A 57,671-nucleotide genomic window follows, 5' to 3' on the forward strand; every position below is an offset into this window, starting at 1 on the left:
GCGTAGAATCAGAAAAGGCGTTGAAACGGCCTTTTCTATGATAACAGCTAAATTTGGTAAAGTCATTAAGGCTACAACCATTGGTGGCTTCTTAACCAAGCTCAAACTTTTCATCACCGCTTATGCTATCAATTGTTTTTTGAAGCTTGCTGATGACAAAAAAGCTCTACTGTTTAACTAGCAGTTTGGGTTATAATAAGACGTATACACCAAGGTTTGGAAGAGTTTTTGCTTTGTTAGCTTAACCATCTGTAAAGGAATAGCATTGGACGCAGTCGATCAAGAGTATGTCGCACGCAAACTTCTCTCAGGATTTGAAAATCTTTTAGACATTAATGTCGATTTTGTGGCAGAGCTTGGCACGACCAATATTACAATTCAAAAACTTTTAAAGCTTGAAAAAGGTTCGGTCATCGACCTTGAAAAACCTGCGGGTGAAAGTGTGGAACTCTACATCAACAACAAAATCTTTGGTAAAGGAGAGGTCATGGTGTATGAGAAAAACCTCGCGATCCGTATCAATGAAATTTTAGATTCCAAAACCGTCATCCAATACTTTAAAAAAGAGAACGTATGAGACTTTTCGTCGCACTCCTCGTGTTACTTTCATGGGTCAATGCGTCTAATTTATTGACCTACAATGTGTATGAGCGAAGTGATCGCGTGGATGTGATGCTCTCATTTGATGCGCCTCATGAAGGCAGTATCTCTCAAAAAAATGATGCAACGTCCATTACACTTACGATCAACGATCTTGGCTATGACAAGATGATCGAAAAGAGTATTAATTCTAACATCATTCAAGAACTCACCATCATTCCTGAAAAAAACAATACCCTTAAAGTGGTGCTTAAAAGCGATAAAAAAGTGAGTGTTATTGCCTCTAAAACCGTTGATGGTTTTGGGCTTCGCATTCGCAGTAGTGTGATGCAAGCACCGACACAAAGCTCATCAGAGACGCTCAGTTCATCCCTTCAAACCGTACCCTCCTCTTCGTCGGTTGATCTGATCGACACACGCTATATTATTGTGATTGCCATTTTACTCTTCTTGGTGATCGTGATGTTTTGGATTAAAAAACGTTTAGCGATTCAAACGATCAAACCATCCAATGCCGCTGCTCAAAAGGGCGGTAAATCATGGCTTTTCAACCCAAAAACAGGCACACAACAAGAGGTAACGCTGCTGCATAAAAAACAGATTGACAACCAGAACAGTGTGGTTCTTTTTGAATACGGCACCATCAAATACCTTGTCATGACAGGAAATTCTAACGTTCTTTTAGAGAAATTTAAAGATGGTGAAGTCAAAGATGACACCGATTTTGAAAAGGTTTTTGAGGAAAATCGTAGACGGTTGGATGACTACCTCAAACTTCAAGACAATAAACTCAGCACCTATAAAAATAAGGCTTCAGCCGATTACACTCCTATAGACGAGCTGCGTTAAGACCGTATGACCATCGCTATCTCCATCTTGTCCATCTACGCCTTCATCTTTCTAGGATTTATGGCAAAGAGGATGCTCAAAGAGGAGATGAATGAAAAAGGGATGATCCTTCTCTCAATCTATTTTTTACAACCCATGCTCTCGTTTTGGGGACTCTCTAGCCGTCCGATTGAGTTTTCACTCCTTGAAGCACCCTTTTGGTACCTAACGATTTCGCTAATCTGCGTGCTGATAAGCTCCCTCATTGCGTTTATCTTTTTCAAAGAGGACATTAAAGAAAAGTCTATCATCACCATCTGTGTGATTATTGGCAATACGGGCAATCTTGGTATTCCACTGGGCATTGCGCTTTTTGGAGATGCGTCTATTTTATACATGAGCATGATTAACATCACCAATGTCTTTATCGTCTATACCCTCGGTGTCTTCTTCTACTCTAGAGGCAACTTTAGCATCAAACAATCGCTTCTGAACATCGTCAAATTACCTGTGATCTGGTTTGCCTCCTTGGCTCTTTTAATGAACATTTTTGAGATTCACCTTCATCCTGCGATGCGTATTCCTTTAGAGATGGGAGCGTACTGCACGATGGTCATTCAACTGGTCATTTTTGGTATGTACCTTTACAACATCAAACTTCGCAGCATCAATGTGAAACTCCTTTTACATGTAAGCATTATCAAGTTTGGGATCACACCACTGATTGCCGGTTGGATTCTTTATGGACTGCTTGATTTAGAGCCGATGGTTGCGACTCTTATTTTTATCGAACTGATTGTACCGCTGGCGGTCACCAATGTAAATTTAGCCGCGTTGTATGAGTGCAAACCCTTAGATGTGACCCTCTTGGTCTTTTTCACTTCCTTGGTTTTTATACCCTTTTTTATTCTTATCAGCAACCTTTTACACTATCTTAACATCGTGAGTATGCCATGAATATCAACGACAAAGACGCTCGCGTTAAATACATCAGAGCGCTTGAACGCTTTTTAGGCAGTTGTGTCAGTGCGCTTAAAAATGAAAATTTTGATTTTGGCTTATTTGTGAAACGTGCCGAAAAAGGGCTTAAAACTTTAAAAAAAGTTGATCCAATAAGACTCGATTCGACCTATACTAATGGACTGCAAAATTATGCCAACTTGGTTTCCAATAGCATTGTAAACCTAGAAGGAATCGACATCGAAGAGACACACAAACGCCTCTTAAAAGAGGCTAATTTGTTAGAAAAAGAGAAGTATCGAGGAAGTTATAAAAAAGAGAAACACAAAGCGCAAGGTTTTAATGACGGTTATTGAGCGAAAAAAGTTTCTATAGCGTCTCGCATCAACGCATCATCTTCTATTCGGTTTATTTTATCTCTAAACTCAGAAGCTTCACGAAAACCTTTCGAGTACGTGTGTAAATGTTTACGGAAAATGGAGTGTCCCTTCTCACCATAAAAATCGACCATCGCATCGAAATGCTCTAAGACGATTTCTAAGATTGTGGTTTTTTCAACATGGGTAAGCTCATTTTTGATCTGATAAAAAATCCATGGATTGCCTACCGCACCTCGCCCAATCATCAGGCTATTACATCCTGTCATCTCTTTTACATGTAAGGCTTTTTCATAGCTTGTAATGTCGCCATTGGCAATCAAAGGAATCTTCACAGACGCGCGCGCACGTGCTATGGCTTGGTAGTCCACTTCGGCTTTGTAGGCTCCTGCACGCGTACGCCCGTGCATGCTCATAAAATCAACCCCTGCACTCTCACACGCTTGTGCAATCTCTTCAGGAATTTTGGTCGTAAATCCCAGACGTACTTTAGCACTGGTGTAGCGTTTGTTCGAATGGGTCTTAATCGTTTCAATAATCTTTTGCATATGCGGAAGATTGAGAAGCAACGATGACCCTGCCTCCTGAGAGATGATCTTAGGCACAGGACAGCCACAATTCAGATCGATCCCATCGATGCCTTCGATGTCATTGAGTGCCAATACCGCCTCTTTAATCGACACAAGGTCTGATCCTGCAATTTGGACGATGTAGGGCGTTTCTAAGGGCGATTTGGTGATCATCTTAAAGGTTTTTTCAGAGCCATAACGCAGCGCATTCGCACTGATCATCTCCGAGAAGGTGACATCAGCCCCAAATTTTTTAACAACGGAACGAAACGGGAGGTCGGTAAAGCCAGCAAGGGGTGCAAGGGCTAAAATGCCCTTACTAAAGTCTATCTCGTGATTCATGCGTGCAAGAATTTGTCGATGTCGATACTTTTACCATGGTCACGTAAGAACATAATGGTTTTAAATTTAACAAACTCTTCATTGTCAGAATTGAGGAGCAATTCACGAATTTTATCAATCATTTGAAGATCATACAGCACGTATAAATACGCATCTGCCGCAACCGTACCTTTTGAGTTGTAAAGTTTTTCAAAAAGAGCAATCAACGCATCTGGCGTTAACTTCATCTTCATTTCGCGTGCAAGCTCTAGGTAATCTGTCCTATCGGCTTTAAACTGCTCTAGCATATCTTCAATCGATTTAATATCCATCTCAAAACTATCATCTGCGTCTAAGTAACGCTTCATCATACGGGTAAACGCATCTTTATCGGTTGGAAAATCATACCGTTTAATTTCATTGAAACTAGCAAAATCAACTAATGCTTCATACGCTTTGTGACACAATTCACTGTTAAGCTCTTTACAGTTTTTCAGCACTTCAAGTGCAAAGCGAGGCTCAATTTTAAGACGATTGATACTGTTTTGAGCCACAAGAGGATTGGTTTTAGATAGCTTATATTTTTTCAAATCTTCGTAGTTGCCGTTTGCAACACTGATCGCAACCGCACATGCTTTTGCCACCTCTTCTTCAATAAATGATGTTGGAAGGCTTGCATCAAAGCGCATACTTTGAAGCACTTTGCCCGCAAATTTAAATCCATCAGTTTTATACGAAGTCGTAACCTCTTCACCTAAAATACGATTTTTAGCTGACTCTTGAAACAACTCATAGTCTTTTTTCAAGGCTCTTTTATAGAGAAAATCTTTGAAATTGTAAAATACCAAATGTCCGATAGAACCTATTGCCAAGAAGAGAACAGGGATAAGCACCCAAAACGCTATAGGAAAGCTTAATGAGAGACCAAACAGTTCAAGGGTATAACTTTCACCATTAAAACTATAAACATACAGTCCAATGGCTAACATATAAATGAGCGTTGCAAGGATATAACGTTTGATTCCCATGGCTTTTCCTACCTATTTATTTTTTGCTGATTTCTCAATGATCTCACGGCACACAATGCAGTAGCGCGCATGTGGTTTTACTTTGAGACGTTGAAATCCTATATCTTCTTCACACATCTCACAAATGCCATAACTGCCATTTCGAATCTTGTTGAGTGCAAACTCTATTTCGTTGAGCTCTTTCATCTGTTGTGCACTAATCGCTTGTTCAATCATACGGTCAGTACTGACCGAAGCATGATCTGCTTCATCGCCTACATCGGTATCTTTAAGATCTTCGATCTCTCGCATCGAGTCTTCGATATTTTTTTTAATTTGAACTCTTCTCTCTTTTAGAAGATCTTCAAAGTGCTTTAGCTCGTGTTCTCTCATCCTTTGTTTCCTTTACAAAAAATTAACCTGAAATAAACCTGCATTATAATCAACTATTTATGGTAGGGATGGTTGTTTTTTATACATAATCCCCGATAAATCTGCTCAAATAAAACCACTTTCGCAATTTTGTGCGCATATGTTAATCTACTTAAACTTATAATCTTTTGAGTTTGACGTAAAAAACCCTCTTCAAACCCAAAAGCACCCCCAATAAAAAAGTTAATGTTCACATCTTCATCAAACAGTGTGCTAAATTGCTCACTGCTAAGCTGTTCGCCTTCCACATCAAGTGCAACATTGTACCCTTTTAAATGGGATTCGTACGCTTTTGTGTACGAAGCTCTCGCTTCCCTCTCTCCGATCATCTGAGCAGAGGCAATCTGTTTATTAAAGATCTTGATCTCTTCGACTTTGGCAAAGCGAGAGATCATTTTACTGTATTCGCAAGAGATAGCGTCTAGCGCCTTATCACTGCTTTTCTCAATCGTAAAGAGCCTTACATTCATGCTTTGAGTCTTAACTCAAACGCATCGTTTTGACAACTGCCACCCAAAAGCTTCAACAAGTCTGCAACCACCTTTTTCATATCGGTACGCGTCACGATCATATCGATCAAACCATGAGATAACAAAAACTCTGCTTTTTGGAAACCTTCTGGTAAATCGGCTCCAATGGTCTGTTTGATAACCCTTTGTCCTGCAAATCCCACAAGTGCGCCTGGTTCTGCCATGATAATATCGCCCAAGAAGGCAAACGATGCACTAACCCCGCCCATCGTAGGATCGGTGAGGATGGAGATATAGGGCAGTTTAGCATCGGCGAGTTTGGTGAGAGCAGCAGATGTTTTAGACATTTGAAGCAAGGAGAAGGTGCTCTCTTGCATACGCGCACCACCACTTGCACTCACGATAATCACGCCCTCTTTGTTGGCAATAGCACGGTTGATAGCTCTTACAATCTTTTCGCCTTCAACGGAGCCCAAACTTCCGCCCATAAAAGCAAAATCAAAGACAACAATCTGAGCAGATACGCCTTCAATCGTACATGAACCACACATGACAGAAGAGTTTTTGCCCGTTTTTTCTTGCGCCTCTTCGATACGTTTTTTGTACGATTTTTTATCCACAAATTTGAGAGGATCAATGGGTATGAGATTGGTGTCAAACTCAACAAAGCTTCTCTCATCACAGAGCTGTTCAATACGTTGTTTTGCAGAGATACGCATATGAAAACCACACTTTGGACAGACATTAAAACGTTGTTCGATCTCTTTGTAATACATTAAAGATTGGCACGCAGTGCATTTGACCCAGTGGCTTGGTGCTTCACTTGGAGCAGATTGCGTTTTTCGGATTTTAGAGAAAATTTCTGCAAATCGCATCGGTTTTTATCCTCTTTGAAAGCTAATTGCTTATAAATAAACTTTTTATTTTATCGAAAATTTCCTTATCTTTGCTTACGAGAAAAATATCTCCCTCATAATAGGTGCGCAAATCTTCGCACATAAACAGTCCCGCTTCGACATCGTAGGAGCGCATAACACCTTCATACAAGACAAAAGAAACATCGTGTGCATAGGCAAGAGAGAGGGCAAAAGCACCTGGGGAGCGGTACTTTATTTTGGCATCGTGCAGCTTCTCATGCGCCCTTTTAGAACAGTAAGATCGCTCAAAAATTCCTACCTTGGAAAAGGCATTACACGTAACCGTTTCAAAGCTTTTTTGAGCTAATTTTCCTTGGCGTAAACCCATTGCATCTTTGATAAAAACATCGCCATTGGCTAAGTTGGTGATGATCGCTTGGGTACATTTTTCGTTTTCAAAATAGGCAATGGAGGTACCATAATAGGGAAGATGGGAAAGCAGATTGTCACTGCCATCAATCGGGTCAAGGATGATGCGAGCATGCGCATTGGGACTAGGAATCACCCCACTCTCTTCGGAGAGAATTTCACCAAATGGCAAAAGATGTTTGATGAAAATCTGCTCCGCTTCAAGGTCAATGCCAGCACTCACATCACCACCGGCACCAACGGCAAAAAGGTGGTGATGCGACGCGTCTAATCCTTTTACATGTAAAAGCTCAAAGAGCGCTTCATTTGCACGAAGTGCCGCGTTTAAAAAGCTCACACGAGGCTCATTATCCAAGCAATGTTTTGATGATGCTAAGCGCAGCTTCCCTGCCCTCTTTCGCAGCCGTTACCACAAGGTCAGAGCCTCGTTTACAATCACCGCCTGCGTAGACACCGGATTTGCTGGTTTGGTACGCATGGTTCACAACAATACAGCCAGATTTATTGACCTCAATGCCGTTTTCTGCTAAAAATGTGGGCACACTGGGCGTAAAACCAAGCGCGAAGATGATGACGTCCGCATCTACTCTAAAATCCCCACCTTTAACGATCTCAACGCATTGACGACAGCTCGCATCTTTCGCACCCAAAATCGTTTTGTGCATATCGATCCCAATCACTTGCCCCTCAGAGTTGACCAAAATCTCTTTTGGTGTTACATTGTAAACAAACTCAGCACCCTCTTCAATGGCGTTTTTAAACTCTTTTTTGGAGCCAGGCATATTGTATTTATCGCGTCTGTAAAGACAGGTGACACTTTTAGCACCTTCACGAATGGAGGTTCTGAGACAGTCCATCGCGGTATCACCACCACCGATGACCACAACGTTTTTGCCTTTGACTTCAAATTTTTTATCGTAACTCTCACTGAATAATTTTTTCTGAATGGAGCGTAAAAAATCAATCGCCATAAAAACACCATTGGCATTTTCATTGGCAACGTTTGCTTTTCGTGGAGTCTCTGCTCCCAAACCTAAAAAGAGCGTATCATGACTGTGCGCGATGTCATCAAAGTTGACATCTTTGCCAACATGGGTGTTTACATGTAAATCCATTCCCGCATCTTGAAGCCATCTGACACGACGTGCGACAACCTCTTTATCGAGTTTAAAGCCGGGAATTCCGTACGTTAAAAGTCCGCCTGCTCTATTTTGTCTCTCATACATGCTGACCGCAATACCTGCGCGCAAAAGATAAGTCGCACAAGCAAGTCCAGCAGGGCCCGCTCCGATGATGGCAACTTTTTTCTTCGTCGTGATGCCTGGAAAACTAGGCTTCAACCCTTTTTTAAATCCCTCTTCAGAGATAAAGGTCTCAATCGCGCCAATGGTAATCGCGCCATGTCCATCATTGAGTGTACAATCGCCTTCGCAGAGACGATCTTGAGGGCAAATTCGCCCTGTAATTTCAGGGTACGGATTGCTCTCATTGGAGAGATTAAACGCTAAATCACGCTTCATCGCACTCGTGGCTTTGAGCCAAAAGGGGATGTAATTGTGCAAAGGACATTTGCTATGGCAAAAAGGATCGCCACATTGAATACAGCGATCGGCTTGCAAAGAGGCATCTTCTTTACTCAAAATTTCATAAATTTCTTTAAAATCTTTGACTCTATCACCGGTTGAGCGTTTGCGTGGCTCACATCTCTCTTCATTCACAAAATTTTGCATCTTAGTCTCCTTGCTCCGGATTGAGTGGTACCTTCGTCATATCTTTAGGTCGCACTATCCAAAAATCTCTTACCGCATGGCGGAAATTTTCTAAAATATGGGTTGCTTTAAAACTGGCTGTCTCGTTAATATGGGTTCGTAACAGTCGTTTCAGAAAGTGACGCGCCTCATCCATATCATCCGTATCAATACGCTCTGCAATCACCAATTCTTGGTTAAGTTTATCGATAAAATCACGTGTCTCATCGTAAATAAATGCGACGCCACCCGTCATACCTGCACCAAAATTGACGCCCGTACTACCTAAAATGGCGACCAATCCACCGGTCATATACTCGCACGCATGATCTCCCGTGCCCTCAACCACAGCCGTGGCACCAGAGTTTCGCACACAAAAACGCTCCCCAACATTGCCTGCGATGTAAAGCTTTCCACCCGTCGCACCGTACAAACAGGTATTGCCTGCACACGCGTAGTCTCGGCCTTGGTATTTGGGAGCGATGACAATTTTACCGCCATTCATGCCTTTACCGACATAATCATTGGCAGTGCCTTTAAGGTTAATACTAATCCCATTGGCTAAAAATGCTCCCAACGATTGCCCAGCAACACCATTGAGCCTAAAGACGATGCTGTCATCTTTAAGCCCTTTATTGCCATAAAATTTCGCGATTTCACCACTGATGAGCGTTCCAAAACTACGGTTGGTGTTGCTAATACTTTTGTGCAAGACTATTTTTTCATCGGGATTTTCGATGACTTTATACACATCTTTTAAAATTTCTTTCTCAAATTCATTTTTATCAAACGGATCATTTGATTTGCCATTATGCGTATCTGGACCTTCTAGTCGCATCAGAACGGAAGAAAAATCAAACTTCTTCGCAAACGCATCATCGATTACGCTTAGAAGATCACTGCGCCCAATAATCTCTTCCATATGCGTGTAGCCAAGGTGTGCAAGAATTTCTCTTACGTCTTCTGCTAAAAGTGTAAAGAAATTGATCAGCTTATCGACTGTCCCTACAAAATGCTCTCTAAGCTTCTCATCTTGGGTTGCCACACCCACTGAACAGCGGTTTAAGTGACAAACACGCAGCACTTTACATCCAATAATCGTTAAAGAGAGTGTTCCAAACGCATAACTCTCAGCACCCAAAAGGGCTGCTTTGATGACGTCCAGACCCGTTTTTAATCCACCATCGGTTTGTAAATGCACGCTGTCTCTTAAGTGGTTTGCTTTAAGGGCATTGTGCGCCTCACTTAAGCCAATTTCCCATGGGTTACCTGCAAATTTGATCGAAGTAAGTGGCGCTGCACCCGTACCACCATCACCGCCAGAGATGATGATCTTATCGGCATACGCTTTAGCCACACCTGCCGCAATCGTTCCGACCCCTGCCGTTGAAACCAATTTAACCGTAATGATCGCTTCAGGATTGATCTGTTTCATATCAAAAATAAGCTGTGCCAGATCCTCAATCGAATAAATATCGTGATGAGGAGGAGGTGAAATGAGCGTCACACCAGGAATCGTGTAGCGAAGACTCGCGATCAGTGGCGTTACTTTATGCCCTGGAAGCTGACCGCCCTCACCTGGTTTTGCACCTTGCGCCACTTTGATCTGAATCTCTGTGGCGGAGCGTAAATACTCAGGTGTCACACCAAAACGACCCGATGCAATCTGTTTGATGCGTGAGTTTTTGTTACTCTTAAGACGCTCAGGCGCTTCACCACCCTCACCAGAGTTACTCATACCACCAATCTTATTCATCGCTTCACCCAAAGCTTCATGCGCTTCAGGAGAGATGGAGCCTAAACTCATCGCTGCAGTTGAAAAACGTTTGAAAATGGCCTCTTTGGATTCGACTTTATCCAAAGCAATGGGTTCTCGATCGGATTTGAGTTCAAAGAAATCGCGGATCATCTTGAATCCTCGATGATTGATCAATTTGGTAAACTCTTGAAAATCTTTTTTATCACCTGTGACGGTTGCTTTGTGAATCGCATGAATTGCATTGGGATGATAATCATGGTACTCTTGCCCATCAATGTATTTGTAAAAACCACCAATTTCAAGAGGAAAAAGCTTTTTACTAACATTAAGTTCATACGCTAAATGATGGTTTCGACTTAAACGCTCTTCCACATCTTCATAACCCAAGCCTGGAATCAATGAAATCGCACCATCAAAACACTCAAGTACCACATCTTTGCCAAGACCCAAAACATCAAAGAGTGCTGAGTTTTTATACGATGCAATGGTCGCAATACCCATTTTAGACATGACTTTTAACAGTCCTTGCCCTAAAGCATGATTGACATTTTTAAGTTTGGTTTTGATCTCATACGCACCCATTTCACTTTTTTTACCCTCGTCCAACACAGTGGCATAGAGTAAATAAGGATAAATAGCACTCGCGCCAAAGCCCATCATACAGGAACACGAATGCGTATCGATCGCTTCACCCGAAATGGCGATAATCGAGGTGAGTGAACGAACGCCTTCATCCAACAATACTTGGTTCACACGACCAATCACCATAATCATTGGCATCGGTTTAAGTTTGTTTGTCATACCACGATCATCCAAGAAAATAATGCGAATACCATCATTTTTAACCGCTTGGGCAATATCATAGGCTAAATCTTCAAGACTGCCTTTGAGGTTGTCTTCAAATAGTGTTGAGAAATAGCGATTTTTATACTCGTCTTTGTAGCGCGCTTTGCTTGGATCACCAAAGGAGTCTAAGATTTCGTACTTTTCTTGCATTAAAATAGGCGAGATCGATTTGATGCGTATCGCATGTTCTTGATCTTCTTCTAAAATGTTGCGAATCTCACCAAAGCTCGTATTTAAACTCATGACCACTTTTTCACGAATCGGATCAATCGGTGGATTGGTCACTTGTGCAAATTTTTGTTTGAAATAGTCGCTAAAATTGCGTTGGACTTTGCTGAAAGCGGCCATTGGGGTGTCATCACCCATGGAGCCAACGCCCTCTTTGCCATCTTTCATCATAGGTTCAATGACCATGTTTTTCACTTCTTGCGTGATGTTAAAGTAGCGTTGCTCAAGTTCCAAGTTTTCACGTACATAGTCTGTTGTTTTTGAAAAAGGGATGTCCACAAACTCTTGCAGATACACAAGCCCTTTGTTCAACCACTCCGTATAGGTGTTTGAACTTTTGAGGTAGTCATTGATGTCATCATTTTTCATGATCTTGCCAAATTTAAGATCGACACCGATCATTTGACCACTTTGCAGACGACCACGTTCAATGATATTCTCTTCTTCAATATCCAAAACACCATACTCTGAAGAGATGATGATACGATCATCTTTGGTAATGATATATTTAGCCGGTCTTAAACCATTTCTATCTAAAACACAGGCAATATGACGACCATCGGTTAAAGAGATAGCCGCTGGACCATCCCATGGCTCAAAGTTGATACTGGAGAATTCATAAAAGGCGCGAAGCTCTGAGTCCATATGCGGCGCATTTTGCCATGGTGCTGGAATCAGTGAGCGTACTGCTTTGAAAAAATCAAATCCATTAATCAGCATAAATTCAAACATATTGTCCAAACTGGCACTGTCACTCACGTCATTGGTCGTAAGAGGATACAATTTTTGCAACTCTTCATCAGAAAAGATAGCACTTTTGATGCACTCACTTTTGACTTGGGCATAGAAACGATTGGCTGAAATAGAGTTAATCTCGCCATTATGCGCAAGCGTGCGAAACGGTTGTGCGAGTTTCCATTTGGGTAATGTATTGGTTGAAAAACGTTGGTGAAAAAGGGCAAAGGTTGCTTTAAAATCAACATCGCTCAGGTCTGGAAAAAAAGTTTTGATGTAGGTTGGCATCACCAAACCTTTGTACGAAATCACCTTACTTGAAAAAGAGGCAATGTAAAAATCAGGCTCATTCACAAGCCTTCGCTCAACCATCTTGCGTGTCAAATACAAGAGGGCTTCAAAACGTTTGGTTGCCACGAGAGAAGAAGGCGTTACGAATGCTTGAACGATTTGAGGCAAAGAATCAAGGGCTAATTTTCCAAGGGCTTTTGTTTTTACAGGAACATCGCGGTATAAAAGGACTTTAAGATCGTTTTGTTCACAGGTCTCTTCAAAAATTCTTTTTTGTTCATCGGTTGTTAAAAAAATCATAGCAACCGCAAACTGCTTTGGAAGATCAATACCTAGTTTATGCACCTCTTTTTTCATAAACTTGTCTGGCATCGAAAAGAGAAGTCCACTACCATCACCACTTTTCCCATCAGCAGCAATGGCACCTCGGTGCATCATTCGCTCTAATGCCGTGATAGCATCTTCGACATTTTCATGGGTTGGAATGTTTTGTATGTTTGCGATTAATCCAAAACCGCAGTTGTCTTTAAATCCTGTAATAAGATCCATTTCACAAGCCTTTTGTGGAATTTTCATCAAAATTCTGACGAAATCTGACAAATTTTTAAGCTAAAAGCGAAGGATAATACATGAATAATGCTTATTTTTCAATTAAACACTGTTTTTCGATGTTTATAGCATTTTCATACCTTAATTTATATTAATTGTCAATAAATTAATTAATATAAATATCAATAATTAATTTTAAATTTTAATAATAATCAAATATTGAGATGCTAAAATTCCCTATGCAAGGATACATCATCAATTTGAATCGGGTCAAAGACGAAGATTTAATTGTCACCATTTTAACCCAAACTAGCATTAAAACCCTTTATAGATTTTACGGTGCCCGTCACTCTACGATTCATTTAGGCTATAAAATTGATTTTGAAGCGATTCCCTCTCTCAAGTCATCCATCCCTCAACTTCGCTCCATTATGCACTTAGGAACGCCTTGGAATAACCAAAGGGAACGCATGTTGATTTGGCAGCCTTTTATTCGGCTTTTTTACACGCATCTCAAAGATGTAGCAACGATTGATGGTTTTTATTTCGATCTTTTAGAAGCATGTTCTGCCATCTGGCAAAAACAGAACCCGAAGCGTATTGCCATTGAGGCGTATATTAAACTGTTGATTTATGAGGGGAGATTGCACGATGATTTTATCTGTTTTAACTGCGATGAGCGCATTGAAAATGATTTAACACTGATTCGAGGCTTCTTACCTGCACATAAACTGTGTGCGTGGAATCAGACCTTCGATCTTTTACATGTAAAGCAATTGTTTGAAGAGCAGAGTACTATAGCACTGGATGATGAGCAGATCGATGTGCTATGGAAAATTTTATTGGAAGGGTTTTGATCTTGACACGACTGTTAGGTAAAACCTAACAGCCTACGCTGCGCTATGCACTGAAGCTTGCTTCTTTCGAAGCAGAAATTTATGCTTGTTCTACAGTTTGGTCTAAAAAGCGTGAATCGCTAAAACTTGACGTTTGGATATTTTCAAATGCTTTTTTGAGTGAGATAAAAAGATCAGGATTTTGTTTTTCCATATTGGCAAGCATCTCTTTGGTTTGTGCGCGCATAATCGGCATTTTGACATCAAAACGCATTGCAGGACACGCCTCATCCCCAATTACAGGCATCTTAGCATCCATGGCACAATCGCGCAGTTGACGCTCTCTTACATGAATGAGCGGACGAATAACCTGTAAACCATTTTGCGCTTTGTAGATTGGCGGCATAGAACGAAGTGCTCCATTGTGTGAGAAGTTCATAAAAAAGCTCTCCACGGCATCATCAAGGTGGTGTGCAAGAGCAAGTTTATTATAACCATGCTCAAGCGCGTAAGTGTAAAGTGCGCCTCGTCTCATACGCGAAAAAAAGCTACAAAAAGATGAGTTTTCACGAATCTTATCTTGTGCAAGCTCAAAAATCTTCGTATCCACGATCTTATGATCGATCTCGTGTTCCAGGCAGTGATTGTGCAATGTTTGAAGATCTTCACCCATGCCATAGGCAATGGTCACTGCTTTAAACTCAAAATCAAACGGAGCAACGCGTTGCATGTGTTTTAAAACATGTGCAAGGCTCAGGGAGTCTTTGCCCCCACTAAGTCCTAGCAAGATCTTATCGCCCTCGTTGATAAGGTTATAGTGGGCATTGGTGCGCCCTGCGGTGCGTAAAAGGCGTTTACTAATTTCGATCATGAGCAAGTTCGTCCAACATCGCGATAATAAACTGAGCACTCTCTTTAGCGGAGCTCACTAAGAACTCATCAAAACTAAATCCTGCATCCATATCAGCAGCATCACTGATGGCACGAAGCACGCAAAAAGGAACATTCAGAGCGTCACACACCACAGCAACCGAAGCGCCTTCCATCTCGGTTGCATCCGCATTAAAGGTCGTGTAAATCCACTCTTTTTTCACACCATCACAGATGAATTGATCGCCTGTCGCAATAATGCCCTCAAGCAATTTAATGTTTTGAGCAGAGGCTACTTTTTGAGCCAACGCTGTAAGTGCTTTATCGGTTTTAACATACACAGAACCTTCTGGCACGTAACCATGAGGATGGCCAAATGCAGTTATATCAAGATCGTGTTGAGCCAGTTTGGTTGCCACAAGCAGATCGCCCACTTTAAGGGAAGGGTTGAGTGCGCCTGCAACACCTGAGAAAAGAAGCTTTTGCGCTCCAAATTTTTCAATCAAGGTTGAAGCGGTCAGGCTCGCATTGACTTTACCGATTTTACTGTACGCAATGACTAAATCCATTCCTTTATACGACGTGGTATAGTAACGATTCTTGGCATGCTCAATCGTTTCATAGTTTCCAAAAAACTCTAAAAGTGGCGTGATCTCTTCGACCATCGCACCCATAATGGCTATTTTCATCTTTTTCCTTTTAACAAAGTGCGAGCACTTCGTCTAAGCTTTTCATATCGGTAATGCTATGCGTTGGCTTTTGAGAAATGCGTTTATTAAGCCCCTTAAGGACAGAGCCTCCAAATTCAATAAACGAGTCTGTCGAATTTTCTACATGTAAAATGGATTGTTTGTATTTAACCGGCGAAACTAACTGCTCTGAGAGGAGTTTTTTTGCCTCTGATTTACTGTGGTATGCACGCGCTGTTACATTGGAAATCACAGGCATTGCAAAACTCTCTTGAATCCATTGTTCCAAATACACTTCGAGTTTTGGTTGAGCAGCGCTTAAAAGTGGACAGTGGCTTGCGACGGACATCGGAAGTAAAACCGCTTTTTTAGCACCTGCTTCTTTAAAAAGAGGCTCTAAGGATGCTAAATCATCTTTATTCCCCGCAATAACAATTTGTCCATCGCCATTGTAATTGGCCGCCCACACTTTTTTACCAAGCTCACGTTCTTTACATGTAAGCGTTTCAACACTTGCATCATCCAAGCCAAGAAGCGCCATCATGCCAGCATTGATGCCCTCACACGCTTGCTTCATCAAAAGACCTCGTTGGTGTACAAGCTCTACCGCATCAAGATAATCCATAGCACCAGCAGCACTCAACGCCGAAAATTCACCAAGAGAATGACCTAGAACGGATTGAGGAATGAGTTTGCACTGTTCACTAAAGAGGCGATGTGCGATGAGGCTGACCAATAAAATAGCAGGCTGTGCGAACTCTGTTTGGTCTAATCTATCGTTCTCTTCAAACAAAAGCGTTGTAAAGTCAAAACCTACGCGCTGACTTGCTTTTTCGATCATCTCTTTTGCAAGAGGAGCGTTGTCATAAAAATCTTTTCCCATGCCTATTTTTTGGCTACCTTGTCCGGGAAATATAAAGATAGTATTATTCATTGATGAACCTTTTATGTTTTACATGTAAGCTTTTGCACAGGTACAAATGCACACATCTAGTCTATTTTTAGTCTGTCTTTGTAATCGTTGATTTTTTTACGAAGGGTATTTCGATTGAGTCCAAATTTCTCACTGATGGCAAGTTGGGAGCCAAATTTGGTATAACCACTTTTGATCATAGGAACATCAAAAAGGTAGAGCAAATCACGGTAATCATTTCGCCCACCAATGCGCCCTGATAAAAAACGCTCCATCATTGCTAAAATTTCCTCTTCACCAAAAGAGTTCATCAAATACGCATTGTAAACCGATCGTCTCAGGGAGTAACAATTTTTGCTCAAATCGGGTGTGATTTCATCCAGTGAAGGTGCTGCACCAAACTCTCCATCAAACATCATGCACGCTTCAGAGGCAAATTTTTCCATCAATGGGTTCACATCTTCAAGACGTTCTCGAAGCGGTGGAATCACAATTTTAAGGCTGAAAAATTCGTCCATCAAGGGTTCACCAATCGGCAAACTAGACGTGGCAATAATACGTGTTTTATGCACATCCAAGGTGATTTTGAGTTTTTTATAATTGGTAATTTTGTGAAAATTTTTGACGATGAGACTACTGTTCGTTTCAATAAGCGCTAAAAGCTCATTGAAAGCACTCGCATCGACAATAGGAGCTGAAATAATGTGTTTGGCAAGCGTTTGTTTGCCGACACCACTTTCCCCCAATATCAGTGCATTAATCGTAACACTTTTGAGAAGATTCGCAGATTTTAGAGCCTCCATAGAGGCTCTTGACTTGGCTATATAATTAGTGTGATCCACAACATCCGCCACCATGGGAGTGACTTTCACCGCCGCAGCATCCACCTTCACCGTGCTCATGATCATGATCGTGTCCACCGCAACATTCATGTTCGTCATCATCTGTAGTGTGGCAACTGCCACCTGAACCACATCCACAACCACCAGAAGCACCGCCAACATAACCGTTTAAAATTTCATCAGCCGTTGCATCACGTACTTCGAGAATGCTAATTGCAAATAAAAGATCTTGTCCCGCTAAAGGATGGTTAAAATCGATTTCAACGGTTTCGTCATTAAAGCTTTTAACACTTACTTGAACCGTCTCACCATTTTCACCTTGACCATAAAGCGTCATGCCAACTTGAAGCTCAAGTCCAGCAAATTGCTCTTTTGGTAATGTTTGAACAGCTTTATCATCGTAAATACCATAGGCATCAGCTGCAACTACTTTAATGTCAGCGTTCTCACCAGCTTTAAGCTCTTTAATTTTCTCTTCTAATCCTGGAATAATTTGACCTTTTCCAACAATAAAAGAGAGTGGTGCTGCATTAATATTACTATCTAAAATTTCACCACTATCAACATTTCTAAGCTCATAATGGATTGAAACTACTTGATTATCACTAATACTCATATTTTCTCCCTTAATTTATAAACAGGGGATTTTAGCATAAGTTTGTTGTATATGCCCTTAGGCGAAAGCGTTAAGTCTATTTTTTGGGCAAAGAGGTGTATAAAAAAAGTTATTTAATTTTTTTTGCTTCAGAGGAATCAGGATAATTCTCTTTAAGCGCTTTGTAAAAACCTTGTGCATCTTTGGTTTTTCCAAGCTTTTCAAAAGAAGCACCTGTATGATAAAGAAGTGTTGGGGTGTAAGCAGCCTTATCAAAAAGTGAAATACTGGACTTATAGTATTCAATCGCTTTGGCATAAGACTTTTGATTGTATGCTATTTCGCCAAGTGTAAAATTGACTTTTGCAGGTTTATAGTTACGATTTAAGAGTTCTGTATAGAGCGTTTGTGCTTCAGTATACGATTTTTTATCAAAATAATCATCCGCTTCTTTAATCAATGTCGCGCTATCTTTAGTGCTTAATTCTTTAGCAGAAATCGTTTTTGAGGGGGTCTCTTTTTTAGCGGGTTCAGGCGCAGTAGTCGTCTTAGAAGCGCTGCTCTTGTTACCCCTTACTTCATTCGCAAGTTGATCAAATTTATCTTTTGGAACATAGTCTTTATTGATAGAATCAATCAACGTTCCAAGTTCACCAACAACCACTTTGATTTTATCTTGATTTTCGGTTTGAATCTTACGGCTCTCTTCAACATACTCTCTAAGTTTTTTATTTTCCTCTTCGAGCTGGCGCATTTTTTCATCTTGTTTGGCAATTTTAGTTGCATAACTTTCCATAACTGAACGCATTCCCTCGTACTCTTCAGAAACATTACTCAGAGCTGTTTTATTATTGACAACGGTTTCATTAATGGTTGCTATTTTTTGACTGTTTTGAGGTTTCATGTCAGTAACGCTGACAGTATTACTATAGGAGGTATTGCTAGTGGCGCTACTAGAATCACTGGATCCAAAGGCTGAGGGTTCACTCGATAGCGCTGCCATAGGCAGCAACGCTATCGAAAATAGAAAAATCTGTTTTTTCATTCAAACAAAGATTATGGAAGAACTTTAAATTCTGCTCTTCTGTTTTTAGACCAACAATCTTTATTGTGCTCTGTGCATGCAGGATTGCTTTCGCCATAACTTACAACCGTTACTCTATCTGCAACCATACCTTTAGCAACTAAACCATCTTTAACACTTTTTGCTCTTTTAAGACCAAGTGCATAGTTGTATTCGTCTGTACCGAATTCGTCACAGTTACCTTCAACTTTGATGGAGAAGCTTTTTGCTTCTGTAGAGTTGAACAATGCAGCGTTTGCATCAATGTTAGCTTGTTGATCTTTTCTGATAGTGTATTTGTCAAAATCAAAATAAATTGTTTTAGAGTTAGCCTCTAAAGAAGCGATCAATTTTTGAAGAGCGCTCATACCATCATTTGTTGATGCACCTTTTGTATCACTAGTTCCTTTAGTCATATCGACTTCTGGACTTTTTTGGCTACAACCTGTTAAAACCAAAACCGCTACCGCTAAGCTTGTTAAAGCTAATTTACCCATTATTAGATCCTTTTTAAAAGTTCAAATTTAAAAACTTCGGAATTATAGCACATTTTTTTAAAAAAATCACCAGTCAATTGACTGAAGTTTACCAGTTTTTAACTGAAATTGATACGTTTTGTTCGCATTAAGGCGAATGATGCCCAATGCACTCTGATTTCCAAACTGTTTAATGAACATAATGGTATCAGGATCTTTTGCAAAACGTGGATAAAGATTCTCTCCTGTTGCCGTTAACTGTCTCAAATAATCTGTTTTTGTTGAAATCAAATAGAGATTAAACGTATTTCTACCAAATTCACTGTCCGCTTCTCTGCTCGAATAAACAATATAATTATCATACGTTGAAATAGAGTTCTTATTTTTACCATGATAAACGAGTTTTTCAAAGCTTTTATCGTAAATACCTTGTGCAAAAATATCGGGACTTCCTAAACGATCAGAGACAAAGGCAATACGTTTATCATCATCAATAAAATTACCATTGACATCAATCCCTGAATAATCTGTAATTTTACTGATTTTTCGGGTTGAAATATCATAGATGTAAATATCGGCTTGATCTTTAGGCGCCATGGTTAAAAGAAGTTTTGTTCCATCTTTTGAGACATCCGAACAAACAACCATACCAGGGCTTGAAATAATGCTTTTTCTACCCCCTGTTTTTAAATCATATTGGTATATTGTCGGCTCAGCACCACTGTACGAGGTATAATAAAAAGCGCTTTGATCAGCATTCGCCCATTTAGGAAAGATATTCAGTCCACCCGTTACCACTATTTTCGTATAACTCAACGTGTAGTCAGAAATGACAATCTCACTCTTTTTAGCATCTGTATAGCGTGCAAAAATCACTGATTGTTCCATCCATTTAACCGATGGTGCGCCTACTTGATCATTCACATCCACAACAATTTTGTGCGCTAAAAAAGGATTTCTTTTTTTATCCGTGATGCTATACACTTTCTCAAAAGTTGTTACGCCTGTCTTAGCGTTAATCAATTTTACATTTGCAGTAGCCGCATTAAGATCTTGCGTGAGACTAAAACGTAAGATCATATCTACTTTTTTATCAGAGAGGAAGTTCTCTAATGGCCCACCTTCATAACTACTTTGCAGATAATCATCAAGAACATTAAAATGGCTGCTCACACGTAAATCACCTGCTATAAGCTTAAAAAAACTTCTTCTTGACTCTAAATCAACATTTTTTGGGCTTGCATCTTGTACCGCAATTTTGGGAAGTACATCTATTTTTTTAACAATTTCTACCGTTGCATCACCCGCAAACGACATCAGTGTTAAACATAAGAAAACGACGAGTTTTTTAATCATGATTTACTCCTTTATATCTTTAAATTCAACTTGCATCTCAAATAATGGACCTTTTTCATACTTTGGAAACTCGACACTTTCCATTACATGTAAAAACTCTTTGAGCTTTGTATTAAATTCATTATTATAAGACAACGAAGCTATTTTGTAACTAAAGGTGCCTTGATCACTGACCTTAATTACGACCTTCGCAACATTGCCGTTCTCCGTATCAACGGTCTTTTGCCAATTCTCTTCCAAAATCTCTTGTACTTTACCAATAAATGGATCGTACTCCCCACCTTTTTTTGTGTCGACTAAATGCTTTTGCTCTGAAAAATTCAAGGAGTTTGCAATTTTAGACGCAGCACTTTCGCTCTTCTCTTTTGTCTCATCTTTATTGGGCTTCACGCGTGTAGGTGTTGTCTGATCTTTCTTTTGCTCTTTTGCTTCTTTAGGAAGTTTAGACGTATTAATATCCTCAAAAAGACCACGAAGTGACTGACTTTTGACTGCTTCTTTCGGGGAAGAGGCAACTTTTTTCTCTTCAGCAGGTTTTTCAACCGGCTTTACAACAGGTTTTTCAACCTCTTCCTTTTTTCGTTCCTCTTTAAGCTTTTCAGAATCATTTTTCTTACGCTCAACCAAAGCAACATTCATCGGATCTTTTTGAGAAGTATAATTTTTAAGCGTATCTTTGTGCGAGTTTAAGACATAAGCAAGACAAAATAACAAGCAGATGTAGAGAAGGATGGACAATGTCCATCCAAGAGAGGCATATCTATTCACACTCGACACAATATTTATCCATTCGTTTCTAAAGATACGTTTGTAAAACCAGCCTGTTTAATTGTTTTGAGCACAAACATAACGTCTTTATAAGAGAGACCTTCGTCAGCCTTGATATAGACAATACTTTTAAGAGGATATTTACTTTTTTGCATCATGAAACTATCAGGAAATTCGGCAAGCATAAAACTATCGTTTTTGATATAGACTTTTTTATCTTTGGTCACTCTAATCTCGAGTTCTGGGAGTTTGCTCACAACAGAGGATTTACTACCATCAGGCAGTTTTATCACCTCTTCATAGACCAAGGCAGGTGTTGTCACCATTAAAATGGCGAGCAAAACCAACATAATATCTACAAGTGGCGTAATGTTTAACTCAGGAACTTCGTCCAATTGACTCATCATGCGTTATCTCTTCGTATCTCATTGGCTGAAAGTAAAATATCCACTTCCCTTTGTACATAAACAATCACTTCATACGCTTTTCGACGAAGAAAGAGATTGGCACTGTAAGCAGGAATCGCAACAAAAATACCTGTAGCCGTTGCAACTAAAGCTTCGCTAATGGCAGGTGCAATCACACCTAACGATGCACTACCTGATTGCCCTAAACCACTAAATGTCTCCAAAATAGAGACAACCGTTCCAAACAAACCAATAAAAGGTGCGGTTGAAGCGATAATGGAGAGCATCCATAAACCACTTGTTGCATTTTTTTCAGCAACATTTTTACACACATTTAATAGTTTTTCAGAAGCTCCTGCTGTACTTGAACATTTTCGCAAGATTGAATCATCGCGTACATTCTTTGAACCCATCAGCATGGACTCTAACGAATTTTTTTCAATGGAAAGCCAATATCCAAGATAAAAGTATCTACTAAAAAAAATACCACATGTAATAATAAAATAGGCAGATAGCCAGATTAAAATTACCCATGTAAAAAAACCACTTCTTGCAAAATAATTCAAGAACAATTCAGCAGATGACATAAGATTTAAAATTTCCTTGTTTTTGCAATAGAGTCGATTTTCGCTGTCGCAATAGCAATAGCAATATCGGAATCACTAATACTCTCTAAAAGTGCTTTAGCAGCTTCTAATGATTTGGCAACTTCACTTTCGTTGATTCCACCAATTGAGACTGCTCCATCGGCTAAAACAGTCACAGAGTTTTCATCGACTTTAACATGTCCCCAATTAATAGCGACAACGTCATGGTTTCCATCTTGGAGTTCAATATCAATGACACCTGCTTGTAAAAGCGTTACCAAGGAGGCGTGGTTTGGTAAAACACCAAACTCACCTTCTTTACCTGGAAGCGTAACACTCTTTACATCGTTGGCGAAAATTTGACCAGATGGAGTCACAATTTCCAATTTTAATGTATTCATTTTTTAACCTTATCGCTTCTTAGTTTTTTAGTTTTGCAGCTTTCTCAATCACTTCTTCGATACTTCCGACCATGTAAAAAGCAGCTTCTGGTAAATCATCATACTTACCATCTAAGATACCTTTAAAGCCAGCAATGGACTCTTCAAGCGTAACGTATTTTCCAGGGCTTCCGGTAAATACCTCTGCAACGAAGAATGGTTGAGAAAGGAATCTTTCAATTTTACGAGCACGATCAACCGTAACTTTGTCTTCTTCACTCAGCTCGTCCATACCAAGAATAGCAATAATATCTTGAAGGTCTTTGTATTTTTGAAGTACGGCTTGTACACCACGCGATACAGTATAGTGTTCCGCACCCAAGATTTCTGGATTCAACATGCGTGAACTTGAATCAAGTGGATCAACCGCTGGGTAGATACCTTTTTCAGCAATTGCACGGTTAAGGACGGTTGTTGCATCTAAGTGAGCAAATACTGTTGCAGGAGCAGGATCGGTTAAGTCATCCGCTGGTACGTAAACGGCTTGAACAGAGGTAATTGAACCTTTTTTAGTCGATGTAATTCTCTCTTGGAATTTACCCATCTCACTCGCTAACGTTGGCTGATAACCAACCGCTGAAGGAATACGTCCAAGAAGTGCAGACATTTCAGCACCTGATTGTGAGAAGCGGAAAATGTTATCGATGAACATCAATACATCAAGACCCATTTCATCACGGAAGTACTCAGCCATTGTAAGACCCGTAAGTGCAATTCTATTTCTTGCTCCTGGAGGCTCACTCATTTGTCCATAGCACAGTGCAACTTTGTCCAAAACATTAGAGTCTTTCATCTCATGGTAAAGATCATTTCCTTCACGCGTTCGTTCGCCAACACCTGCAAATACAGAATATCCGCTGTGTTTAAACGCAACGTTGTGAATGAGTTCCATAATAATAACGGTTTTACCAACACCCGCACCACCGAAGAGTCCAACTTTACCACCTTTTGCATAAGGGGCAAGGAGGTCAACGACTTTGATACCTGTCTCAAAAATTTCAGATTTTGTACTTTGCTCTTCAAATTTTGGAGGCTCTCTGTGAATAGACCAAAGTGTTTTTCTTGAAACATCCTCACCTTGATCGATAACATCACCAATGACGTTAAAAATACGTCCTAAAACCTCTTCACCGACAGGAACTTGAATAGGATTACCTAAAGCTTTAACACTGATTCCTCTTGTTAAACCTTCACTCATATCCATCGCAATTGTTCTTACACGGTTGTCGCCTAAATGTGCTGCTACTTCAAGAATCAAACGTTGCTTCTTGCCTTCAACTTCATAATTCACTTCAATCGCTTCATTGATTTTAGGAAGGTAGCCATTAAAATCGACGTCAACAACTGGACCCATAATCTGGCTAATTAATCCATTCATTGAATATTCTCCTTTTATTTTTTGCAAAACAGTTTATTTCATAGATTCTACACCACTGATAATCTCAATGAGCTCAGTAGTAATAGACTCTTGTCTAGCTTTATTGTATGCCAATGTTAAAATACCAACACGCTCTTTGGCATTGTTGGTTGCATTTTCCATTGCTTGCATTCTTGCACTGTGTTCAGCTGCGAGTGAATCAATAAGTGCATAATACATATTGTATTCAAAATATTTTTGTAACAATGAATCCAAAATCTCTTCACCACTTTCATCAGGCTCTAATTCCATTAAGGAGCTTGTTTCAAGCGTTTCAAGAGGAGATTGTACGGGTACAACATCCACGATTTTCAACTCTTGTGAAATCATATTTTTATATCCATTATGGATCAAGATCACTTTGTCAGTTTTCCCCTCAACAAAATCATCAATTGCACCTTTAATAATCTCTTGTGCTTTTTCATAACTTGGAGATGAGCTTACGCCTGCATAGGAGGTCAAAAGCTCAGTTCCTTGGAAATTGAAAAATGCCATACCTTTTCTTCCAACAGCACGAAGTCGAACGGTTACATTTTGGTTTCCATATTCAGCTAAAAGGTTACGGACGGCTTTAATGGTTTGAATATTAAAACCACCACACAAACCTTTATCTGCGGTCACAAAAATGACATCAATCGTGCTGGGTGTCTCATTTTTATCAAAAAAACGACTCTCAACCGCACCATTTTTGTACTGGTTAATTTTATAAGCAATTTCGGAGAGTACTTCGTTAATTTTAACGGCATACACACGTGATTGCTTCGCAGCCATTTCGGCACGTTTTAACTTTGCAGTTGAAACGAGCTTCATAGCGCGTGTTGTTTTTTGAGTATTCTGAACACTCTTAATTTTTCTTTTTATCTCTTTAAGGTTTGCCATAGCTGATCCTTACTTGACTGCAAACGTCGCTTTAAACTCGCTCAATGCCTTATGTAATAGCTCTTCAAGCTCTTTATCAATCGCTTTTTTAGCTTTAAGTTGTTCAAAAATATCTGCATACTTTGCTTCAACATAAGAGTTAAGTTCCACTTCAAAACGGCCTACTGATTTAACATCAATACTGTCTAAGTACCCTTTAGCGCCTGCAAAAATAATCAAAATCTGTTTTTCAACAGGAATTGGTGCATAAGGAGGTTGTTTTAAGAGTTCAACCATACGTTGACCACGCTCTAATTGTTTACGGCTTGACTCATCAAGATCACTTGCAAATTGTGCAAATGCTTGAAGCTCACGGTATTGAGCAAGGTCAAGTCTCATCGTACCTGCAACTTGTTTGGTTGCTTTAATTTGTGCCGCACCACCAACACGAGAAACCGATAGACCGACGTTAATCGCTGGACGAATACCAGAGTTAAAGAGGTCTGATTCTAAGAAGATCTGACCATCGGTAATAGAGATAACGTTCGTTGGAATATACGCAGATACGTCGCCTGCTTGTGTTTCAATGATTGGAAGCGCTGTTAGTGAACCTGCACCTAATTCATCATTAACTTTCGCTGCACGCTCAAGAAGTCTGGAGTGTAGATAAAAAACATCACCAGGGTACGCTTCACGACCCGGAGGACGTCTGAGAATCAATGACATCTCACGGTAAGCAACCGCGTGTTTTGAAAGATCATCATACACGATTAACGCATGTTTGCCACTGTCTCTAAAAAACTCACCCATAGAAACACCTGCGTATGGAGCTAAGAATTGCATAGCAGCAGAATCACTTGCGCCCGCATTAACGATGATGGTGTATTCCATAGCGCCGTGTTCTTCAAGTTTTTTAACGACTTGAGCAACGGTTGATTGTTTTTGGCCAATGGCTACATAAATACATGTAACGTTTTGACCTTTTTGGTTAATGATGGTATCAAGAGCAATGGTTGTTTTACCCGTTTGTCTATCACCAATAATCAGCTCTCTTTGACCTCTACCAATTGGCACAAGCGCGTCGATCGCTTTAATACCTGTTTGAAGTGGTTCATGAACGGATTTACGTGCCATAATACCGTGTGCTTTTTCTTCAACGAAACGTGTTTCAGTGGCGTTGATGGGACCTTTTGCATCAATAGGATCACCGAGTGAATTCACAACACGACCCACCAAGGCTTCACCAACAGGCACACGAAGAAGTTTTGCCAATCGTTTAACTGAAGAGCCTTCTTTAATCTCATTACAACTACCCAAAACAACGATACCTACACTTGATTCTTCAAGGTTAAGTGCCATGCCTCTCTCGCCATTTTCAAACTCAACCATTTCACCGGCCATAACGTTTTTCAAACCATAAACGTTTGCAACACCGTCAGCGACAGAGATAACCTTACCTGTCTCTTCGATGTCCACATTGAGCTCAAAGTTTTCAATACGCTCTTTAATGATTGAACTGATTTCGTCAGCTTTCATTTTTGCTCCCACACATTACTCCTTAACTTTCTTTTATCTATTTATTATTAAATTGCTTTCAAGATATGCTCTGTTAATTGAGCTTTAAGACGCTCAACTGAGAAACTCACTTCCACACCCAAATCATCTAACTCAACTTTAATACCCGGATAACTGTTTTTGTTTGCATCTAATTTAATTTTAGCATTAAACTTTTTACTGAAATTCTCTTCTAACATACTCACTTGTGCTGGACTCATTTTAAAGTTTGTTGAGACACTCCCTTCGTACGTATTGTTTTTTAAAGAGAGTTGGTATTTTAACTCTTTAGCAACAACCGCAATCAAGGCAAGTCGATCGTTGTGGCTCAGTAATTTGATGAAATTTTGAAATTTCATATTTTGAGTTTCTACCAAAGAGAGTACTAATGCTTCTTTTGCGTTCACAGAGACATCTGGAGAGAGAATAATGTTATGAAACTTCTCTATCGTAAAGGCCCCAGCCAATTGCGTTAACAAACCATACACTTCTGTTAATTCCGCATCATTACAGCTGCTCATGAGCGCATTAACATATTTTTTTGCTATTGCTCCACTCATTTAGGCAACCTTCTTATTGACAATTTTAACGATTTCGTCATTGTCTAAAGAGATAGAACCCTCTTTAAACATCTCATCTAAAACTTCACAAACAATGGCTCTTTGCATTTTACGACGCTCAATACTGACACGATCCTCAAAGGCTCTGCTCAAACTTTCAATTTCGACATCTGCGTCTTGTGCAACTTTATCGGCTAAAAGAAGTGCCTCTTTTTTAGCCGTTTCGACAATGACTCTTGCATTGGCTTTGGCCTCTTCGACTTTAGCAAGAGCAATCTCTTTTTTGCTATTTGACTCTTTCAATTTGACCTGAATCGAATCTAACTTCGTTGCGATCTCATTTTTACGACCTATATACCACTGTTTTGCGGCATCTGCAACGTAATAGTACATAATCGCAGCAAAGATTAAAAAGTTGACAGCTCTTGGAAAAATATCCGTCGATCCGCCACTTTCACCACCGCTGGCTAAAAGCGCCATGGGAGCTAACAAGAGTAAAAAATAGTTTATTTTCATCCGTATACTCCTTAAATATGGCTCAGTTTAGCAGCAACACTCTCTTTGAAAAGAGGCATTTGTGCCAACAGACCATTTTTAAACTCATCCTTTTCTGACTCTAAAGCCTTCAAGAACGTTACGCTTTGAGCTTCAAGATCACTCTTTTTTTGCTCAACTTTTTTGCCCGCTTTCTCTTTTGCCTCATTCAGTGCAGCTTCTCTAATTTTCGCTGCTTCCATTTTTCCTTCAGACAAAATCGTCTCTACTTCTTGATAGTAGGCTACAACGTCACTGGCATTTTTCCCTGCATTTTCTAAATCACGATTAATAGAGTTATTTCTATTGTCGATAAACTCCAGAAGGGGTTTGTAAAGCGTTTTGTTAAGAAGTATTAACATCACTAAAAACACAGTTCCAGTCACCAGTAACAGTGCTGGGATAATATCCAACATATTTCTTGCTCCTTTAGCTCGAGATCAGACTCAATTTTTAAGATTTTTTAGCACAAACAAGATTGCTGTATCAAAATTTTGCGCGAATTGTAACACAGCAAAGGAAAATAGTTTATTAAATGAACCGACGCAACTCGTTTTATGACTTCAATTGCTCCAAAAAAGTATAAATTGCTTCACCGTTTTTAAAATGGATGGTAATGGTATTTGCTTTAGGTTTTGCCTCAAAGCCAAGCTCTTTTAGCCTGCTTGTGAGTGTTTGGAGCTCTTCAGGAATTGAGGGAACGGTCTTTTCTACTTTACCAATTAACTCGTCACTACTTTTAAGCTTTTTCACTAACGCTTCGGTTTCACGGACACTGAGCTTTTGACCTAAAATGGTGTTGACAATCGTCTCTTCATCTTTAGGCTCAAGTCCTACCAAAACTTTGGCATGACCTTGGGAGAGAACACCTTCTGCAAGGTATTTTTTGGTTTGGTCGCTTAAGCTCAGCAACCGAATCGTGTTGGTGATTTGGGTTCGGCTTTTATGGATAATCTCAGAGAGTCCATCTTGCGTTATTTTATACTCTTCAATGAGTTCTTTATAAGCGATGGCAAGTTCAACGGGATTAAGATCTTCTCTTTGAATATTTTCAATCAGTGCTAATTCACGCAGATTCTTTGATTCGATGTCTGCAACAATGGCTTTAATTTTTGTAAAGCCTGCTAGTTTGCTCGCACGTAAACGACGCTCACCTGCAAGAAGCATATAGCCATCATCTTTGGCAACCACAATGATGGGTTGGAGTAACCCATGGCGCTTAATCGATTCGCTAAGCTCTTTTAAAGCAACTTCATTAAAATGTGTTCGTGGTTGGTAAGGATTTGGGGTAATACGCTCAATGGCAATGTCACGAACCAAATCTTTTGCTTGCTCAATATCTTGTTTGTATGCCTCTTCGACATCTTCGATAATCGCACTCAGTCCTCGTCCTAAAACCTTCTTTGCACTCATCACGTTAACTCACTAAAATCGAATTGGCAAGATTTTGGTACGCTTTAGAACCTGGAGATTCTACATCGTATAAAATAATCGGTTTGCCAAAACTTGGGGATTCTGCGAGTTTGATATTGCGTGGAATGACCACATACGAAGCACTCTCTTTGTCCACAAACAGTTTGCTTTTAAAATGCTCTTTCAGATCGGCAAAGACTTGTTTTGAGAGGTTGTTTTGGGTGCTATACATGGTCGGTAAAAAGCCTTTAATTTCCAGTGTCGGGTTAATCGTTTTTTTAATCAGTTTCACGGTATTGAGTAACTGCGCCAAACCTTCCAATGCAAAAAATTCGCACTGAATCGGGATAATCACAGAGTTTGCAGCACTCAGTGCATTAATTGTAATGCTTCCAAGGGCTGGAGGTGAATCGATGATGATATAATCGTATTGATCTTTAATCTCTTCAATTTTCGTTTTCAAAATAAGCTCGCGACCCTTGGTATTGTTATCGTAAAACTCTTTTTCAACTCCCACAAGCCCAATATTCGATGGCGCTACATGTAAGGTTGAAAGTGACGTCTCAAGAATGACTTGCGAAAGACGTTTTCTGCCGATAAGCACGTGATAGATGTTGTACTCATAGTCGCTTCTGTGAAAACCAAGACCGGTTGTCGCATTGGCTTGAGGGTCAATATCGATCAATAACACGCGCTTTTCAGCAACTGCTAAGGAGGCAGCCAAATTGATAGCGGTCGTTGTTTTACCAACACCACCCTTTTGATTTGCTATCGCTATAATCTCACTCATCGTAAACTGTACACCTTTTTATTTTCTAGCTCTATAGAGCCATCATCACACAATATCGCGTCACGTAACGAGACCAATTTGCCATCCAAATGGAAAGAAAAGTTTCGATTTTGGTCAAATTCTATCTTATATTTACTAAAAACTTTCTTCCACGATATTTTTTCCTCAACCTTTGTAACTAAATCTTCGGCTAAAGCTTTGGGTGTAACGATAATATCTAAAGTCCCGAAATTTTCAGGTGCGCTACACAGATTAAGTCCGATAGAACCTACAATTGTAGCACCCGTTTTGGTGGTGATCATTCCTCCAATTTTTTTCGTGTCACAGTAAAAATCATTGGGCCATTTTAGCCATACTGACGAGCCTTTTTCTTCTAAAATCTGCTTCACTAAAGCAGAAAAATAGATCGAAACAGAGGCTAATGGCAAATCGAGTGGTAACTGTTTCTCTTCGACACAAAATGAGAAAAAGAGATTTCCCGCTTTTCCAACCCAAGCGTTACCACGACTGCCCACCCCATTGGTTTGTGTCGTAGCACCGATGGCACATGGTGCAAGAAGTGTACCTTCGCGAAGCGAGGTGATGAGATGTTGATGCGTGGACTCTAAAGAATCAAACCAGTGTATCACCAATGTTAAGCCTTTTTCCACGTATATAATCTACTGCACTCATCGCATTTTTGGAGATCGGCTGAAGGGTTTTAAGCAGCAAAGAACCCTTTTTACATGTAAGGATAATTCCCTCCGGTTTGATCGCTTGAATAACGCTACCAAGGGTATTTTCTTTGTCATCATGGTATTCAAGCTCTAGCAGTTTTAGCCCCGATTCCAAGTAAAGTCCTGGCCAAGGAGAGAGTGCTTTAAAGCGTGTCACTATCGCTTGAGCACTTTGCTCAAAAGAGACTAAACCATCCTCTTTTTTGATCTTTTTACAATGGGTTGCATTAGCACTGATTTGGGTTAAAGGCGAGATGGAATGAAAATTTTCAAGGGTCACAACGGTTAGTTTTGCCGCGAGTGTAGCAAGGGCATCAAACAAAAGTGTCGAAGTGTGTTTAGATTCAATTTTAAGGTATGAAAATCCAAGCATTGCACCCGTATCAAGCCCCTCTTCTATAAGCATTGAGGTCACGCCTGCATAGGTTTCATTGGCTAAAAGGGTCGATTGAATCGGACTTGCACCTCGGTATTTTGGAAGCAGCGAAGCGTGAAGGTTGATGCAAGGCGCAATAGCAAGAATTGCTTTAGGCAAAATCTGACCGTATGCTGCCACTACGATAAAATCAGGCTTTAAGGCAGCAATCTTGGCGTGAGCTTCATCTCCTCGCAGTGATTTTGGCTGATAAATTTCTACATGTAAACCTTGTTCAAACAACCATGCTTTTGTATGTGGAGGTGTCAGTACCTGTTTTCGCCCGACGGGTTTGTCTTCTTGCGTCACCAAAAGCACCACTTCAATGTCAGAGTTTTTTAGAAGTGCTTCTAAAATCGTCGTGGCATAAGAGGGAGTCCCCATAAAAACAATGCGCATCTTAATCCTTCGTATAGGTTCATTCTTCACATAAATACTTCGGTTCCAACCCTATAAAAATGAAGAAGTTTACTTTTCACATGTAAAGAGTGTTCCACCTTTATGAACGCCCTCTAGCATATAACTTTTGACATCGCTTAAATCAAAACCATTCGCGATAAACATCGATTTTTCACGCTCTAGCAAAAAGTCTGCCGCTTTGAGTTTGGTCACGATGCCGCCCGTTGCAAAAGCAAAATTGGCCGATTTCTCAACTTCCAATTCGCAAGGATCTATCGCATGGACAATTTTGCGCATCGTCGCATCGGCATGTTTGTGAGGGTCTTTGTCGTAGTAGCCATCAATATCGGAGAGTAAGATCAAAAGATCCGCTCCAAAATAATACGCGACGCGTGAAGAGAGTTGATCGTTATCACCAAAAACAAGCTCTTCCGTTGCCGTCGCATCATTTTCGTTGATGATGGGGAGGATACCATTTTCAAGCAATGTGTCAATCGTACATTTCGCATGGTAACAGCGTTTTCGTGAGTCAAAATCATCCGCCGTTAAAAGCAGTTGCGCACCACTTTTCCCAAATTTTTCTAACTTTTTATTGTATGTAGCCATGAGTTGGGGTTGCCCAACAGCAGCAATGGCTTGGCGATTGTGCAATAATTTTTTATCCAACTTCAAAATGGAATAGCCAGCAGCCACAGCCCCCGAAGAGACTAAAATGACTTCATGCTTCTCCATCAGTGCGACTAAAAATTCCACCAAATTTAAAATGCGCTCTTTACATAAACGGTTTTGCTCGCTTAATACGTGCGTGCCAACCTTAACGACTACTCTTCTCATCACGAACCTTTGTTATAACATCGGATAGGGCATACTTGATCGAATCAACGTTGATTTTAGAGACCGAAGAGAGTGGCATCACAAAAAAGGGCAATGCTCGCTCTCTCTCATGGACATCTTGACCATACGAATGCAAGTCTTCTCTCGTTTTATATTTATGCGTAAATTCATTGGCTTCAAGCCCTAAGAGTCTTAAAAATTGATCCACTTTTTCATTGATTTCATCGGGTGTTAAGGTGTCACAACGTGTCAGTGCAATCGCGTAATCACGGTGTGCTAATTTTTCAGAAAAGTTACGAAGTTCTTGTTGCAACGTGTAGTATTGCTCTTTAAGATCACGGTAATTAGCAAGATCAATCATAAACAGTAAAAACTTCGTACGCTCAATATGGCGTAAGAACTCAATTCCTAGCCCTTTGCCTTCACTAGCTCCTCCAATAATACCTGGAATGTCCGCCATCACATACGTGCGGAAATCATCGGTGACAACCACACCCAGTTTGGGTGTTAACGTTGTAAATTCATAATTGGCAATTTCAGGTTGTGCATTAGAGACAACTGAAATCAGCGTTGATTTGCCTACATTTGGAAACCCAACCAGTCCAACATCCGCGATCAATTTAAGCTCTAATTTAATCTCTTTCGTGATTCCAGGGCGACCAGGTTGTGCAAATTCAGGGCGTTGATTGGTCGAACTTTTAAAGTGAGTGTTTCCAAGCCCTCCCATGCCACCTTCTAAAAAGAGTTTTTTTTCACTGTCATCGACAAGATCTAAAAGCACCTCTTTCGTTTCAGCATCCAATACTTGGGTTCCAGGAGGAACAGATATAACAAGATGTTCTCCCATTTTGCCATACATTTTGCGTCCCATACCTGCTTCGCCATTTTTGGCTTTGAGGTGTTGGTTGTTTCTAAAATGCGAAAGCGTATGGGTATTTTTATCCACTTCAAAATAGACATTGCCGCCACGACCGCCATCTCCACCATCAGGACCGCCTTGGATAACATGCTTTTCTCTACGGAAAGAGACGGAACCTGGGCCTCCTTTTCCGGAGCTGAGTGTGAGTGATACATTGTCTATAAACATCGTAAAAACCTTTTAATATAAAGAGTAATAATACCTTTAATCATTACATGTAAACGTATAATCATTAGAGGTATTTTTGTTTTGAGGGAAAAAAGAAGGGTGGAGAAAACTCCACCTTTACATTATAAGCTTGCGGGGATAACAGAAACTTTGTTTCTAATTTTATCTTTACGTTGGAATTGTACAAAACCATCGATTAATGCGTAGATCGTGTGATCAACACCGATGCCTACGTTATTTCCTACATGTACTTTTGTTCCACGTTGACGAATAATAATATTGCCTGCGCGTACAAATTCACCACCAAATTTTTTAACACCCAGTCTACGTCCAGCTGAGTCTCTATTATTCTGGGTACTTCCCTGACCTTTCTTGTGAGCCATTGGTTACTCCTAATTTTTTGTATCTTAAATCGGAGTTTTGAAAAACTCCGTTACACGCTTAAAAAGCAAGCTTTTCAAGCTACGTTAGCCACTACGGCACTAAAGCTAGCCAACTGAAGTTGGCAGAATTCTATAGGTAGGTTAAGCTTTAATGCTTACAACTTTTACTCTAGTGTATTGTCTTCTAAAACCACGTTTGACTTTAGAGTCTTTACGTCTACGTTTTTTGAAAGTAATAACTTTTTTGTCTTTGCCTTCAGTAACAACTTCGAGTTCTACTGTAGCACCATTGACGAATGGGGCACCCACTGTAAGTTCGCCGTTGTTCACAGCTAAAACTTCCGTCACTACTATTTTCTCTTTTGGCTGAGCGTCAAGTCTATCGACATTTAAGTAGTCGCCTTCTTGAACTTTGTACTGCTTCCCGCCATTTTTGATAATTGCATACATGCGTATGTCCTTCTTGGGAGAGATTTATTTTGAGGTTTGGATTGTACCTAAACCTTCTTTAAGGTAATATTAAAGGAAAACGTCTTTAAGCCTAAAGGAGTCTTTCCAAAAGGCTTAAATCGTCTTTAAATCTCCCTAGAGAACCATATCGGTGTAGTATTCAATCTGCGCTTTTTTCAAGATGCGAATAAAGTTGGTACTTCCTTCAACACCGGCTGGATAACCTGCTGTGACGATGTAGGTTTTTTCTTTATCAATCAAACCTCGCTCAATGCCCTTTTGAAGCGTTTTACCCAACATCATATTGAGATTACTGGCTTCAATGTTCATGATCGGTTTAATGCCCCATGCAATGGTTAAAGAGCGGGCAACGCGTTCATCATGCGTCACGGCATAAATATCGGCACGAATTCGATACCGTGCCAATTTTTTAGCCGATTTGCCTGAACTGGTCAGTGAAATCATCGCTTCAACACCCAAGCGATCTGCAAGACGTGCGGTGGATGAGGAGATAATATCGGTCTCATCCAAGAAAGGATACACCTCAAATTTGCTGTACGGATAGATCGATTCAATCTCTTTAATCGTATTGGACATAACCTCAACCACATGGATAGGATTGACCCCAATCGCACTCTCTTCGGAGAGCATAACCGCGTCCGTTCCATCCAAAACAGCGTTCGCAACGTCACTGATTTCAGCTCTGGTTGCCATCTCTTTTTCTGCCATGGAAAGCAGCATTTGCGTCGCTGTAATAACGGGCTTAGACGCTGCATTGGCTTTGGCAATTAATCTTTTTTGAATGCTTGGAACTTTGTAGTACGGCACTTCAATACCAAGGTCTCCTCGTGCAACCATGATACCATCACTGACTTCTAAGATTTCATCAATTTTTTCAACGGCGTCAAATTTTTCAATTTTAGCAAAAATATGGGCACGGGATTTATGCTCTTTCAGAATTTTTCGTGCTTGTAAAATATCTTTGGCACTTTGAACAAAAGAGACCGCCACAAAATCGACGCCGTGCTCAGCACCCCAGCGAAGATCTGCTTCATCTTTAGGCGTAATGACTTCAATGTTGATGATGGTATTGGGAAAATTCACCCCTTTGTTGGACGAGAGTTTCCCACTGTTTTCCACGGTGGTCACAATCTTATCGCCTATTTCAATCACTTTCGCGCGAATATTGCCATCGTAGAGATAGATATATTCACCCTCTTTCAGCATATCTAAAATCTGCGGCTGGTTAATGCAGAGTTCATATCTGCCTTCTCCCGTTTTTTTACCAACGATTTGCTCTTTCGTAAAATGGATTTGATCCCCTGACTCAAGGAAAAAGTCATCTTCGAGTTTTCCTACACGAATCTTTGGCCCACAAATATCTTGTAAAACACCCACTTTTTTCTGAACATTTTTTTCCGCTTCTCTGATTTTGGCAAGTGTACTGGCATGGTACTCATGGGTTCCATGGCTAAAATTGAGTCGAAATACATTGACACCTGCTCGAATTAACCCTTCTAAAATTTCTACACTATCACTTGCTGGTCCAACGGTTGCTAGGATTTTTGTCTTTTTATCCATCTCTGTTTCCTTTTTTATAATGAGTTCTATTCTATCACTTTAGTGTTACAAAATTATATCATAAGCCTTACATGTAAGCTTTAAAAAGATGCTGAAGTTTTACACATCTAATCAATCTTGCATCACGTCTATCAATCGGCTTTAGACAATTTAAGAGAGCACTTTTTGCATTAAATTGATCCATACAAGAGCACTACCTTAATTCAATAAAATTAAAAGCTTTCTGTGGTATTATCACTACTTATTATCCTAATCAACACATACGGTTAACATAACACCATGACAAACAGCATTCAACACTCTATTTTAATTTTTAACTATAACGAAGCGGTTCATGAGAATCGTAACAGTGTCTTATACAATACGATTATAGGACAACAGGCAATGCTCAAAGACAAAGGGATCAAAGGTGTACTTGTCTCCTTAAAAGATACCCCTTATTCTCCTTTAACCAAAGAAGATCCCAACCTTGCGAATTTAGTCAAACAGCTTGAAAAACTAAGCCATAGGATTGATCTTCCCGTCGCCATTGGTGATTATAAACGCGATACGTTTGCCTATCTTAAAAAATTTAGTGCCAATACCTCGGTGAAACTCTTTCAAAACATTAATACAGCGATTCTCTTTTTTAACCCAAAAGCCTTCAAAAAAGAGCTCGATGTCCTGATCTACGATGAAGATAAAGAAAATGCGGACAAAATTGCAATGGAACTCGGGAAAATGGGCTATTCCATCGTTCATGCACGCAATGTAGAAGATTTTAAGATCAAAGCTTCTGCTAAAAAATACGATATGACCATCACGCACACGGCCATTAACCAAAATAGTACTAAAACACAGGCATCACAAGGGTTGGGACTTTCAAAACAGCTGGTGATGAATCTTCCTGTCTTTATTGACACCGCTGTGAATTCACTTGTGACGATTACAGGACTTGAAGCGCAAAAAATCAAGCATGAAATCAGACCGTTTAATGAAAAAATTCCTCCTCATGTGATCATTGCGGCGATGAAATTTAAAGGTGATATTAGTGGTGTTTTCTTCCTTGTTTTTCCACGAGAGCTTGCCCTTGTAGCACTTGAAGCAATGTTAGGGGAGAGTCTGGAAGCCGATGATACGGCGTCAATTGTCGATGGCGTTGCTGAATTTTGCAATATCATCACAGGATCAGCAAAAGTGACGTTCTCGGGTAAAAATCTTAAAGTTCTTTTTGAACTTCCTAAAACCTACCTATCTGTGCAAGTTGCCCTGAGCGATACGTTAGGTTCCAATGGCGTTTGGATCGACATGCAACTGGATGAAAAACCTTTTTACATGTTTATTACCAAGTAACTACTTTTTCTGTAAAAAACGTAATGCTTCTTGAAGGGGAATATCTTCCTCTTCGCTTCCTTGATTGATCTCAATATTGGGTATCACACCACTGGGCCATACACTTTTTCCCTTAGGCGTACACCAACGTGCTGTCGCAAACTTTACAGCGGTTGTGTTGGTGCTCAGTGGGAAAAGCGTGGCAAACGTGTCTTTACCAAACGTTGGCGTGCCAATGATCGTGGCACGATTGTACTCTTGAAGGACGGAGGAGACAATCTCCGAGCTCCCTGCTGAGTCATTATTGGTTAAAATGACTAAAGGGACTGTTTTTAAAAAAAAGAGCTCTTCGATTTTGTCAGCATATTCAACCCCTTCAAAATCTTGCGGTGTGTTTTTATACTGCTTTTTTTCCTCTTTGTGGCGACTTTTGACTGTTAGAACAAGTTTGTCTTTCTCTAAAAAAAGAGAGGTTACGGCAATACCACTGCTGAAAATGCCTCCTGGATTATCGCGAAGATCCAAAATCATTCCATTAATTTTGTGCTTTTGTGCTTCGTAAAGATAGCGCATATCCTCCAAAAAAGAGGGAAGTATATCTTGGGCGAAAGAGCTAATTTTAACATAGGCAATATCATTTTCAAACATCAAAGAGCTCATAAGATCGATCGTAACTGCTTTACGCGTGAGTTGCAGCTCAATCGGTTTTGAACTGTTCAGTTTGAGTGTTAATAATTTAATTTTGGTATTGGGAGATCCACGAAGGGCTGAAATGACCTCATCTAAACTGAGGTTACGCACTAAGACACCATCAATTTGAACAATTTCATCACCTTTTTGAAGATTGGCTTTTTGCGCAGGAGAGTGGTCAACAACCGATTTGACATAAATATGGTTGCTCTTTTGAATCAGATACAGCCCGACACCTGCAACGGGCTTTGAGCTGAGATAAAGCGTCTCATACTCTTCTTCATTTAGATAGCGCCCATTTTTGTCAACACTGGTTACCATTCCTTCTAAACAGCCTTCCATCAACCGTTTTTCATCCAAAGGCTGAATCGACTCCTCTTTAATTTTTTGCACAACCTCTTGATAAAAAAGATAAGGATCATTGGTTGGAGCTGCATTTAAAAGTGTCATTATGAGGCTTAAAAAACCAAAAAAATGTCTCAAACATAGATCCTTTGACTTTGTATAGCGGTATAGTACTACTTTTTACGCCTATTTTGCAAAAATGTCACGCTAAGATCAATCGCATCGGTTGCATCAAAGAATCGACAAACCCCAGCCGTTTGTAGAAGCGCTGTGCCGCATGATTGTGCGTGTCCGTTAAAAGAGTAATGCGTTTACATGTAAGCTTTTGAGCATGTTCTATGGCTGCCTCAACCAACCGTGTTCCGCATTTTTCTCCTCGAAATTGAGGCGCAATAATCATATCTTCCAAAAAGGCTACTTTTCCGCCAAGTGCTGTGCTGATCGTCCATAAAAGGCTTACCATTCCGATGATCTCACCCTCCTTTTTAAGCACAAAAATGGTTCCTATCGTGGCATCTTCTAGGATCATTTTAAGACCTGCGCGTTGAGCCTCAGGATGTGGCGTAAATTCAGCCTCTTGAGAAAAAAGGAGGGTTAATAAATCAATTAAAGACTCTATATCAGAGCTTTTTGCCTCTTCAACGCTAAACATACCACTCCTTTTTTGATCTGTATTGTAACATAGGAACCCTTTTTGCTTGTTATAATTACTGATATGATAAGGAGTTTTTCATGACCATTGAAGAGAGTAAAAACAGCGTCAATCAATCGTTATTGAGCACACTCGCCAAAGTTACCACAAAGAATACGACTACGGAAGATTCGTTTGCCAGTATTTTAGCAAGCCAATTAAATGGAAGCAGCAGTTCAAGTGATGAATCCACAGCTTCAACGGCTGCAACCGAATCCAATGCTGCCGTTGAGGCGTTTAAAGAAGCTCTAACGTCCAAAGGGGCGCTTCAATTCTACCAAGAGTACAATCAAGAGAAAATTGAGCAACTGATGGAAGAGAAAAAAGCGGAACTTGAAGATAAATTGGGGCTGAGTGCAGACAGTGTGCCACCCTTAAGCGGCGAAGATCGAGAAAATACGCTCTCTATGCTAGACATGATGCTGGATGCTTACCGTAAACAACTGCAAGAGAAGATGCAAGCTGAGGATGAGCTTGAGCAAGAGACGACAATGCTCAATACGTTTTTACAAGACCTTGCTTAGCGTTTTTGCAAAATTAAGATGGTTTTATCAGGCTCGTCACCAAAGAGTGTGACGGGTTTGGTAGAACAGAGTTTAAATGCCTTGAGTTTTTTAAAAAACGAGAGTGGGTGAAAGTATTGGGTGATGACTCCCTCTTCTTTGCGGTAAAGCTTTCCCTCTTTTTCAAACAAAACGATCTTTGTGACCAGCTCATGATTTTCAAAGGTTGCATCCACGCATAAAAACTGATCTTCCTTCTCTTGGCACATCACGCCTTCTGCCACGCCTTCAAAACCATACAAGGTATTGACATCGCAGACAAAATAGCCATTTTGAGGCAGCACACGTGCAACCGCTTCTAAGAAAGCGTTTATCTCGGAAGGGGCAATGTAATTTAGCACATCGGCAATCGCTACAACGCACTCAAACGAAGCCTCTTCCCATTCGTCTAGCTCTTTGGTACTCGCTTCCACCCCTAAAGCTCGTGCACGCTCGATCATGGCGACACTTCGATCAATTCCGCACGCACTGATCTGCTCATCTTTAAGATGCACAAGAAATCTGCCATTGCCACATCCCACATCCAAAATACGCTTTACATGTAAAGATTTGAGTAAACGCAAATAGGTCTGGTAGAGGGTTTCATACTGGGCATCAAAACCGATCAGCGATTCGATTTTGGCGTAAAGATCAAGAGGAGTTATCATGGGTACACTTTGGTTGGGGCTTTTTGAAAGCCCCATGAGATTTTAGTCAACGAGTTCGTGTTTAAAGCGTGCTTCATCAAATGTCTTGCCAAGGTATTCGCACACGATTCTAACATCGCGACGCGCATTTCCAAGACAACTGGTTGCACCTGGACTTGGCGTCATGTTAAAGATAATGCCCGTTCCTGGGTTGATGCTCGCTTCACCTAGCATCAATTTTTGCTCTGTTTTATTAATCACTTGAGGTCTGACACCGCCAAAGTGATGCGCATATTCAATGTCGTCTAGTTGCAACGAAGGAACAATTTTGCGTGCATCTTTGATGAAAAGCTCTTTACCAAATTTAGGAAGCTCAAACAGAACGTTTCGTAAGATGTAATTACGAATATCGCTGTCTTTCATCAAATCATAAAAAACTTTCGCCACTTTACCATCAAATTGCAATGTTTGCCAAAAATCAAGATACGTTCCACCCGTGTAACGCTCTAATTTTGGCATCACAAGGGCTGTGGGTCCAAAACGGGTACAGCCATCGGCTAAAATGTCCGGATCGCCATGCAGTGCCGCAAAAGGAAGTTTAGGATGCTGCACCATATAGACTTTACCATTGAGCATTTTTTTCTTGGTCATATAAAAACTGCCACCCACCGGTAAACAGGCAAAATCAAGTCCATAGCCCATTTCATGCGCTAAATAGAGTGAATGAGCGCCCGCATCGACCACGACAAAATCAGCCGTAAACGTATGATCTTTGGTCATCACCACGTGCATATCACCCAGTTTAGTAATGTTGGTTACTTGAGAGTTCAAAAAGACATCCGCAACTTTACCTTCGATTTTTTGAGCTTCAGAAACCAAGCTTTCACTCATTTGCCCAAAATCAACGGTACTAAACTCTCCGCCTTCCACGCCCACACCAATGACATTATCAAGACGCTCTTTGCCCTCAGCATCGTAAATAAGCTTTGGCTCAATCTGTGCAAGTTTCTCTTTATCAAAGACTTCAAGATAGGGGTACAGCTCTTTAAACTCTTCATAACGCTTTTGCATATACGCAACTTCGGTATCACCCACACCGATTGCCATTTTTTGATGCGCAAATAAAAACTTACCCTCGTGTCCATGCGCAACACAATACTTTGCGATCATGCCTGCAGTCTCTTTGACTTTTTTCGCTTTTTCTAGAGTATAGTTGGTTTCTATGTCACCACAGTGAATGGTTTGAGAATTGGACGTTCCAGCAGAATTGAGTTTTGCTAAACGCTCATATTTTTCGACCAGCGCGATACGCTTAATGTCTGTATATTTTGCAAGCTCATAAAACAGAGCTGCACCTGAGATTCCGCCACCGACGACCAAGACGTCATAGTGATTTTTTGTCATGCTAAACAACTTCCTACTCTAAGATTTTAGGGTGTGACATTCTATTATAAAAACTTTAAAGTTTTTATAATAAATTGTTACTTTACTGCAATAGCTTCGATCTCAACCAACGCATTTTTAGGCAATGTTTTGACACCCACGGTGCTGCGTGCAGGTTTGTGCTCTTTAAAAAATGCGCCATACACCTCATTGACTTTTGCAAAGTCGTCCATATTGGCTAAAAAAATGGTCGTTTTAACCACTTTTTTCAGACCACTACCGGCTTCTTTAAGCACGGCTTTGAGGTTTTCTAACACTTGGGTGGCTTGTGCTTCCACATCGCCTTCTAAAAAAGTACCATCGGGCTTAAGCGCGATTTGCCCAGAGGTAAACACCATATCGTTTACCACAATCGCTTGCGAATACGGACCAATGGCAGCGGGTGCATTGGTTGTCGAGACTATTTTCATACATCTTCCTTTTTGAAATTTTCAATGACAGATTTAAACACTTGGACGAGTGATTCAACTTCGCTCATCGGACAACACTCATTGGGTGCGTGAATCGTATCGTTTACGACGCCACACTCAATCGTAGCAACCCCAAAAGCGCCAAAAAATCGCGCATCACTCGTTCCACCAGCCGTGGAGAGTTTGGGTGCTTTTGCGTTTACATGTAAAAGTGCTTTTTCAACAGCTTTGACAATCATAGAGTCTTTACATGTAACAAACGGATGCGCACTTTCACTCAAGTTGAGCGTAAAATCTAAGCCTTGCAGTAACGCTTCCACATAGGTACGAATTTTTGTACTATCGGTTTTGGTTGAGTTGCGTACATTAAACATAATCTTGAGATTACCAGGGGTAACATTGCTCACTTCCATACCACCACGAATGTCCGTGATAATGATCTGCGAAGAGGCAAAAAATTCGTCACCCTCATCCAAATAATGTCCTGCAAGTTGAGGAAGCAGAGGGGCTATTTGATGCACGGGATTGATGGTTTTTTCAGGATACGCCGCATGACCTTGTTTACCCGTGATCTCAATCACCCCGTTAATGGAGCCACGACGCCCTACTTTAATCGCATCGCCAAAAACCTTCTCAGAAGTCGGTTCTGCCACGATGACGTAGTCGGGTAAGAAAGAGCGACGCTCTAACTCTTTGATCACTTCAATCGTTCCATGCTTCGCATCACCCTCTTCATCGCTGGTTAAGATGGCAGAGAGGGTTCCATTAAAATGCGTCGTCTCGCGCAGCGCTTGCACGAATGCACAGACACCACTTTTCATATCTTGAGCACCTCTGGCATAGACAACACCCTCTTTAACGATAGGCTCAAACGGGTCACTTTCCCAACCATGCCCCGGTGGAACCACGTCAATATGCCCTGCAAAACAGAGGTGTGGGCCTTTTCCAAAACGTTTATATAAAAAAAGATTTTTAGTGTTTTCGACATTGAGCTCAATGACCTCAAAGTCAGTGAGGTACGCTTTAATGAAGGTGAAAGCACCGCCGTCATCGGGGGTGACTGAGACAAAGCGTAAAAGTTTTAAAAAAAGTTCGTGTGTTTTCAGCATGATTCCTCTATTGTAAAAGAGTATTCTTTAGAGTTTATACTCATTTCTTGGTTATGATTCAATATCAAGTTTATTTAAAGCTTGATCAATGTGGCACCATAACCACCCATATTGATCGGTGCATCGCCATACGAAACTAAAGAAGGATAGCTGCTTAAAAAGGTTCGCACCGCATAGGCGAGTTTTCCCGTTCCAATGCCATGATAAACCAACACCTCATCAAAGCCGCTCATCAGTGCGTCACTTAAAAATTTATCGAGTTTTTCAACCGCTTCATCGGCTCTGAGTCCATGCAGATCCAAAATCATTGAACCACTGGGTGTCTCTTTGGAGATCACCACACCTGATTTGTGCACTTTGGGTTGGTTGCCACTGCGTTTGAGTTTGGAGAGGGGAACACGAAGCGTAATGCCGTCGCACTCGATGGTCGCTTCTTCTTTTTTGATGCTTTTAATCACCCCTTTAGAGCTTCCGTATTTGATTTTATCGTTTACATGTAAAGGTTCTGCTTTTTGATCGGGAATCACTTTACGTGTCTCTTGATGCAACTGGTTCGCTTTGTTGAGCAAGCGGTGCGACTCTTTGGTATCCGAACTCTTGATCGCCTTTTTGGCTTCGCCAATCGCTTGGTTGAACTCTTTGGACATTTTAGAGTACGCATGATCAAACTCTTCTCGCACGCGCTCTTTTTCATCGCGTAACGACTCTTTGAGTTTTTCCACTTCATGCAGTCTCGTATCAAGCTCTTCGGAGGTTTTGCGCATCTCAAGCTCTAAGTCGATGTTTTTTTGAATGAGCTCATTGAGTTTTTCTTTATCTTCGCCGTACAAAACACGCGCTTCGGCGACCAATGACTGCGGAATGCCATAACGAAGTGCCGTCTCAAACGCATAACTCCTGCCAATCGTCCCTTTTAAAAAGCCATACGTCGGACGCTCACTCTTTTCATCGTAAATCGCCGCTAACAGTTCGACTTCAGGGTGCGTGGCAAGCAAAGAGGCTAAGCGTTTATGGTGCGTGGTGATGACGATTTTCATCTCTTTATCGATAAGCTTTTCGATCATCACTTTAAAGAGATTCGCCGCTTCATCGGCGTCTGTTCCAAGTTCGATCTCATCGACACCAATGAGTGCTACTTTTTTACCAAAGAGTTTACTAAACTCACTCATCCGCCCTGCAAAAGTGGAGATGTCATTTTTAACATTTTGCGGATCATCCAAAATCGCAAACACCTCTTTGAACGAACCAATGCTCGAATGTTTCGCATCAATGCGCATCGGAAGAAGGTATTTACTCAAAATCGCCGCCGTCAAAATGGATTTAAGCAGCATCGTTTTACCACCGGCATTTACACCCGTGATCATCAAGACCTGTTTGCTAAAATCAATCGTAATCGGTTTGGGATTGGCAAGGGCAGGATGCGCAAAGTTTTCAAGTTTGATGGCATTGGTTTTGGAGGGAAGCACAAACTCCATATCTTTTTCTCTGGCGTACGCGACTCTGGCATAGTACGCATCAAAGCGGTCAAACTCTTTGTTCACAAACCCTAAAAATTTGAGCTGTTTGGTAAACACCGACGAGATTTGCTTCGCGTACTTGTACACCAACTCTTCTTTGCGGTCGATTAGTTCACTCTCACGACTCGCCAACTTTGCAAGCGCTTCGGGTACGACATAGAAAAAACCGCTGCTACTGCGCCCGATGACATTGCCTTTGAGGACATGGTTAAACCCACCACGTACCAAAAGTGCCTCTTGATTGTTGATGTAGTGAATTTGTTTATCGGCAAGGTAAAGAGCGATTTTTTCGGTCGAGATCAGACGGCGAAGCGTGCTGTTCATCTCCTCTTTGACCATTTTAAGGCTTTGAGCGATGCTCGCAAACTGTTCATCTACGCTGGATTTGAGCTCACCTTTTTCATCAAAATAAGCGCAAATTTGCGCGACTTCGGCAGGGATGAGAATGCGCTCCATCCATTCGCCAAGGCTCTGGTCGTTCAGCATATGTTTAAGATACTGCATATAATTGATGATCTGTACAAACGCAAAAATCTCACTAAGACGCAAAATGCCCATTTTACTCAGGTGCATCAGTGCCACATCCAAAGAGGGAACTTCCGGCAAAGGCTTCAAGCGATCGCGTGTGAGCAGTTCATGGATCAATTTATAATGAAGATTCGCATCGCCCTCCATAAACAGAGGTTTTTCGCGCGCTAAAAAGTGTTTAAATCCGGTCGCATAATCGACCAGATCGAGTTTTGAAAAAAGCTTTTCCATGAGGGCGTTACTTCACCTTTTCCAGTTTACATGTAGCCATATCGATCACAATACCTTTATCATTTGGGTTCTTGTCATTTGCAATAAAACTAAGCGTTCCACTCACAAACACAAACGTCTCCAACGAGATTTCACGCCCGTCGCAATAGAGTGTTTTACCCTGTTTAAACGCACTGATCATCATGCGATTTGATTCACTGTTCTCACGATTATGGGCTTCATACCACCACGCAATCCCAATGAAAACCACCAGAAAAAGAAAAAGTCCTATTTTTGCTTTGTGAGAGAATGTACTCTTTTTAGCATAGAGCACCGAAACAACCAGAAGTACCACCGCTAAAAAAAGTAAAAATTGCATCACATGGCTCCTCGAAGCTGATAGGTTATGTCCCCTGCGCCAAAACTGATCACCAACCCTTCATCAAAAATATGTTGGTTCGCTTCGCAAGGAAATATCTCTATACTATCATTATTTCGGTAAACACGCGGTGGGAAAAGTGGCTTATAGCGTGCGAACTCTTTTTCAAAGTCGATAAAAACCTCTTTTTCCCCTGCACGCCACACAGGTAAAATCACGAGCTGATCGACCCCTTCAAAGCAGTTGACAAAACTTTGCAAATTATCAACCGTGCGTGAATATTTGTGTGGTTGCCAGATGGCAGTGATCTTTTTTAGCCCCATCAGAGCAGCATATTGTGTCGCAGACTCCAGTGTTGCTTTGATCTCGGTGGGGTGATGCCCGTAATCATCAATCAGTGCAAAGTTTTCATGTTTGCTCAAAAGATCAAAACGTTTTTTGATGCCTTTGTACTGTTTGAGTTTCTCACGCGCCGTTTCCACATCCATCTCATGCAAGCTCGCCAAAATTGCCAGTGACGCATCCAGCGCCATATGAGCCCCTATTCCCCACACCTCAAAACAACCCAAATCTTTGAGCACAAAGGAGGTAAAAGGCTCACCATCACGCATCACGGTTTTAATGTCGCTGATGTCACGACTTGGATAGAGACGATCAGCTTCAAGCTCCGTAAGCGTGCTTAAAAAAGGATCTTCCGCGTTAATGACGCGAATCTTCGCACTCTCCAAAAAGTGTCTGTAAGCCCCATAAAATCGGTCATAATCGTAGTTATAATACTCCATATGTTCCGGCTCTGCGTTGGTGACAATCGCGATGTAGGGATTGGAATTTAAAAAGCTCGCATCACTCTCATCGGCTTCAAAAATGACATTATTGCCCTCTTTGTAGTACATGTTTGAGCCATACTGCTTGCTCTCCGCACCAATGACCAAAGAGCCCTCGACCATCGAAGCGAGCATCGCACTGGTCGTACTTTTGCCATGCGCTCCACAGACGGAGAAAACACGTCTGTTTTTTAAGATAAACAAAAGCGCCTCACGACGAGGCATGATCGTCATTCCTTTTTCACGTGCACGTACAAGTTCGATGTTATCGGGTTTAATGACCGCAGAAAAAACGACCAAATCTTGGTCAGTAATGCACGCAGGATCGTGTGGAATATGCACAGGAATGCCCATCTCTTCGAGCCCTGCGGTAATTTTGCTTGCTTTCACATCGGAGCCTGTGATTTCGTAGCCCTCTTGTTTTAAATATTTAGCTAAGGCAGAAAGCCCAATGCCACCAATGCCTACAAAATGAACTTTTTTCAACCAATATCCTTATCTATTTTTTATACGCTTTCCAAGCTAAGCTTGAAAAGCTACGCTGCGCTGTGCGCTAAAGCTTGCCTTTTGCAAGGCAGAAATGGTACCGCTTTACTCTTTACATGTAAAGCTACGCTTTTCTAGAAAGAGGCGATAACCTCTTTGATCTCTTTTAAGATCTGCTCTGTTTTTTCACTGTTTTCCACAAGTGCGATACGCACATAATGCTCGCCGATGCCGCCGCGTCCTAGAAAACGACCCGGTAGTACTTTGATATTTTTTTGCTCATACAGTTTACATGTAAAGATCAAATCATCTTTTACCTCTAGCCAAACGTAAAACGTTGCGTCAACCTCTGCCACACCCAAAATCTCATGTGCAAGGCGCAGATTTTTCGCGTATTGCGCACGAGAGAGTTCCACATGCTCCATGTCGTTCCATGCAAGCGCTGAAGCCATTTGAAGGGGCAAGGGAATACCTGCACCCACATACGTTCGATACTTCATATACCCACACAAAATTTTCTCATCGCCTGCAATAAAGCCAGAGCGAAGCCCTGGCGCGGAGCTTCGTTTGGAGATAGAATTGATCACCAACACATTTTTAAACGTATCATTGCCAACATGTAAACTTGCTTCCAAAAGCGAAGGTGGTTTTTCGTCCACGTAAATTTCACTGTAACACTCATCGTTTAAGAGAACAATGTCGTATTTAAGTGCAAATTTCACCCATTCTCCGAGCTCCTCAAGGGTTAAAACAGAGGTCGTTGGGTTATTGGGAAAGTTTAAAATAATCAAATCCGCCTCTTTTAAAGCAGGCAAATTGATGTCCGGTTTAAAGCCATTCTCTTGGGTTAGATTCAGATGCACCACACGTGCGCGACTCGCAATCGCGGCACCCTCGTAGATCTGATAAAAAGGGTTCGTGTATGCCATGACGGGCTCAGCTGTGTCATGCAGGAGGTATTGTGGAAAATTAAACAGCACCTCTCTCGTACCAAAGGTCGAGAGCAGTTCAGAGGGTTTCAGTTCAACACCAAAACGTTTTTTCACAAACGCGCGCTGTGCTTCATTCACAGACGCTTCACCCGAAGATTTGGGGTATTTGTTTAACAAAGCACTGTTTTGTTTCAACGCTTCTTGAATAAAATCAGGCGTCTCAAACTGCGGCTCGCCAATGGTGAGAGAAACCTCTGGATACGCACTACTCGGCACAATATCTTTCAATAGCTCACTTAATTTTTCAAAGGGATAGGGTTCAAAATGCAATGGTTTTCCTTTTACATGTAAAACAGTTTTTTAGTAGGGCATGCCAAATTTTTGGGTGATAAGTTCACCCTCTTCATTGATATACAGATAATACAGCAGATCTTTTTTCACGCTTAAGCCTGCTAGATAACGAAGCGCCAAATTGGCTTGCAATGAAGCAATGTGCATCACAATCGGTGCAGCAATGCCAGCAGGTGTTTTATTGCTGATCTGAAACGCTTTAAAACTACTCTTCTCAAAAAAACAGACTTGTCCGTTAAACGCTTCGACGGAGCCGTAAAGCCATGGGGTTTTCACCTCTTTGGCGTACAGATCAATGAGAGAGCGTGTTGGCAAATTATCGGTCGCATCGATGATGAGATCGACGTCAATACCTTTACATGTAAACGCTTCCAAACGACCAATATGCGCCTGAACGTTGACATAAGGGCAACGGCTTTCGATGCTCTCTTTGACCACACTCGCTTTGAGTTTTCCTTCATCGCCTAGTTTAAACGCGATCTGGCGGTGGATGTTATGCAGACTCACCTCATCAAAATCAACCAAGTGAATCTCACCAATGCCTGAGCTTCCTAGCGCATACGCTAAAGAGCTTCCAAGCCCACCGCAACCGATGATCACGATCTTTTTTGCTTGTAAATTTTGCTGTGTCTCTTCTCCCCACAGCTGAACTTGTCTGTGGAAATAGTGCATCATGCGTTTTCTCTTCTGCTCACCTGTTTTTTCCATCCCCACAGTTTGCGTGCTTCGACAAGACTCTCTTTTTCAAGAGTCGCGACCAGCATCTCTTCTTTATCGCCAAGCGTTAACTCCACATCACCAAACGGTGAAATCAAGCTACTTTTGCCGTAAAACTGCCACGTCTCTTCGTCTTTATAACTTCCCACACGGTTCGCGCGCAAGATGTAAACGTTGTTCAGCATCGCGCGCATTTTTAAAAGTTCTTCCCAACGGGATGCGGAGTCAAACGTCGAAGAGGTCGGCGTGAGTACGACATCCACATTTTTCTTCATCACTTCCATCCAAACGGTGTCAAAATGAAGCTCATAACCGCTCACGATTCCAAAGCGAATGCCATTCAATAAAAAGATCGGTAAGGTGTATTTAGAGACCGCATTGGCAAAAAACTTCTCTTCATTCCAGTGTTTATAATTAATCAAAAATTGCTGATCGAAAAAATGTACCGATTTGGGAGAAAAATGGGCGTTGCTTTTGTAGCAAAACTCCCCTTTGATGTTCACAATCGGCGCGATAACATGCAAATCATACTCGGCACACAATTTTTTTAAAACCTCGATTTTATGGTTAGACTGCTCTTTGATCATCGAAAGTGGCATGCTCTCTAGCTCTTTAAAAAAGCTGTTGAGTGCGTATTCGCTGATTAAAACAACTTCAACCTCTTTTTGCTTGCAGATACGAAAATAGTAATCGAGTTTCGCCTCACTCATCGGAAGCGTGCTGAGTTGCAATGCCGCTATTTTCATGCCAACACTTCCTTCTCTTGCAATTTCGTATAGGTCAACTTTGCCTCTTCGAGCATTTTGGTCGCCTCTTTAAGAATGGCGATCCCTTCTTGGTACTTTTTCATCCCCTCTTCTAAGGAGAGTTCAGGGTTGGAAAGGTTCTCTAAAATTGTTTTTGCACTCTCAAGTTTTGCTTCAAAACTTTGCTCTTTTTCTGCCATTTTACTCAACCTTTTAGGTGCACTAAACTTTTGATTCCAGTGCTTTTTTAATGTAAAAATCAAATTTATCATACTCAACCAAAAAGGCATCATGCCCATATTGGCTATCGATGCAGACATAATCGACACGGTCAGCTCGTCCCATATTTTCCAGCGTTGTCTTAATCAACGCCATCTCTTCGGGCATAAACAGGCAATCGCCTTGAAACGAAATCAGGGTCAGTTTGGCTTTGATATGCTTGATCGAATCTTCCAACGAGTCATAATTACGCGTCGCATCAAAAATATTCATCGCTTTGATGATGTAAAGGTAACTGAGTGGATCAAACCGCTTGGCAAAGCTGTAACCGTTGTACTCCATGTAACGTTCGACTTGAAAACGCCCAAAAAGCTCGTACAAACCGTCCGTTTCAACGTAATTACGCCCAAATTTTTTGTTCATCGAATAAGGACTTAAAAAGCTAATATGCCCCGCCATGCGACCAATCGCAAAGCTCAGCAGTCCCTCTTCTTCAAAATCAGAGGCGTCGTAATTGCCATTTTTAAACCGCGGGTCATTGACGATGCCCTCTATCGCGATTTTATTCCACGCAATCGCCCAAGGACCTGTTGCATACGTGGTCGCAAGCAAAATCACCCGTTTGGCAAAATCAGGATACTCAATGGACATACAAAGCCCTTGCATCCCACCTAGTGAACCCCCAATGATCGCATACGCCTCTTTAATGCCAAGGCGTGCAAAAAGGTTCATTTGCGCTCTGACCATATCGCTGATCGTTAAAACAGGAAATTTCAGACGCAATGGCTCTTTGGTTTTAGGATTGATACTCATGGGACCCGTGGAGCCAAAACAGCTTCCCAAAATGTTGACACAGATGACGCAAAACTTCGTCGTATCAATGATCTTGCTATCCCCAATGAGCGGATCCCACCACCCTGCTTTGGTCTCGCCTTCATAACGACCTGCCGCATGGTAACTTCCCGTAAGGGCATGAAAAACCACGATGACATTGCTTTTGGTCTCGTTCATTTCACCGTACATCTCATACTTGAGATCGTAGGTTTCTAAGATACGCCCACTCTCCAAATAGAGCGGTTCATCAAAATGGGCAACGGTCGTTTGAATTTTCACACCATTCCTTCTTACTTTTTACCACGGTTTTTGGGTTTTGCCCCAAAAACCTACGCTTGCCGCTGTGGCACTGAAGCTTGTCTCTTTCGAGACAGAATATTTTTTACATGTAAAACATATAATGCTTAGTTCACTCTGTAATTAGGTGCTTCGTGGGTGATGATAACATCATGCACGTGGCTCTCTTTAAGACCCGCACTCGTAATTTCAACAAATTCCGCTTTCTCTTGGTAATCAAGAATATCACGCGCACCCACATATCCCATAGAAGATCGGAGGCCGCCGACCATTTGGAAAATGACATCGCGAATCGAACCCGCATGAGGCACGCGTCCTTCAATGCCCTCGGGGACTAGTTTATCCGCCGCCGTTCCCTCTTGGAAATAACGATCGCTGCTTCCTTTGGTCATTGCGCCAATGCTTCCCATACCGCGATACGTTTTGTATTGACGTCCTTGATACGTGATAAATTCACCTGGACTCTCATCGGTTCCAGCAAGCAGACTTCCGACCATAACGCTTTGCGCACCTGCGGCTAACGCTTTAGCAAAATCGCCAGAATATTTGATACCGCCATCAGCAATGACGGGAACACCGTGTTTTTTACCCACTTCGGCACACTCTTCAATCGCAGAAATCTGAGGCACACCCACGCCTGAGACAATACGCGTTGTACAAATGCTTCCAGGTCCAATGCCTACTTTAATACCGTCCACACCCGCAGCCACTAAGGCTTCAGCCGCTTCGGAGGTTGCGATATTTCCCGCAATAATATCCACTTTAAGCTCTTGTTTAATCAGTTTAACCGTATCAATAATCCCTTTGGAATGCCCATGTGCCGAATCAAGCACCAAGACATCGACACCTGCCTCTTCTAAAGCACGCGCACGCTCTAGCTGACCGACACCAATGGCAGCACCGACACGAAGTCTTCCAAAACTATCTTTGTTCGCATGCGGATACTCTTGACGTTTTTTAAGATCTTTGATCGTAATAAGACCTGCTAGTTTATTGTTTTCATCGACGATAGGAAGTTTTTCCACTTTATTGGTTCTGAAAATCGCCTCAGCGTCATCCAAGGTCGTTCCTTTTTTGACGGTAATCAGAGGCATCTTCGTCATCAACTCTTCGACGTTTTTGCTGTAGTCATTTTCAAAACGAAGGTCACGATTGGTTAAGATACCAATGAGTGTATCATTATCATCAATGACAGGAACGCCTGAAATGCGGTACTCTGACATAATGCTAAGCGCTTCTTTAAGCGTAGCGGTTGCTTTAATGGAGACAGGATCGATGATGATGCCACTCTCACTTTTTTTAACCCGTCTGATCTCGCGCACCTGAGAGTCGATGTCCATATTTTTGTGAATAATACCAATACCCCCAAGACGCGCCATCATAATTGCTGCACGGTGTTCCGTTACCGTATCCATTGCCGCGGAGACAAGAGGGATATTGAGAGTGATATTTTTCGTTAGTTTTGTTTTAATATCGACCTCTTTGGGCAAAATCTCTGAATATTTTGGAACCAATAATACGTCTTCAAATGTCAATGCTCTTTTTCTAATTTTCATGGTGTGTCCTTATAACCCTAATTCTCTCTCTAAGCTCAGCGCCCCATCTAAGAGTGCTTGCTCACCGTACGCTTGAGCGATCAATTGACCACCAACAGGTAGCCCTTTACTATCGTTTCCAAGAGGAACTGAAATACCTGGAAGTCCTGCAAGATTGAGTGAAATCGTGTAAATATCACTCAAATACATCTCCAACGGATCCGCTTTTGAACCAAACTCGAAGGCAGTGGTTGGTGTGACTGGCATAAAAATCAGATCTGCCTCTTTAAAAATCGCCTCATACTGCGCCTTGATAAAATGGCGCGCCTTTTGTGCTTTGATGTAATACGCATCGTAATAACCACTGCTTAAAACAAACGTCCCCAGTAAAATTCTTCGCTTAACCTCTTCGCCAAACCCAAGACTTCGACTTTGAATAAACATCTCTTTCAGGTTTTCATTGCTTCCACGGTTACCATAACGCACACCATCGTAACGGCTCAAGTTCGCACTCGCTTCTGCGGTAGCAATCACATAATACGCCGCGATGTCATATTTGTTATTGATGAAATTGCGATAGATAATTTTATGACCCACTTTTTCAAGCGCACGAATACCATCCATCATGCGTTCACGCACTTCAGGACTGGCTTCGTTCAAATAATTTTCGATGACGGCAATCGTCATTTTACGATCCGCATTGAGCTTATCTGCCACACTTTGATGCGCTATAGTGGCACTCGTAGAGTCTTTAGCTTCATGCCCTGCGATAATGTCATACAAAATCGCCGCATCTTCAACGTTTTGCGTAATTGGTCCAATCTGGTCTAAGGAGCTTGAATAGGCACCCAAACCGTAGCGACTCACTTTTCCATAGGTGGGTTTAAGTCCCACACAGCCACAAAAAGCCGCTGGTTGGCGAATACTTCCACCCGTGTCACTGCCAAGCGCTGCAATGGCGATACCACCTGCAACCGCAGCGGCACTGCCACCACTGCTGCCGCCTGGAACGCATTTGGAATTGTGAGGGTTGAGCGTTTTACCATAAAATGAGGATTCGGTGGAGCTTCCCATCGCAAACTCGTCCATATTGGTACGACCAAAGGGAGAGAGTCCATGACGAAGCATGTTATCGATGACGGTCGCGTTGTAAGGGGCAACATAGCCTTGCAGGATGTTCGAACCGCTCGTCACTTCCCAACCATTCACTTGAATATTGTCTTTAATCGCAATCGGAATGCCAGAACCGCACTCACTGATCGGTTTACATGTAAGCTGTTCAATGTACGCACCCAGCTCTTTTTTCGCTTCAATCGCTTTTTTTAAATCTTCGCGTATCTCAGCAATGGCTTCCGCAGGGAGACCTAATGCCTCTTTCAACGTAATCAATGGTGATCCTTTAACTTTTTCGTTCTTTGATTGATCAGATAAACACACACGCCAATGACCGCAAAAATCGCACCAATGGTTGTGAAAACAAAGCTAAGCTCCACAGGAGCGCTCAAATCAACCATTGAGTGCCTCGTGACATCGATGGCACAGCTCTTCTTCGCTTTTCGATCGGTATTTCCAACAACGTGGGCATTTGCACTTCGTTGCTTTAAGGATTTTAAATGTATCGCCTGCTACTTCAAACAGACCCATTTCGCCCTCTTCGTTGTGCTCAATCACTTTACTGACCGTAAACCAATCTTCCGCGTCCACTTTTTCGAGTGTCGCAATTTTTGCAGATGTGGTTTGAATGACTAACTCTAGAGTTGATTTGATGATTTTCTCTTTTTTCAGTGCATCAACAATCTCAAAGAATTTCTCACGCGCTTCGACCATATACGCTTCATCAAACGCCGTTGTCATTGCAGGAAGTGATTCATACACAAGATCAAACACACTCTCACCTTTTTGTTTTAAAATGGCAGGTGCGTACTCCATCATCTCATCAATCGTATAGGTCAACGTTGGTGCCATCAGCACCATCAATTTCTCCGCAATAAGCGCCATTGCACTCTGCGCTGAGAGGCGAATCGTGTCATTTTTAGCGTTACAATAGAGTCTATCTTTGGAAATATCGAGGTAAATACCGCTGAGCTCCACCGCAATAAAATGGTTCAAAAGTGCAAATCCTTTGGAGAATTCATACTCTCTAAAATACCCCTGCGCCTCATCAAAAACCGCTTTGGCATGCACTAAAATCCATTGATCAAGTACGCCCATCTGATCGTACGGCAAAATCGTCTCTAAATCGTTGATATTTGCCAATAAAAATCGGAACGTATTACGAATTTTACGGTACTGCTCGCTGATCTGTTTTAAGATGTTATCGCTGATTTTAAGATCGGTGGTGTATTCACTGGTTCCAACCCAAAGACGCAAAATCTCGACGCCATGGCTTTTCGCAATATCAGTCGGAGCAACCACATTGCCCTTGGATTTGCTCATTTTTTCACCCTTCTCATCGACCGTAAATCCGTGCGTTAAGATTTTACCGTACGGTGCAATGCCGTTATTGGCGGTACTGACTAACAGTGAGCTTTGGAACCAACCGCGGTGTTGATCGCTTCCTTCCAAGTACATCGACGCTGGGTAATCACCTGCGTCGTAATCAGGTGACTGAAGCACCGCTTTCCACGTACTTCCACTGTCAAACCAGACATCCAAGATGTCCATGACTTTTTCAAGGTTTTCAGGCTTATAACCGCTATTTTCAACCAAAAGATCTTCAATCTCCAAATCCCACCACGCATCCGCACCTTTTTCTTCAAAGATGTTCGCAATATGCGTCACAACGTTCGTATCAAAGATCGGTTTACCCGTTGTTTTATCTCTAAAAAAGGCGATAGGAACACCCCAGTCACGTTGACGAGAGATACACCAATCAGGGCGATTTTCGATCATCGAACCTAAACGGTTGATGCCTGATTTTGGGTAGAAACGAACCTTTCCCAGCTCGTCCATCGCCATTTTACGAAGGCTCTCACGTCCACCAATAGCTTCATCCATCGCGACAAACCACTGTTTGGTTGCACGGTAAATAACCGGCTGATGCGTTCTCCAACAAAACGGATACGAGTGGGTGAATTTGGAGCATTTTAAAAGTCTATCGCCTAAAAGCTCTAAAATACGTTCGTTGCATTTAAAAATATGCTCGCCTACAAAACTTTCCGCATCTGGAAGTAGTCCTAAACGAACCACGGTTTCATCGTAGCAACCGCGCTCATCCACAGGCATAATCACTTCCAAACCGTAACGAAGCCCTACTTTGTAGTCTTCATCGCCATGCCCAGGAGCCGTATGAACACAGCCACTGCCGCCATCCATTGTGACATGTTCGCCTAAAACGAATTGGGATTGACGACCATTAAGTGGATTGATTGCAAAGCTGTTTTCAAGCACGCTAGCTTTAAACGTCTTAACGATTTCGCCTTTCACCACACCTTGCTCTAGAAGCTTTACATGTAAAGGCTCAGCCACGATATAACCGTCACTGGTCAGCACATAGTTTTCTTCGGGACTAAAGGCAATTCCCACGTTTGCAGGCAGTGTCCAAGGCGTAGTCGTCCAGATAATGACCGAAGCATCCGTGCTAATGTCAAGTTTGGCTTTCGCTTCAGGTGTAAGTGCAAAGGCTACGAAGATGGAGTAATCTTCTTTGTCTTCGTACTCCACTTCGGCTTCGGCTAAAGCACTACGCGCCGCCCATGACCAGTAAACGGGTTTACTGCGCTCAACCAAAAGTCCTTTGTCTGCAACACCGCACAATGCACGGTAGATGTCCGCTTCAAATTTAAATTTCATCGTCATATACGGATTGTCCCAATCGCCAATGACGCCTAAAGATTTAAACTCTTCACGTTGAATATCAATAAATTTGCGCGCATGTTCACGACACAATTCGCGAATTTTACTCTTTGGCAGTGCGTCTTTTTTCTCTTTTCCAAGATTTTTTTCGACCTGTTGCTCAATCGGTAAACCATGGCAATCCCAACCCGGAACATAACGTACTTTTTCACCAAAAAAATAGTGGGTTTTAACGATCACATCTTTAAGAATTTTATTGAGTGCATGTCCGATGTGAATGTGCCCGTTGGCATACGGGGGGCCATCGTGAAGAATAAATGTCATGGGGGCATTTTCTCTGTTTTGAATCATTTTTGCATAAGCGCTCTCTTCTTTGGAAAACCACTTAGCATAGCGTGCAGGCTCGTTTTGAGGGAGGTTTCCGCGCATTGGAAAATCGGTCTGAGGAAGAAGCAAGGTCTCTTTATAGTCCATCTATTTATCTCTCCTTGGAAGCTACAACTCTTTACATGTAAGCTCTCTAAAATGAGGCAAGTTTATCTAAAAACGATTTAAGAAGCACTTACGGTATAATGTGCGATACGTTATGACTCAAAGTTTTGCTCTGCCAACGGCGTTGGCAAGCTTTAGCGCCCTAGTGGCTAACGTAAGTCAAAAGAGTTTTACTTTTTTGACGTCATCAAAATCAAAAAGGTACTCTTATGAAAAGCTCTTTGATCGTTGTGGGAAAAGCATTGCGATACAATCTGCCATTTTTAAATTACATTCATGCCACTATTACCAAACATCTTGATCTTCCCGATCAAACCGTCTACATCGATAAAAATGATAAGGACCTCTTTTTTGTCCTCGAAGAGTCTATTGCGCATGCCGATGAAATCGTCATTGTCACCTCCAACGACAGCTTCAATTTGGTTAATAAGGTCATCGCAACACTGGGTGAAGAGTCTTTGGAACTCAAAGGTGGCATGCTCATTCCTTCCAAAGCGGTTCGTTTCGAAGACAATAGCTACCTTTTAGACCGATCTGGCAAACACATTAATGTGGTCAAAGCACGTGAAAACAGACAATTACCACCACTTCTGATTCAAAACAGCAATGCTTCGGCACTTTTTTCGATTATCAACATTGATGAAGATTCCCTCAAAATTCTCGTCGAACCGCTGGCTCAAAACTATGAAATTCGCATCACCCCGACCACTATTATCGATGGCTGGATCAATGTTGAAGCAATCTCCAACAAATACGGCAATTTGGAGAGTTTCTTTAAAGCC

The 57,671-nt window shown here is 41.4% G+C and carries 61 protein-coding genes and 1 pseudogene (1 of these 62 running past the window's edge); 9 read left to right on the forward strand and 53 right to left on the reverse strand.

Annotated features, from left to right (window positions below):
- The 5 genes and pseudogenes from JU57_RS11290 to JU57_RS11310 form a co-directional block, all read left to right on the forward strand.
- A pseudogene (locus tag JU57_RS11290) lies at positions 1-181 on the forward strand (IS982 family transposase); the annotation flags it as partial.
- An 84-nt stretch (positions 182-265) separates the two neighbouring features.
- Positions 266-577, forward strand: coding sequence for a flagellar motor switch protein FliN (gene fliN, locus JU57_RS11295; protein ID WP_025343889.1), 312 nt, complete (start codon positions 266-268; stop codon positions 575-577).
- Positions 574-1,449: a hypothetical protein gene (locus JU57_RS11300; protein WP_051906830.1), complete on the forward strand. Its 876-nt coding sequence runs from the start codon at positions 574-576 to the stop codon at positions 1,447-1,449. Before fliN ends, JU57_RS11300 begins: the two co-directional genes overlap by 4 nt.
- A 6-nt stretch (positions 1,450-1,455) precedes the next feature.
- Positions 1,456-2,385 carry an AEC family transporter gene (locus JU57_RS11305; protein WP_294877218.1) on the forward strand — a complete coding sequence of 310 codons (930 nt, stop codon included), beginning with the start codon at positions 1,456-1,458 and terminating at the stop codon, positions 2,383-2,385.
- Entirely contained in the window at positions 2,382-2,744 is a 363-nt protein-coding gene (locus JU57_RS11310) for a hypothetical protein (RefSeq protein ID WP_037961113.1), read from the forward strand. Before JU57_RS11305 ends, JU57_RS11310 begins: the two co-directional genes overlap by 4 nt.
- Here the strand turns inward: JU57_RS11310 and JU57_RS11315 are convergent.
- Genes JU57_RS11315 through gltB form a run of 8 tightly spaced genes read right to left on the reverse strand, consistent with a single transcriptional unit; the run spans position 2,738 to position 13,006 of the window.
- Complete coding sequence (locus tag JU57_RS11315; RefSeq protein ID WP_037961116.1) at positions 2,738-3,676, reverse strand: tRNA-dihydrouridine synthase; 939 nt, start codon at positions 3,674-3,676, stop codon at positions 2,738-2,740. The genes JU57_RS11310 and JU57_RS11315 overlap by 7 nt on opposite strands.
- Complete coding sequence (locus JU57_RS11320) at positions 3,673-4,683, reverse strand: hypothetical protein (protein WP_037961118.1); 1,011 nt, start codon at positions 4,681-4,683, stop codon at positions 3,673-3,675. The genes JU57_RS11315 and JU57_RS11320 overlap by 4 nt, the downstream gene beginning before the upstream one ends.
- A gap of 12 nt (positions 4,684-4,695) precedes the next feature.
- The gene (dksA, locus tag JU57_RS11325) at positions 4,696-5,055 is read right to left on the reverse strand and encodes an RNA polymerase-binding protein DksA (protein ID WP_037961121.1); all 360 of its coding nucleotides are present in this window, start codon (positions 5,053-5,055) and stop codon (positions 4,696-4,698) included.
- A 53-nt stretch (positions 5,056-5,108) separates the two neighbouring features.
- Positions 5,109-5,564 (reverse strand): 23S rRNA (pseudouridine(1915)-N(3))-methyltransferase RlmH, encoded by a 456-nt coding sequence (locus tag JU57_RS11330; protein ID WP_037961124.1) that lies wholly within the window; start codon positions 5,562-5,564, stop codon positions 5,109-5,111.
- Positions 5,561-6,439, reverse strand: a complete 879-nt coding sequence (accD, locus tag JU57_RS11335; protein WP_037961126.1) for an acetyl-CoA carboxylase, carboxyltransferase subunit beta — start codon at positions 6,437-6,439, stop codon at positions 5,561-5,563. Before accD ends, JU57_RS11330 begins: the two co-directional genes overlap by 4 nt.
- Before the next feature lie 22 nt (positions 6,440-6,461).
- Positions 6,462-7,187, reverse strand: a complete 726-nt coding sequence (locus JU57_RS11340; RefSeq protein ID WP_037961295.1) for an inositol monophosphatase family protein — start codon at positions 7,185-7,187, stop codon at positions 6,462-6,464.
- Between the two features lie 10 nt (positions 7,188-7,197).
- The gene (locus JU57_RS11345; RefSeq protein ID WP_037961128.1) at positions 7,198-8,580 is read right to left on the reverse strand and encodes a glutamate synthase subunit beta; all 1,383 of its coding nucleotides are present in this window, start codon (positions 8,578-8,580) and stop codon (positions 7,198-7,200) included.
- A gap of 1 nt (position 8,581) precedes the next feature.
- Positions 8,582-13,006, reverse strand: coding sequence for a glutamate synthase large subunit (gene gltB, locus JU57_RS11350; RefSeq protein WP_037961130.1), 4,425 nt, complete (start codon positions 13,004-13,006; stop codon positions 8,582-8,584).
- A 239-nt stretch (positions 13,007-13,245) separates the two neighbouring features.
- On the opposite strand from gltB, the gene recO reads away from it, so the two are divergent.
- The gene (gene recO, locus JU57_RS11355) at positions 13,246-13,863 is read left to right on the forward strand and encodes a recombination protein RecO (RefSeq protein ID WP_037961133.1); all 618 of its coding nucleotides are present in this window, start codon (positions 13,246-13,248) and stop codon (positions 13,861-13,863) included.
- A gap of 79 nt (positions 13,864-13,942) precedes the next feature.
- Here the strand turns inward: recO and JU57_RS11360 are convergent, their stop codons facing one another.
- The 27 genes from JU57_RS11360 to pyk all read right to left on the reverse strand — a co-directional run bounded on the left by JU57_RS11360 (position 13,943) and on the right by pyk (position 35,839).
- Positions 13,943-14,713, reverse strand: a complete 771-nt coding sequence (locus JU57_RS11360) for an ATP-binding protein (protein ID WP_037961298.1) — start codon at positions 14,711-14,713, stop codon at positions 13,943-13,945.
- Positions 14,700-15,401: a 5'-methylthioadenosine/adenosylhomocysteine nucleosidase gene (locus JU57_RS11365; RefSeq protein WP_037961136.1), complete on the reverse strand. Its 702-nt coding sequence runs from the start codon at positions 15,399-15,401 to the stop codon at positions 14,700-14,702. Before JU57_RS11365 ends, JU57_RS11360 begins: the two co-directional genes overlap by 14 nt.
- Positions 15,402-15,411: 10 nt before the next feature.
- A complete protein-coding gene (fabD, locus tag JU57_RS11370; protein ID WP_037961139.1) occupies positions 15,412-16,335 on the reverse strand; it encodes an ACP S-malonyltransferase in 924 nt (307 codons plus the stop codon).
- Positions 16,336-16,391: 56 nt separating this feature from the next.
- On the reverse strand, positions 16,392-17,246 hold the full coding sequence (locus JU57_RS11375; protein ID WP_294877228.1) for a sigma 54-interacting transcriptional regulator: 855 nt from the start codon (positions 17,244-17,246) through the stop codon (positions 16,392-16,394).
- Positions 17,143-17,772, reverse strand: coding sequence for a peptidylprolyl isomerase (locus JU57_RS11380; RefSeq protein ID WP_037961140.1), 630 nt, complete (start codon positions 17,770-17,772; stop codon positions 17,143-17,145). The genes JU57_RS11375 and JU57_RS11380 overlap by 104 nt, the downstream gene beginning before the upstream one ends.
- Before the next feature lie 109 nt (positions 17,773-17,881).
- Entirely contained in the window at positions 17,882-18,796 is a 915-nt protein-coding gene (locus tag JU57_RS11385; RefSeq protein WP_037961142.1) for a tetratricopeptide repeat protein, read from the reverse strand.
- 11 nt (positions 18,797-18,807) lie between these two features.
- Positions 18,808-19,311 carry an OmpA family protein gene (locus JU57_RS11390; protein WP_037961144.1) on the reverse strand — a complete coding sequence of 168 codons (504 nt, stop codon included), beginning with the start codon at positions 19,309-19,311 and terminating at the stop codon, positions 18,808-18,810.
- Positions 19,312-19,377: 66 nt separating this feature from the next.
- Positions 19,378-20,646 carry a Tol-Pal system protein TolB gene (tolB, locus tag JU57_RS11395; protein ID WP_294877231.1) on the reverse strand — a complete coding sequence of 423 codons (1,269 nt, stop codon included), beginning with the start codon at positions 20,644-20,646 and terminating at the stop codon, positions 19,378-19,380.
- Positions 20,647-20,649: 3 nt separating this feature from the next.
- Positions 20,650-21,423 (reverse strand): TonB C-terminal domain-containing protein, encoded by a 774-nt coding sequence (locus JU57_RS11400; protein WP_037961146.1) that lies wholly within the window; start codon positions 21,421-21,423, stop codon positions 20,650-20,652.
- 5 nt (positions 21,424-21,428) lie between these two features.
- Positions 21,429-21,821 (reverse strand): biopolymer transporter ExbD, encoded by a 393-nt coding sequence (locus tag JU57_RS11405; protein WP_037961148.1) that lies wholly within the window; start codon positions 21,819-21,821, stop codon positions 21,429-21,431.
- Positions 21,818-22,408, reverse strand: coding sequence for a MotA/TolQ/ExbB proton channel family protein (locus tag JU57_RS11410; RefSeq protein ID WP_037961150.1), 591 nt, complete (start codon positions 22,406-22,408; stop codon positions 21,818-21,820). Before JU57_RS11410 ends, JU57_RS11405 begins: the two co-directional genes overlap by 4 nt.
- A 5-nt stretch (positions 22,409-22,413) precedes the next feature.
- On the reverse strand, positions 22,414-22,809 hold the full coding sequence (atpC, locus tag JU57_RS11415) for an ATP synthase F1 subunit epsilon (RefSeq protein ID WP_037961153.1): 396 nt from the start codon (positions 22,807-22,809) through the stop codon (positions 22,414-22,416).
- Between the two features lie 19 nt (positions 22,810-22,828).
- Positions 22,829-24,226, reverse strand: a complete 1,398-nt coding sequence (atpD, locus tag JU57_RS11420; RefSeq protein WP_037961155.1) for a F0F1 ATP synthase subunit beta — start codon at positions 24,224-24,226, stop codon at positions 22,829-22,831.
- Positions 24,227-24,259: 33 nt separating this feature from the next.
- On the reverse strand, positions 24,260-25,144 hold the full coding sequence (gene atpG / locus JU57_RS11425) for an ATP synthase F1 subunit gamma (RefSeq protein WP_037961158.1): 885 nt from the start codon (positions 25,142-25,144) through the stop codon (positions 24,260-24,262).
- 9 nt (positions 25,145-25,153) lie between these two features.
- On the reverse strand, positions 25,154-26,659 hold the full coding sequence (gene atpA, locus JU57_RS11430; protein ID WP_037961307.1) for a F0F1 ATP synthase subunit alpha: 1,506 nt from the start codon (positions 26,657-26,659) through the stop codon (positions 25,154-25,156).
- A gap of 47 nt (positions 26,660-26,706) precedes the next feature.
- Positions 26,707-27,237 (reverse strand): F0F1 ATP synthase subunit delta, encoded by a 531-nt coding sequence (locus tag JU57_RS11435; protein WP_037961161.1) that lies wholly within the window; start codon positions 27,235-27,237, stop codon positions 26,707-26,709.
- Positions 27,238-27,753, reverse strand: a complete 516-nt coding sequence (locus tag JU57_RS11440) for a F0F1 ATP synthase subunit B (RefSeq protein WP_037961163.1) — start codon at positions 27,751-27,753, stop codon at positions 27,238-27,240.
- Between the two features lie 11 nt (positions 27,754-27,764).
- On the reverse strand, positions 27,765-28,187 hold the full coding sequence (locus JU57_RS11445; RefSeq protein ID WP_037961166.1) for a FoF1 ATP synthase subunit B': 423 nt from the start codon (positions 28,185-28,187) through the stop codon (positions 27,765-27,767).
- Positions 28,188-28,326: 139 nt separating this feature from the next.
- A complete protein-coding gene (locus tag JU57_RS11450) occupies positions 28,327-29,184 on the reverse strand; it encodes a ParB/RepB/Spo0J family partition protein (RefSeq protein WP_037961311.1) in 858 nt (285 codons plus the stop codon).
- 4 nt (positions 29,185-29,188) lie between these two features.
- On the reverse strand, positions 29,189-29,974 hold the full coding sequence (locus JU57_RS11455) for an AAA family ATPase (RefSeq protein WP_025343857.1): 786 nt from the start codon (positions 29,972-29,974) through the stop codon (positions 29,189-29,191).
- Positions 29,971-30,624 (reverse strand): biotin--[acetyl-CoA-carboxylase] ligase, encoded by a 654-nt coding sequence (locus JU57_RS11460; protein WP_037961169.1) that lies wholly within the window; start codon positions 30,622-30,624, stop codon positions 29,971-29,973. The genes JU57_RS11455 and JU57_RS11460 overlap by 4 nt, the downstream gene beginning before the upstream one ends.
- Positions 30,587-31,504 (reverse strand): methionyl-tRNA formyltransferase, encoded by a 918-nt coding sequence (gene fmt / locus JU57_RS11465; protein WP_037961172.1) that lies wholly within the window; start codon positions 31,502-31,504, stop codon positions 30,587-30,589. The genes JU57_RS11460 and fmt overlap by 38 nt, the downstream gene beginning before the upstream one ends.
- Positions 31,505-31,573: 69 nt before the next feature.
- Positions 31,574-32,338, reverse strand: a complete 765-nt coding sequence (proB, locus tag JU57_RS11470; protein WP_037961174.1) for a glutamate 5-kinase — start codon at positions 32,336-32,338, stop codon at positions 31,574-31,576.
- Positions 32,319-33,425, reverse strand: coding sequence for a GTPase ObgE (obgE, locus tag JU57_RS11475; RefSeq protein ID WP_037961177.1), 1,107 nt, complete (start codon positions 33,423-33,425; stop codon positions 32,319-32,321). Before obgE ends, proB begins: the two co-directional genes overlap by 20 nt.
- A 122-nt stretch (positions 33,426-33,547) precedes the next feature.
- On the reverse strand, positions 33,548-33,808 hold the full coding sequence (gene rpmA / locus JU57_RS11480) for a 50S ribosomal protein L27 (RefSeq protein WP_025343852.1): 261 nt from the start codon (positions 33,806-33,808) through the stop codon (positions 33,548-33,550).
- A gap of 141 nt (positions 33,809-33,949) precedes the next feature.
- A complete protein-coding gene (gene rplU / locus JU57_RS11485) occupies positions 33,950-34,258 on the reverse strand; it encodes a 50S ribosomal protein L21 (protein WP_025343851.1) in 309 nt (102 codons plus the stop codon).
- A gap of 135 nt (positions 34,259-34,393) precedes the next feature.
- Positions 34,394-35,839 carry a pyruvate kinase gene (pyk, locus tag JU57_RS11490; RefSeq protein WP_037961180.1) on the reverse strand — a complete coding sequence of 482 codons (1,446 nt, stop codon included), beginning with the start codon at positions 35,837-35,839 and terminating at the stop codon, positions 34,394-34,396.
- Between the two features lie 279 nt (positions 35,840-36,118).
- Here pyk and JU57_RS11495 point away from each other — a divergent pair, with 279 nt between their 5' ends.
- Complete coding sequence (locus JU57_RS11495; protein WP_037961183.1) at positions 36,119-37,171, forward strand: chemotaxis protein CheX; 1,053 nt, start codon at positions 36,119-36,121, stop codon at positions 37,169-37,171.
- Here JU57_RS11495 and JU57_RS11500 read toward each other — a convergent pair whose 3' ends face one another.
- On the reverse strand, positions 37,172-38,323 hold the full coding sequence (locus JU57_RS11500; protein WP_037961186.1) for a S41 family peptidase: 1,152 nt from the start codon (positions 38,321-38,323) through the stop codon (positions 37,172-37,174).
- Between the two features lie 64 nt (positions 38,324-38,387).
- Positions 38,388-38,837 (reverse strand): GNAT family N-acetyltransferase, encoded by a 450-nt coding sequence (locus tag JU57_RS11505; RefSeq protein WP_037961189.1) that lies wholly within the window; start codon positions 38,835-38,837, stop codon positions 38,388-38,390.
- 80 nt (positions 38,838-38,917) lie between these two features.
- Here JU57_RS11505 and JU57_RS11510 point away from each other — a divergent pair, with 80 nt between their 5' ends.
- Positions 38,918-39,400 (forward strand): hypothetical protein, encoded by a 483-nt coding sequence (locus JU57_RS11510; RefSeq protein WP_037961192.1) that lies wholly within the window; start codon positions 38,918-38,920, stop codon positions 39,398-39,400.
- On the opposite strand, the gene JU57_RS11515 is transcribed toward JU57_RS11510, so the two are convergent.
- The 16 genes from JU57_RS11515 to ileS form a co-directional block, all read right to left on the reverse strand.
- Positions 39,397-40,086, reverse strand: a complete 690-nt coding sequence (locus tag JU57_RS11515) for a class I SAM-dependent methyltransferase (RefSeq protein ID WP_037961194.1) — start codon at positions 40,084-40,086, stop codon at positions 39,397-39,399. The genes JU57_RS11510 and JU57_RS11515 overlap by 4 nt on opposite strands.
- 42 nt (positions 40,087-40,128) lie before the next feature.
- Positions 40,129-41,469: an FAD-dependent oxidoreductase gene (locus JU57_RS11520; RefSeq protein WP_037961197.1), complete on the reverse strand. Its 1,341-nt coding sequence runs from the start codon at positions 41,467-41,469 to the stop codon at positions 40,129-40,131.
- Positions 41,470-41,546: 77 nt separating this feature from the next.
- Positions 41,547-41,918 carry a RidA family protein gene (locus JU57_RS11525; RefSeq protein ID WP_037961201.1) on the reverse strand — a complete coding sequence of 124 codons (372 nt, stop codon included), beginning with the start codon at positions 41,916-41,918 and terminating at the stop codon, positions 41,547-41,549.
- Positions 41,915-43,024 carry a succinyl-diaminopimelate desuccinylase gene (dapE, locus tag JU57_RS11530; protein WP_294877272.1) on the reverse strand — a complete coding sequence of 370 codons (1,110 nt, stop codon included), beginning with the start codon at positions 43,022-43,024 and terminating at the stop codon, positions 41,915-41,917. The genes JU57_RS11525 and dapE overlap by 4 nt, the downstream gene beginning before the upstream one ends.
- A 77-nt stretch (positions 43,025-43,101) precedes the next feature.
- On the reverse strand, positions 43,102-45,303 hold the full coding sequence (locus JU57_RS11535) for an endonuclease MutS2 (RefSeq protein WP_037961207.1): 2,202 nt from the start codon (positions 45,301-45,303) through the stop codon (positions 43,102-43,104).
- 7 nt (positions 45,304-45,310) lie between these two features.
- A complete protein-coding gene (locus JU57_RS11540) occupies positions 45,311-45,661 on the reverse strand; it encodes a hypothetical protein (RefSeq protein ID WP_037961210.1) in 351 nt (116 codons plus the stop codon).
- Positions 45,661-46,971 (reverse strand): UDP-N-acetylmuramate--L-alanine ligase, encoded by a 1,311-nt coding sequence (murC, locus tag JU57_RS11545; RefSeq protein ID WP_037961212.1) that lies wholly within the window; start codon positions 46,969-46,971, stop codon positions 45,661-45,663. The genes JU57_RS11540 and murC overlap by 1 nt, the downstream gene beginning before the upstream one ends.
- Before the next feature lie 134 nt (positions 46,972-47,105).
- Positions 47,106-48,233 carry a succinyldiaminopimelate transaminase gene (locus JU57_RS11550; protein WP_037961213.1) on the reverse strand — a complete coding sequence of 376 codons (1,128 nt, stop codon included), beginning with the start codon at positions 48,231-48,233 and terminating at the stop codon, positions 47,106-47,108.
- Positions 48,234-48,263: 30 nt separating this feature from the next.
- On the reverse strand, positions 48,264-48,929 hold the full coding sequence (locus JU57_RS11555) for a ThiF family adenylyltransferase (RefSeq protein WP_037961314.1): 666 nt from the start codon (positions 48,927-48,929) through the stop codon (positions 48,264-48,266).
- Positions 48,926-49,717, reverse strand: a complete 792-nt coding sequence (locus JU57_RS11560) for a carbon-nitrogen hydrolase family protein (protein WP_037961214.1) — start codon at positions 49,715-49,717, stop codon at positions 48,926-48,928. The genes JU57_RS11555 and JU57_RS11560 overlap by 4 nt, the downstream gene beginning before the upstream one ends.
- Positions 49,714-49,917 carry an exodeoxyribonuclease VII small subunit gene (gene xseB / locus JU57_RS11565; RefSeq protein WP_037961217.1) on the reverse strand — a complete coding sequence of 68 codons (204 nt, stop codon included), beginning with the start codon at positions 49,915-49,917 and terminating at the stop codon, positions 49,714-49,716. The genes JU57_RS11560 and xseB overlap by 4 nt, the downstream gene beginning before the upstream one ends.
- Before the next feature lie 22 nt (positions 49,918-49,939).
- On the reverse strand, positions 49,940-51,049 hold the full coding sequence (locus JU57_RS11570) for a homoserine O-acetyltransferase (RefSeq protein ID WP_037961219.1): 1,110 nt from the start codon (positions 51,047-51,049) through the stop codon (positions 49,940-49,942).
- Positions 51,050-51,174: 125 nt separating this feature from the next.
- Positions 51,175-52,623, reverse strand: a complete 1,449-nt coding sequence (gene guaB / locus JU57_RS11575) for an IMP dehydrogenase (RefSeq protein WP_037961222.1) — start codon at positions 52,621-52,623, stop codon at positions 51,175-51,177.
- Between the two features lie 9 nt (positions 52,624-52,632).
- Positions 52,633-53,991, reverse strand: coding sequence for an Asp-tRNA(Asn)/Glu-tRNA(Gln) amidotransferase subunit GatA (gatA, locus tag JU57_RS11580; protein WP_037961224.1), 1,359 nt, complete (start codon positions 53,989-53,991; stop codon positions 52,633-52,635).
- A complete protein-coding gene (locus JU57_RS14145; protein ID WP_294877253.1) occupies positions 53,988-54,116 on the reverse strand; it encodes a hypothetical protein in 129 nt (42 codons plus the stop codon). Before JU57_RS14145 ends, gatA begins: the two co-directional genes overlap by 4 nt.
- Complete coding sequence (ileS, locus tag JU57_RS11585) at positions 54,109-56,871, reverse strand: isoleucine--tRNA ligase (protein WP_037961226.1); 2,763 nt, start codon at positions 56,869-56,871, stop codon at positions 54,109-54,111. The genes JU57_RS14145 and ileS overlap by 8 nt, the downstream gene beginning before the upstream one ends.
- A 227-nt stretch (positions 56,872-57,098) precedes the next feature.
- Here ileS and JU57_RS11590 point away from each other — a divergent pair, with 227 nt between their 5' ends.
- Positions 57,099-57,671 carry the 5' portion of a CinA family protein gene (locus tag JU57_RS11590; protein ID WP_037961228.1) on the forward strand. The gene runs 522 nt beyond the window's last position, so 573 of the gene's 1,095 nt are visible here — the first part of the coding sequence; it begins with the start codon at positions 57,099-57,101; the stop codon falls past the right edge of the window.

It is taken from the genome of Sulfurospirillum sp. SCADC, from assembly GCF_000743525.1.
Taxonomy (GTDB): domain Bacteria; phylum Campylobacterota; class Campylobacteria; order Campylobacterales; family Sulfurospirillaceae; genus Sulfurospirillum.

Coding starts and splice junctions, on each gene's coding strand:
- JU57_RS11300 (WP_051906830.1), top strand. CDS start 574: ATGAGACTTTTCGTCGCACTCCTCGTGTTACTTTCATGGGTCAATGCG.
- JU57_RS11305 (WP_294877218.1), top strand. CDS start 1,456: ATGACCATCGCTATCTCCATCTTGTCCATCTACGCCTTCATCTTTCTA.
- JU57_RS11310 (WP_037961113.1), top strand. CDS start 2,382: ATGAATATCAACGACAAAGACGCTCGCGTTAAATACATCAGAGCGCTT.
- JU57_RS11315 (WP_037961116.1), bottom strand. CDS start 3,676: ATGAATCACGAGATAGACTTTAGTAAGGGCATTTTAGCCCTTGCACCC.
- JU57_RS11320 (WP_037961118.1), bottom strand. CDS start 4,683: ATGGGAATCAAACGTTATATCCTTGCAACGCTCATTTATATGTTAGCC.
- dksA (WP_037961121.1), bottom strand. CDS start 5,055: ATGAGAGAACACGAGCTAAAGCACTTTGAAGATCTTCTAAAAGAGAGA.
- JU57_RS11330 (WP_037961124.1), bottom strand. CDS start 5,564: ATGAATGTAAGGCTCTTTACGATTGAGAAAAGCAGTGATAAGGCGCTA.
- accD (WP_037961126.1), bottom strand. CDS start 6,439: ATGCGATTTGCAGAAATTTTCTCTAAAATCCGAAAAACGCAATCTGCT.
- JU57_RS11345 (WP_037961128.1), bottom strand. CDS start 8,580: ATGCAAAATTTTGTGAATGAAGAGAGATGTGAGCCACGCAAACGCTCA.
- gltB (WP_037961130.1), bottom strand. CDS start 13,006: ATGGATCTTATTACAGGATTTAAAGACAACTGCGGTTTTGGATTAATC.
- recO (WP_037961133.1), top strand. CDS start 13,246: ATGCAAGGATACATCATCAATTTGAATCGGGTCAAAGACGAAGATTTA.
- JU57_RS11360 (WP_037961298.1), bottom strand. CDS start 14,713: ATGATCGAAATTAGTAAACGCCTTTTACGCACCGCAGGGCGCACCAAT.
- JU57_RS11365 (WP_037961136.1), bottom strand. CDS start 15,401: ATGAAAATAGCCATTATGGGTGCGATGGTCGAAGAGATCACGCCACTT.
- fabD (WP_037961139.1), bottom strand. CDS start 16,335: ATGAATAATACTATCTTTATATTTCCCGGACAAGGTAGCCAAAAAATA.
- JU57_RS11375 (WP_294877228.1), bottom strand. CDS start 17,246: ATGAATGTTGCGGTGGACACGATCATGATCATGAGCACGGTGAAGGTG.
- JU57_RS11380 (WP_037961140.1), bottom strand. CDS start 17,772: ATGAGTATTAGTGATAATCAAGTAGTTTCAATCCATTATGAGCTTAGA.
- JU57_RS11385 (WP_037961142.1), bottom strand. CDS start 18,796: ATGAAAAAACAGATTTTTCTATTTTCGATAGCGTTGCTGCCTATGGCA.
- JU57_RS11390 (WP_037961144.1), bottom strand. CDS start 19,311: ATGGGTAAATTAGCTTTAACAAGCTTAGCGGTAGCGGTTTTGGTTTTA.
- tolB (WP_294877231.1), bottom strand. CDS start 20,646: ATGATTAAAAAACTCGTCGTTTTCTTATGTTTAACACTGATGTCGTTT.
- JU57_RS11405 (WP_037961148.1), bottom strand. CDS start 21,821: ATGATGAGTCAATTGGACGAAGTTCCTGAGTTAAACATTACGCCACTT.
- JU57_RS11410 (WP_037961150.1), bottom strand. CDS start 22,408: ATGTCATCTGCTGAATTGTTCTTGAATTATTTTGCAAGAAGTGGTTTT.
- atpC (WP_037961153.1), bottom strand. CDS start 22,809: ATGAATACATTAAAATTGGAAATTGTGACTCCATCTGGTCAAATTTTC.
- atpD (WP_037961155.1), bottom strand. CDS start 24,226: ATGAATGGATTAATTAGCCAGATTATGGGTCCAGTTGTTGACGTCGAT.
- atpG (WP_037961158.1), bottom strand. CDS start 25,144: ATGGCAAACCTTAAAGAGATAAAAAGAAAAATTAAGAGTGTTCAGAAT.
- atpA (WP_037961307.1), bottom strand. CDS start 26,659: ATGAAAGCTGACGAAATCAGTTCAATCATTAAAGAGCGTATTGAAAAC.
- JU57_RS11435 (WP_037961161.1), bottom strand. CDS start 27,237: ATGAGTGGAGCAATAGCAAAAAAATATGTTAATGCGCTCATGAGCAGC.
- JU57_RS11440 (WP_037961163.1), bottom strand. CDS start 27,753: ATGAAAATAAACTATTTTTTACTCTTGTTAGCTCCCATGGCGCTTTTA.
- JU57_RS11445 (WP_037961166.1), bottom strand. CDS start 28,187: ATGTTGGATATTATCCCAGCACTGTTACTGGTGACTGGAACTGTGTTT.
- JU57_RS11450 (WP_037961311.1), bottom strand. CDS start 29,184: ATGAGTGCAAAGAAGGTTTTAGGACGAGGACTGAGTGCGATTATCGAA.
- JU57_RS11455 (WP_025343857.1), bottom strand. CDS start 29,974: ATGAGTGAGATTATAGCGATAGCAAATCAAAAGGGTGGTGTTGGTAAA.
- fmt (WP_037961172.1), bottom strand. CDS start 31,504: ATGCGCATTGTTTTTATGGGGACTCCCTCTTATGCCACGACGATTTTA.
- proB (WP_037961174.1), bottom strand. CDS start 32,338: ATGAGAAGAGTAGTCGTTAAGGTTGGCACGCACGTATTAAGCGAGCAA.
- obgE (WP_037961177.1), bottom strand. CDS start 33,425: ATGTTTATAGACAATGTATCACTCACACTCAGCTCCGGAAAAGGAGGC.
- rpmA (WP_025343852.1), bottom strand. CDS start 33,808: ATGGCTCACAAGAAAGGTCAGGGAAGTACCCAGAATAATAGAGACTCA.
- rplU (WP_025343851.1), bottom strand. CDS start 34,258: ATGTATGCAATTATCAAAAATGGCGGGAAGCAGTACAAAGTTCAAGAA.
- pyk (WP_037961180.1), bottom strand. CDS start 35,839: ATGGATAAAAAGACAAAAATCCTAGCAACCGTTGGACCAGCAAGTGAT.
- JU57_RS11495 (WP_037961183.1), top strand. CDS start 36,119: ATGACAAACAGCATTCAACACTCTATTTTAATTTTTAACTATAACGAA.
- JU57_RS11505 (WP_037961189.1), bottom strand. CDS start 38,837: ATGTTTAGCGTTGAAGAGGCAAAAAGCTCTGATATAGAGTCTTTAATT.
- JU57_RS11510 (WP_037961192.1), top strand. CDS start 38,918: ATGACCATTGAAGAGAGTAAAAACAGCGTCAATCAATCGTTATTGAGC.
- JU57_RS11515 (WP_037961194.1), bottom strand. CDS start 40,086: ATGATAACTCCTCTTGATCTTTACGCCAAAATCGAATCGCTGATCGGT.
- JU57_RS11520 (WP_037961197.1), bottom strand. CDS start 41,469: ATGACAAAAAATCACTATGACGTCTTGGTCGTCGGTGGCGGAATCTCA.
- JU57_RS11525 (WP_037961201.1), bottom strand. CDS start 41,918: ATGAAAATAGTCTCGACAACCAATGCACCCGCTGCCATTGGTCCGTAT.
- JU57_RS11535 (WP_037961207.1), bottom strand. CDS start 45,303: ATGGAAAAGCTTTTTTCAAAACTCGATCTGGTCGATTATGCGACCGGA.
- JU57_RS11540 (WP_037961210.1), bottom strand. CDS start 45,661: ATGCAATTTTTACTTTTTTTAGCGGTGGTACTTCTGGTTGTTTCGGTG.
- JU57_RS11555 (WP_037961314.1), bottom strand. CDS start 48,929: ATGATGCACTATTTCCACAGACAAGTTCAGCTGTGGGGAGAAGAGACA.
- JU57_RS11560 (WP_037961214.1), bottom strand. CDS start 49,717: ATGAAAATAGCGGCATTGCAACTCAGCACGCTTCCGATGAGTGAGGCG.
- xseB (WP_037961217.1), bottom strand. CDS start 49,917: ATGGCAGAAAAAGAGCAAAGTTTTGAAGCAAAACTTGAGAGTGCAAAA.
- guaB (WP_037961222.1), bottom strand. CDS start 52,623: ATGAAAATTAGAAAAAGAGCATTGACATTTGAAGACGTATTATTGGTT.
- JU57_RS14145 (WP_294877253.1), bottom strand. CDS start 54,116: ATGGTTGATTTGAGCGCTCCTGTGGAGCTTAGCTTTGTTTTCACAACC.
- ileS (WP_037961226.1), bottom strand. CDS start 56,871: ATGGACTATAAAGAGACCTTGCTTCTTCCTCAGACCGATTTTCCAATG.